This is a genomic window from Microbacterium sp. P5_E9, from assembly GCF_054049175.1.
Genome location: NZ_JBFUMV010000006.1, coordinates 114,434 through 171,487 on the forward strand (window position 1 = coordinate 114,434; position 57,054 = coordinate 171,487).

Below are 57,054 nucleotides of genomic sequence, written 5' to 3' on the forward strand. Positions count from 1 at the left end.
GGATGCCGTCACCGCCCCGCGACCCAGCACCGAGCCCCCGCGCTACGGCGAGCGGGTCGAGGCGGATGCCGGGGACACCGAGGCGGAGCCTTCCGAGCCGGCACAGCCGTGACCGCCGAGGCAGTGCCGGTGCACATCGTCGTCGCCCTGCCCACCGGGAAGGGCGAGGTGTCCGCCGACTGGGAGYGCCCCGACGACGCCTGGGCCGCGATCGCCGTCGCGCACGGCGCAGGCACCGGGTATCGGCATCCGTTCCTCCTCGGGTTCACCCGCCGGCTGCAGGCCGAGGGCATTGCGACGCTGCGCTTCAACTTCCCCTACGTCGAGGCTGGACGACGAATGCCGGGACCCGCTGCGCATGCCGTCACGACGTGGGCCGCGGTCGCGGCCTGGATGGCCGAGACTGCCTCGGACCTGCCATGGTTCGCTGCCGGCAAGTCCTACGGCGGACGCATGGCGTCGATGGCGGCCGCGGAGTCGGCCATCTCACCCGCCGGGCTCGTGTACCTCGGCTATCCGCTGCATCCGCCCGGCGACCCGGCGAAGGCGCGCGTCGCCCACCTGCCGGAGGTTTCGCAGCCGCAGCTGTTCGTCGAGGGCGCGAACGATCCCTTCGTCGATCCGCACTCCCAACTGGATGAGGCGATCGCGTCGTGCCAGCACGCGACGCTGTACTGGATTCCGGGCGGCGGGCACTCGTTCGAGGTCAAGGGTCGCAAGCTCCCCGCCGACGAGATCGGCGCCGACCTCGCCCCTCTCGTCGCGGGCTGGATGCGTCAGCGCCCCGCCGCGTAACCCTGCATGCCGCGGGCGTTCGCGGCAGCCCAGACCGTGCCGCGCTCGTGGTCGATGCCGACCGCACTGAGCCGGCCGAGCGCCCAATCGCCCGCGTGGGTGACGGTGTGGCCTCGGCGCTGCAGCCCGGCGATGAGGTCGGCGCCGAGCCGGTCCTCGACGTATGCCCCTGATGGATGCCAGGTGCGCGGCCAGAACGAGTCGACGAGCGCGATCGAGTGCAGCGTCGGCGCGTCGATCGCCTGCTGGGCGGTGTATCCGCCGACGAGCATCCGCAGGAGCGCCGGGAGCTGCCACTGCTCCTGCTGATCGCCGCCTGGAGTGCCCAGTGCCATCATGGCCCGCCCGTCCCGCAGCACGAGCGTCGGCGTGAGCGTCGTCCGCGGGCGTGCGCCGGGCCGCAGCGCCGACGGCGACTCGGGGTCGAGCCAGGTCATCTGCAGCCGGGTGCCGAGGCAGAACCCGAGTTCCGGCACGGTCGGCGAGGACTGCAGCCACCCACCGGAGGGAGTGACGGCGATGATGTTGCCCCAGCGGTCGACGACGTCGATGTGGCAGGTGTCGCCCCTCGTCACTCCGCCGGCCGACACCGTGGGCTCACCGGCGCCCGAGACGACATCCGGGTCGGTGCGCAGCGTCGGCCGGAAAGGCTCGCGACCGGCGAGCGACCCTGGCCGCCACTCGTGCGAGGCCTCCTCGCCGATGAGCTCGCGCCGCTGTCCCGCGAACGACGCCGAGAGCAGCTCCGCCACGGGCGCACCATCGCCCAGATGGGCGTCACGATCGGCGAGGGCCAGCTTCAGGGTCTCGAGGATCGTGTGGGCACCCGCCTCCGTACCGGGGTCGAGGTCTTCGTCGGCGAGCGGCTCCAGAATGCGCAGCGCTTCGAGCAGTGCGGGCCCCTGAGTCCATGCGCCGGCCTTCGCGACGACATGCCCGCGGAAGGGGGCGGTCACGGCATCCTCGTATCCCGCATCGAAGCCCGCGAAGTCGGCCGCGGTGATGACGCCGGCATGATCGGAGCCGGTGGAGTGCCGGTGCGGCTGGGCGAGGAAGTCGGATGCCGCGTGCGCGACGATCCCCGTCTTCCACTCGTGCCGCGCCGCATCGATGCGCGCGGCACGACCGATCGGCCCTTCGTCGCGCTCGTGGCGACCCGCATCGACCAGGGCCTCCAGGACGGCGGCGTAGGCGGTGTTGCGCATCATCGTGCCCGCTGCCGGCACGCGGCCGCCCGGCAGCCAGAGCGCCGCCGAGGTAGGCCAGTGGCCTCGGAACAGCTCCGCGACCTTCGCGATAGTGGCGGCGGTCGTCGCAAGAAGCGGCGCGCCATCGCGCGCGTAGCCGATCGCATAGGAGAGGACCTCGGCGAGCTCCATCGTGCCGTGATCGCGCAGGAGCAGCAGCCACGCATCGACGGCACCGGGGATCGCCGCGGCGAGCCCGCCGGCCCCGGGCACCAGGTCGAGCCCCTCGGCGCGGAAGTGCTCGATGGACGCCCCGGACGGTGCCGGACCCTGACCGACGAGGACGACGGGCACGCCGGGTGCACCGGCTGCGGCGAAGATGCCGACCAGATCGCCGCCGGGGCCGTTCAGGTGCGGCTCGACCACGTGCAGCACGAACCCGCCGGCGACGGCCGCGTCGAACGCATTGCCGCCGCGCTCGAGCACGGCCTGTGCCGCGGCCGTGGCGAGCCAGTGGGTCGACGCGGCCATGCCGAACGTGCCCTCCAACGTGGGGCGCGTCGTGAAAGCCGGGGGAGGCGTGAAGGTCACTGCGCCCCGAGACGAAGCATCCACTGCTCCACCTCGTCGGCTGTGCGCGGGATCGCCGCAGACAGGTTCTCGACACCGTCAGCCGTCACGAGCACGTCGTCCTCGATGCGCACGCCGATGCCGCGGAGCTCTTCCGGAACGGTCAGATCATCGACCTGGAAGTAGAGGCCCGGTTCGATCGTGAACACCATTCCCGGCTGGAGGATCCCGTCGTAGTACATCTCGCGACGGGCCTGCGCGCAGTCGTGCACGTCGATGCCCAGGTGGTGGCTGGTGCCATGCACCATGTAGCGCCGATGCTGCCCGCCGTGCTCGGCATCGAGCGCCTCCTCGGCGGTCACCGGAAGCATGCCCCACTCGGCGAGCCGGCTCGCGATCACGGTCATCGCCGCCTCGTGCACCGAGCGGAACGTCACACCCGGGCGAGCCGCTGCGAAGCCCGCGTCGGCGGCCTCGCGCACCGTCTCGTAGACCCGGCGCTGCACGTCGCTGAAGCGGCCGTTCACCGGGATCGTGCGCGTGATGTCGGCCGTGTACAGGCTGTCGACCTCGACGCCCGCGTCGATGAGGATGAGGTCGCCGGGCGTGACGACCCCGTCGTTGCGCGTCCAGTGCAGGAAGCAGGCGTGCGGTCCGGATGCCGCGATCGTGTCGTAGCCGACCGTGTTCCCGTCGCTGCGCGCCCGGCGGTGGAAGACGCCTTCGACGATGCGTTCGCCGCGCGGGTGCTCGAGCACGCTGGGCAGTTCGCGGATGATGTCGTCGAATCCATTCGCGGTCACCGCGACGGCGAGGCGCATCTGGTCGATCTCGTAGGCGTCCTTCACCAGTCGCAGCTCGGAAACGGCACGGGTCAGGTCGGGGTCGTCACCGACAACGAGATCGTGGTCACCGGCGGCGAAGTCGTCGATGTGCCTGGTCGCGAGCCCGAGGTCGCCGGCGACGCCGGGAAGGGCCGGCCGCGGGCCGATCCAGAACTCGCCGATCGAGGCATCCGCGTAGAACTCGCTCGTGGTGCGATCCGCGCGCTCGCGGAAATAGAGGGCCACGTCATGCCCGCCGCCCTGGCGCGGCTCGAAGACGAGCACCGAGCCGGGTTCTGCGTCGGAGGCCCAGCCGGTCAGGTGCGAGAACGCCGAGTGGGCGCGGAAGTGGTAGTCGGTGTCGTTGCTGCGCTGCTTCAGTGCGCCGGCGGGAATCACGAGTCGCTGTCCGGGGAAGGCGGCGGACAGCGCCGCGCGGCGGGCCGCCGCGAACGGCGCCTGCTCACGCTCCGGCGGTGCCGGATCGGGGCGCTCGGCCCAGCCGGTGGAGATCGTCTCGAGAAAGCCGTTGCCGTACGGCTGGCGCCGGTTGGTCGAGGTCGAAGGGCGGGCGGGGGTCTCGGCTGCGAGCGTGTCGTTTTCGCCTGTCGTGCTCATGGCTCCAGTCTCGCACTCCGAGCGCTCAGTGCGCCGGTTCCAGCTGCACGATGAGCGGGCGGTGGTCGCTGCCGGAGCCGTCGAGGGAGTGCAGCACGATGGATCCCGTCGCCTTCCAGGAATCTGATGTCATCACGTGGTCGATGGGTGCGCCGAGCAGGGCCGGGATGGCGGTCGTCCAAGTGCCGACCGAGCCGTTGCCGGTCTCCGTGGCGGCGTCGCGACAGCGGCCGAGCGTGCCGCCGTCGACGCCGAGGCGGGCCATGTGGTCGACGGTCGCATTGAAATCGCCGGAGAGGATCACATCGGCGTCGGCGCACTGATCGGCCAGCCACTGGAGGTCGGTGCGCCAGCGTTCCATGTAGTTCTGCCGCGGCGCCACCGCGTGGGCGGCGACCACGATCGGCCCACTGCCGTCGATGGGCATCGCGACGGCGCTGGGGACCGTGCTGGTGTTGCTGGAGCCATCGATCGAGGACTCGATGACGCTGTAATCGCCCAGGTCGGGGGAGATGAGCAGGGTGGTCGAACTGGCGTCCCACCCGTCTTCGCCGTACTCGGTGTGGTACGCCCACATCGGGTGCCCGAGGTCGCGCATCGCGATCGCCACCTGCTCGCCGGTCTCGATCGTGGTCTCGGGGAGGGTGACGATGTCGGCATCCATCGCCACGGCGATCTGCGCCACCTCCTGCGACGAGGTCGCCGTCCCGGCCGTGTTCCACGTCATCACGCGGATGCTGTCCTCGCTCTTCGCTGGGAGGCTTTCGCTGCCGATGCCGCGCGTGAGCAGGATCACGCCGTTCGCGCCGGCCGCGAGGAGCATCACCATGGCGATGGACATCGCGAACGCGCGCAACGGCCGGATGATCGCCACCAGCAGGGCGACGACAACGAAGGCGGCCATCGCGAGCATCATGAGCCCGCGGAACGACACGATCTGAGCGATCGGATATATGCGTTCCACGCGGAAGAAGGCGGGCCACGTCAGGACGGCTGCAGCGATCGCGCAGAGCACGGTCGTGAAGACTCCCAGCAGGCGAAACACGTCCGCGACTCTATTTCAGCACCCTGGGAGATCGCCGCCCCGCGGGGCCGTTCCCGGCTGTTTCCCGGCGCTAGTGTCGAGGAATGGCGGCGGCGCGAAGATTCCAGGGACCGAGCGACCTGCACCTGCATTCCGTGCACTCCGACGGAACCGAGTCCGCGGCCACCGTCATGGCCGCGGCGCACCGCCGGGGTCTGGGCACTGTCGCGCTCACCGATCACGACACGACCTCGGGGTGGGCCGAGGCCGCTGAGGCCGCGGCATCCCTCCACCTCACGCTGATTCCGGGGATGGAGATGTCCGCCAGGCACGAATGGCGTTCGGTGCACATCCTCGCGTACCTGTTCGATCCGGACGATGCCGGCCTGCGCGCGGAGTTGGATCGGATCCGCGGCGACCGCCGAGGCCGCGCGAAGCGGATCGTCGCCAACATCGGGCGCGACTATCCCCTGACTTGGCAGGACGTGGTCGCCCAGACCGGGGAAGACGCCACCGTCGGGCGGCCGCACATCGCCGATGCGCTGATCGCGCGCGGGATCGTGCGCGACCGCGGAGAGGCGTTCGACGGCATCCTGCATCCGAGCGAAGGCTATTACGAGGGCCACTACGCACCCGAGGTCGAAGCCGCCGTGCGGCTCATCGTGGCGGCGGGCGGGGTGCCGGTCATCGCCCACCCGAGCACGGCGGGCCGCGCCCGCATGATGCCGGTCTCGCTGCTCGAGCACCTCATCGGATTGGGGCTGGCGGGCTTCGAGATCGATCATCGCGAGAACACCGAAGCGGGCAAGGCGATCCTGCGACGGCTCGCGGCCGAGCATGACCTGATCGTGACCGGGTCGAGCGACTATCACGGACTCGGCAAGCCCAACCAGCCCGGCGAGAACACCACGAGCGACGAGATGGTCGCGCGGATCATCGCCCAGGGCACCGGAAGCGCCCCCGTCTATCCGTGATGCGCAACTCCACGTCGCTCGAGCGCCGCATCGATGCGGTCGCCCACATCCTGCTGCGCGACGCATCCGACCGTGGCGTGCGTGCCGGACTGGTGGAGTTCACGGTGTTCGGCCTCAAGCAGGCGTGGGCGTGCGTCTTCGGGGCGTCGCTTCTTGCGGTCATCGTCGCGGCGCGCCTCTGGTACCCCGACGACGCGGCCCTCGCCCGCAACGACTTCCTGACGATCGCGGCTGTCGCGATCCAGGTCGTCATGGTCGCAACCCGCCTGGAGACGGGCCGCGAGCTCTGGGTCATCGTGCTCTTCCACCTCACCGGCACCGTGATGGAGGTCTTTAAGACCGACGTCGGATCGTGGGCGTACGCGGCCGATGGCGTGCTGCGGATCGCGGCCGTGCCGCTGTTCAGTGGCTTCATGTACGCCGCCATCGGCTCCTACATGGTGCGGGTGTACCGGCTGTTCGACCTCGGGTTCACCCGCTACCCGCGGCGCTGGCTCACCGCTGTGGTGGCGGTCCTGATCTACGTGAACTTCTTCACCCACCACTACTGGTGGGACCTGCGCTGGGTGCTGCTGGGCGCCGTCGTGGTCGTGTGGCTGCCGACGGTGCAGTACGCGCGCGTCTGGCGCTCGGTGGTGCGGATGCCGCTGCTCGCGGCGTTCGCCGGAGTCGCGCTGTTCATCTACCTGGCGGAGAACATCGGAACGTGGGCGGGCGCGTGGGCATACCCCGACCAGGTCGAAGGATGGCACCCGGTCTCGATCAGCAAACTGGTGTCGTGGTTCCTGCTGATGATCATCTCGGTCGTGCTCGTGACCTGGGTGTACCCGCCACGTGCTCCCGACTATGCGGTGCCGGAGTCGCGCCGCGCCCGCCGCGCCGTGCGGCGCCGCGGGGCAGCGGACTGAGACGCGGTCAGGCGCCGGTGGCCGGAGCCGCCGCGCCGGAGCCGCGGCGACGTCGACGACGGCGCGTGGGGGCCGGCTTGCCGTCGTGGTGCTCCCTGCCCTGACCGTCGTGCGTGCCGCTGCCTTCCGCCGCGCGCTCAACGGCACCGTCGGTGTCGGTGCTCGCGGGGGCGGACTGCGGTGCGCTGCCGTCCTCGAAGGTCGACCCGACGCGGTCGGCACCCGTGCCGCGCGAGCGGCTGCGACGACGACGCGGTGTGCCATCGCCCTCGGGCGCGGCGGCCGCGGCGCTGGCCGGCTGGGTCCGCACGGTCTGGGTGCGCGGTGCCGTGGTGATCCGGCCCTTGGTGCCCGCGGGGATGTCGAGGTCGGTGAACAGGTGCGGGCTCGACGAGTAGGTCTCGACGGGCTCGGGCTGGCCGAACTCGAGCGCGCGGTTGATCAGCGCCCACTTGTGCAGGTCGTCCCAGTCGACGAAGGTGACCGCGATGCCGGTCTTGCCGGCGCGGCCGGTGCGACCCACGCGGTGCAGGTACGCCTTGTCGTCGTCCGGAATGGTGTGGTTGATCACGTGCGTCACGTCGTCGACGTCGATGCCGCGGGCCGCGACATCCGTGGCGATGAGGACATCGCGCTTGCCGGCCTTGAACGCGGCCATCGAGCGCTCGCGCGACTCCTGGCTCATGTCGCCGTGCACCGCGGCGGCGTTGAAGCCGCGATCGCCGAGCTCATCGACGAGCTTCTGCGCGGCGCGCTTGGTGCGGGTGAAGATCACGGCCTTGGTGCCGCCCTCGGCCTGCAGGATGCGGGCGATGACCTCGTCCTTGTCGAGCGAGTGCGCGCGGTAGACGAGGTGCTTGATGTTGGCCTGCGTGAGGCCCTCGTCGGGGTCGGTCGCACGGATGTGGATCGGGTTCGACATGAAGCGGCGCGCGAGCGCCACGATCGGGCCGGGCATGGTCGCCGAGAAAAGCTGCGTGTGCCGCACCGCCGGCACCTTCGAGAAGATCTTCTCGATGTCGGGCAGGAAGCCGAGGTCGAGCATCTTGTCGGCCTCGTCGAGCACGACCTCGGTCGCGTTCGAAAGGTCGAGCAGGCGCTGGTTGTTCAGGTCGATGAGCCGGCCGGGGGTGCCGACGACGATCTGCGCGCCGGCCTTGAGCTGCTCGATCTGGCCCTCGTAGGCCTTGCCGCCGTAGATCGCCACAACGCTGGTCGGGCGGTTGCGGGTCAGCATGTCGATGTCTTCGTACACCTGCACGCACAGCTCGCGAGTGGGAACGACGATGAGCGCCTTGACGCCGGGGCCCGGGTCGAAACCGAGACGCTGCACGACGGGGATGCCGAACCCGAAGGTCTTGCCCGTTCCGGTCTTGGCCTGGCCGATGATGTCCTGCCCGGGCAGCCCGAGCGGGATGGTCTGCTCCTGGATGGGGAACGCATCGATGATGCCCTTTTCAGCAAGGGTGTCGATGATGTCCTGGTCTACGCCGAGGTCGGCGAAGGTCGTCACGATTGAGAGCCTGTCCGGCGGCGAGATGACCGCCTGGTGAAGTGATCCACGCCTTTCACTCAGCCACAGGCGCGGGGTCCCGATCCGACGCCGGGACAGACCCAGGATACCGGGTGCGGCTGTGCGATCCCGGTTGCGCTCGTCTGCGCGTTGACGCAGGCCTAGGCTGGGCTCCGTGTTCGAGTGGCTGCGCCGTCCCCGTCGGGAGTCCCGCGCGCTCCGATTGCGCTCGCGCGACGAGGCGAGCGAGCACACCCGCGTCGACTTCGAAGAGCTCGCGCCGGGCGTCGACACGTTCCTCGGACAGGCCGCCTACCTGCAGATCGGGTTCTTCGAGACGCTCAGCGAACTCATCGCCTCCACACCCGAGCTCTCCAAGAAGGAGGCGCTCTCCCGGGCAGCCGGAGCGGCGCTGACCAAGCACGAAGAGCTGGTGGCGCTCATCCGGGAGCGCGGCGCCGATCCGACCGATCTCATGCTGCCCTTCCGCGAGCCGCTGGACGCTTTCCGCGCGGCGACCCACGGGGTGCGTCCGCAGGAGACGATGCTCTCGGTGCACATCACCGCCGGCATGCTGGATGACTTCTACCTCGCGCTGTCGGCGAGCTACGGCGACACCGGACGCCGCGTCGCGAAGATCCTCCAGGCCGACGACGACCGGGAAGCGGTCGTCGATCTGCTCGTCGAGACGATCGCGAGCGACCCCGAGTGGAAGTCGATGCTCGCCATGTGGGGGAGGCGCCTGGTCGGCGACACACTGCTGATCGCGCGCTCCGCGCTGCGCCCTGGGACCCTGCGGATCGCCGACGAGGAGAAGGTCGAGCCGGTGTTCACCGAGCTGATGGCGGCGCACTCGAAGCGGATGGACGCGATGGGTCTCGCGGCCTGAGCACACTCGATCCGGTACGGATCAGGCGAGGTGGAGGCGCTTGCGCTCCCGGTCGTCGTGGGCGAGCCGTGTCCGGCTGATGAGCGCCACGATCGGCCACGCGATCCAGGACACCACGAACGGCGAGAGCCACAGCCACACGCTGTCGGTGCCGATGCCGGCCCAGGTGAGGATCATCCAGACCAGACCCGCCGCGAAGGCTCCGATGATCGGAGCCAGCACGGGTCCGCGGGTCGCGCGCGCCTTCGCCAGGAAGTGCACGGCGAGCCCGATGGATGCGCCGACGACGAGCGCGATCAGGATCTGCACGGCGAGGGCCTAGGCGACGAAGCCGACGCGCCGCGCCTCTTCGGTGCCCAGCTCGATGTAGGCGAGGCCTGCCGTCGGAACGATGTACGAGTCGCCCTTGATGTCGTTGAAGGTGAGGTGGGTCGCGCCGGCGTCGAGCGCTGTCGAGATCGACTTCTTCAGGACGTCGGCAGACTCGGATGACTCAAAGTTGAGTTCGCGGCCAGAGTTCGTGATGCCGATGCGGATCTCCACGTGAGAGTGCCTTTCTGCGGTGCGGGGGCGGCGCCGGAGCGGCGCATGGCCACTCTACGTCACCTTCGAGGACCCCCGGCGGGCGGTCATCCGGTGTCGGAGAGTCGCGCTAGCGTGCTGGTCATGCATTCGGGCAAGGGCCCCGGCGCGGGCCCTGCGCTGGATGAGCGTCAGCGCGCCGTCGTCGAGCTCACGCCGATGGCGGCCGGTGTCGTGGTGGGCGCCCCCGGCACGGGCAAGACCACGACCCTCGTGCAGCGCGTCGCATCGCTCGTCGCCGGCGGCATGAGCCCCGACGCGATCGTCGTGCTGACGCCGTCACGGCAATCCGCCACGCTCCTGCGGGACCGGCTCGCACTGGCCGTCGATCGCGCGACCTCCGGCCCGCTGGCCCGCTCGGTGGCGTCCCTCGCCTTCCAGATCGTGCGCGCCTTCGAAGTGCACGCCCACCGCGAGCCGCCGCAGCTGCTCACCGGAGGCGACGAAGACCAGATCATCCAGGATCTGCTCGACGGCGATGCCGCAGACGAAGCGGTGGGCGGGGGGCGTGGGTGGCCGCCGTTCCTCGCCCCGGCGATCCGTGCGACCTCCGGCTTCCGCACCGAAGTGCGCACGTTCCTCGCCGAGTGCACGACGCTCGGGATCGATCCACGCCGGCTCGCCGAACTCGGCGCACAGCACGAGCTGGTGGCATGGCAGGCGATGGCGTCGTTCTTCGGCGAATACCTCGAGGTGCGCGCGCGGATGCGCGGCGCCCACCGCGACGCAGCCGGGCTGGTCCTCGAGGCCGGCCGCATCCTCCGATCGGCCCCGCCTGGCGCGGCGGCGCTCGGGGCGTTCGCCGGCGTCGCCGCCGTGCTGGTCGACGATGCGCAGGAGCTGACCCTCGGAGGTGTGGAGCTGCTCGAAGCGTGCGCGGCACGCGGGATCGCTGTGCTCGCCTTCGGCGATCCGGATGTCGGCTCCGGCGCCTTCCGCGGCGCGACGCCGGAGAACTTCGCCCGCGTGGCATCCGGGCTCGGCATCGCCGGCGTGCTGGTGCACGCGCATCGGGGCTCGGCCGCCCAGGGCGACCTGGTGCGCCAGATCACCCAGCGGATCGGTGCGAGCGGCGTCGTGCAGCACCGAGCGGCGCCGGTCGGAGTGGCCGCCGACGACTCGGTGCGCGCGTTCGCCCTGCGATCAAGGGCCGAGGAGTTCGACGCGATCGCCAGGCTCCTGCGGGAGCGGCACGTCCGTGATGGCGTGCCGTGGGCGCAGTGCGCGGTGATCGCCCACGACACCCGGCAGGTGTCGGCGCTCGAGACCGAGCTGACCGCGCGTGACGTCCCGGCCCGCGCCAGCGGGTCGGGACAGGCGCTCGGGGCCATCGCGCCGGTGCGCGACCTCCTGGGGCTCATCGAGCTGGCCGGGCGCGACGACGCCACCTGGAGCTGCGAAGAGGCGGCTGATGCGCTGCTCGGGGTGTGCGGGCGGCTCGACCCGGTCGAGCTCCGGCGTCTGCGATCGGCGCTGCGGCACCGCGAGCTCGCCGAGGGAGGCGACCGCGGGGGACGGGATCTGCTGCTTTCCGCGCTGCGCACACCGCTCGAGTTCGAACTCATCGATACACGCGAGGCGCGTCGCGCCGCCACCCTGGCGCACACGCTGACCGCCCTGCGCACCGAGCGGGCCCGCGGCGCCACGATCCACGAGCTGCTGTGGACGGCCTGGGAGCGGAGCCGCCTCGAGCGCGCCTGGAGTGAGCAGGCTCGCGCGCACGGGCCGATCGCGGCCCAGGCGAACCGCAATCTCGATGCCGTCGTCGCGCTCTTCCAGGCGGCGAAGCGCTACGTCGAGCGCGGGGTCGACGCGGATCCGGGCGCGTTCGTGCGCGGCATCCTCGACACCGCCGTCGCCGAAGACCGTCTCGACTCGCCGGTCCCCGATCAGGCGGTGCGCGTCCTCACCCCGGCGGGGGCGCTCGGACTCGAATTCGACACCGTGATCGTGGCCGGCGTCCAGGACGGCGTCTGGCCCAACACCCGCCTGCGGGGCAGTCTGCTGGACACCTGGCGACTGTCGGATGCCGCATCCCGCGACGCGGGCGACACGATGCCCCCCGGCATCCTGGATCGTCGCCGTTCGGCGATGCACGACGAGCTGAGGCTGTTCGTGCGTGCGCTGTCGCGCGCCAGACGCGAGCTGGTCGTCACCGCGGTCGACGACGACGACACCGGGCCGAGCGTGTTCTTCGAATTCCTGCCGGATGCGCTCCCCGCGACGCGCGCGATGGAGCATCCGCTGTCGCTGCGCGGGCTCGTCGCCCTCCACCGGCGCGCCTTGACGGACCCCGCCGCGCGCGGGCGTGGCAGGGCGGCGGGACAGCTCGCACTGCTGGCCGACGCCGGGGTCGCGGGCGCGGCGCCGGGGGAGTGGTACGGGATCGCGCCGCTGACTTCGACGGCGCCGCTGCGCGATCTGCACCAGGAGGACGTCCGCGTGTCTCCGTCGCGGCTGCACACCCTCGAGGAATGCGAGCTCAACTGGGTGATCGGCGACCTGGGCGGAGACCCCGGTGGCACCACCGCCGGCCTCGGGACGATCATCCACGCGGCTCTCGAGCATTCCGACGGATCCGACGAGGCGGCGCTGTGGGCCACCGTCGAGGCGCGCTGGGGCGAGCTGACCTTCGAGGCGCCCTGGCGCGAGCGTGCGGAGCTGACCCGGGCACGCGACCTCGTGCGACGGCTGCACCTGTACCTGCGTCGCTTCGAGGCCGCGGGCGGCGCCCTGGTGGAGGCGGAGCCGCACTTCGAAGTGGCGATCCCGCTCGGCGACGACGAGGCCTTCGAGCATGGGGCGATCCTCTCCGGCTACATCGACCGCGTGGAGCTCACGCCCGAGGGAGCGGTCGTGATCCTCGACCTGAAGACGGGCAAGAACGAGCCGCAGACCGACGCGCGGGTGCTCGACAACCCGCAGCTTTCCGCCTATCAGCTCGCGTTCGAATCCGGGGCGATCTCGGCCGCGGAGGGGCGTGCGTCCGGGGGAGCGAAGCTGCTCGTGCTGCGTCCCACCGCGCAGAAGACCGACTACGCTACGCCGTGGCAGCCGCCGTTCGACGACGAGCGTCGCGCCGCCTTCTTCGAGCGCATCCGCGACGCGGTCGGCGTGATGCGCGGCACGGCGTTCCGCGCACCATACGAGGAGCACTGCCGGGATGAGCACTCGTACGGCCTCTGCCGCATCCACACGGTCGCGGCGGTGAGCGCCTCGTGACCCTGTCCGCCGCGGCGATCGCCGCCGCCCTCGGGCAGTTCCCTCCTACGGTCGAGCAGACCGCGGTCATCGAAGCGCCCCTCGCGCCGGCCCTCGTCGTGGCGGGCGCGGGCAGCGGCAAGACCGAGACGATGGCAGGACGCGTCGTGTGGCTGGTCGCGAACGGGATCGTCCGCCGGGACGAGGTGCTGGGGCTCACCTTCACGCGCAAGGCCGCCGGTGAGCTTGCGGAGCGGATTCAGCGCCGCCTGCAGCGTCTCTCCGAGTTCGAGCGACGCGGCCTGGTCCCGCACCTCCCGGTGCTGCACGGAGCCGGCCGCCTCGAGGTGTTCGCCCGCATCGAGCGGGACGGCGACCAGGCGCAGCGCCTCGCCGCGCTGGACGCGCTCGCGACAGAAGTCGCCGCAGCGCCGCCCGCGGGGGAGGACGACTCTGACCGCCTGCTGCACCGCCCTGCCGTGTCGACCTACAACAGCTTCGCCGATCAGATCGTCCGTGAGCATGCGGTGCGGATCGGGCGGGATGCCGAGGCCGCGGTGCTGTCGGAGTCCGCGGCCTGGCTGCTCATGCGGCGGGTGGTCTTCGCCGCCGACGACCCCCGGCTGGAGACCCGCGGCGAGGCGCTGCGCAGCATCATCGACGCCGCGCTGCGGATCGCCCGCGACGGGGTCGACAACCTGATCGACTTCGATGCGCTGGCTGCGTTCCCCGAACGGTTCGCGGACGTGCTCGACCGGCCGTCGGACAGCAAGCGGGTCATCGTCTACAAGGATGTGTCGGATGCCGAGACCAACGTCTCGGCGCTGGCCCTGCTCGCGCGCCTCGCCGGCGAATACKCCGCGGCGAAGCGGCGTCGGGGCGTGCTCGACTATTCCGACCAGGTCGCCGGCGCCCTCGAGGTCGTGCGCAGCCACGACGCGGTCGCCGCCGAGCTGCGCGACCGGTTCCGCGTCGTGCTGCTCGACGAGTACCAGGACACCTCGGTGGCGCAGACCGATCTGCTCGCGGCGCTCTTCCGGGAGACCGCCGTCATGGCGGTGGGGGACCCGCATCAGGCGATCTACGGCTGGCGCGGCGCGAGCGCGGGCAACCTCGGCGGCTTCCCGGCGGCGTTCGCCACCGAGGCGACCTGCGCCCGGTTCGCGCTGCTGACGAGCTGGCGCAACAGCGCCTCCGTGCTCACAGCGGCCAATGCGGTGCTCGCCCCGCTCGCCGCATCGGCGCCCGTGACCGTCGATGCCCTGCGTCCACGACCCGGCGCCCCGGACGGTGCCGTCGAGTTCGCGTTCGACGCAGATCTCGACACAGAGGCGGATCACGTCGCGGAGTGGTTCGCCCGCATCCGCGCCGAGAGGCGCCGCCGCGGCGAGGCCACGACCGGAGCGATCCTCTTCCGCAGCAAGAAGCACATGGTGCGTTTCGGCGATGCCCTGGGACGCCGCGGCATCCCGCATCGCATCCTCGGCCTCGGGGGACTCCTGTCCACGCCGGAAGTGGTCGACGTGGTCAGCGCCCTGCGCGTGATCAGCGACCCCGCCGCCGGGTCATCGCTGATCCGGCTGCTCGCCGGGCCCCGCTGGGCGATCGGACTCGCGGATCTGCGGGTCCTGGCCCAGCTGGCGCGGCGTCTCGCCTCGCACGATGCCGCGCTGCAGCCGCTCGCCCCGGAGGTCGCAGAGCGCATTCGCGCGAGCGCGGGCGATGACCAGGGCTCGCTGGTGGATGCTCTCGACTTCGTGGTGCGCAGCAGAGCCGATCACTCCTGGCTCGCCGGCTTCACGCCCGAGGCGCGCGAGCGGCTGCGCGAGGCCGGCGCGGTGCTGGCCGGCCTTCGGCAGGCTGCCGGAATGCCGATCCCCGACCTCGTCCGCCTCATCGAGGTCGAGCTGCGTCTCGATGTCGAGCTGGCGGCGAACGAAGCGCGCGGACCAGCCCGAATCGCTTCAGCGCAGCTGCGGGCGTTCGTCGACGAACTGCATGCCTTCCTCGCCGCCGACGAAACCGGGGCCCTGTCGAGCCTGCTCGCGTGGCTGGATCACGCCGAACGCCTCGACGAGTTCGCGCCGCGCACCGAGCCGCCCGAAGACGATGTCGTGCAGCTCCTCACGATCCACGGCTCGAAGGGGCTGGAATGGGATGCCGTGGCGGTCGTGCGCCTCGTCAAGGACGAGCTGCCTTCAGCTGCCCGCGATACCCGCGGCTGGCTGGGGTTCGGGGTGCTCCCGTACTCCTTCCGGGGCGACGCGCGCTGGCTCCCCGAGCTCGCATGGGAACGCGCGGCGGCACCGACGCAGCAGGCGCTGAAGAACGCGATCGACGACTTCGTGGCGGCCAATCGCCGCCGGCAGCTCGATGAGGACCGCCGACTCGCCTACGTCGCCGTCACCCGTGCGCGCGACCACCTGCTGCTCAGCGGCTCTTCGTGGTCCGGTGCCAAGCGCCCGCGGGAGCGCAGCGTCTTCTTCGCCGAGATCGCCGAGGCGTCCGGTCATCCGCTGCCGGATGACGACCACGGCGAGAATCCCTACCTGGGCGAGCGCCGGATCCTCGAGTGGCCGCTCGACCCGCTCGGCGCGCGCCGCGAAGCGGTGCAGCGCGCAGCACTGGCCGTCACCGAATCGCAGGCCGCGACCCGGCAGGCGCCCGACCCCGAGCTGGAACTCCTGCTCGCCGAACGGGCCGAGCGCCGCTCGCCGGTGGCGGGTGGCGCCCCGGCACGCATCCCGGCCTCGCAGTACAAGTCGTTCGTCACCGACTACGCCGGGACGGTGGCGCGCATCGCCCGCCCGCTCCCGGAGCGTCCCTACCGTCAGACCCGGCTGGGCACGCTGTTCCACGCCTGGGTCGAGTCCCGCGCCGAGCGACCCGGACTGGGCGCATCGCTCGACGACGCGCTGTGGGACGGCGACGACGACGCGTCCGGGACCGAGGCATCCGTGCAAGACGAAGAAGCCCTCGACGACCTGCGCCGGCGCTTCCTCGCCTCCGAGTGGGCGGACCTCCAGCCGCTCGAAGTCGAGACCGAGATCGACTTCACCGAGACCTCGCTCGACGGCTCGGCGCACATCGTGATCTGCAAGCTCGACGCCGTCTATCGACGCGCCGATCATGGCGGACGCATCGAGATCGTCGACTGGAAGACCGGCGCCCCGCCACGCGACGAGACCGAGCGCGGACAGCGGATGCTGCAGCTCGAGCTGTACCGGCGGGCGTACCACGAGAAGCACGCGGTGCCCCTCGAGCAGATCGACGTCGCGCTCTACTACGTTGCCCACGACCTGGTGCTGCGGGGCTGAGCGCCCCCAGCGTCAGGCCGAGTCGGTCCAGCGTCGCAGCGCCGCGTCGGCGGAGCGCTGCGCATCGGCCTCGACGTCGTCCGACTCGAGCGCGGAGAGATCGCCGATGATCGGCGCCGTCGGGTGTTCGGCTGCAGCTTCGCGCGCGACGAATGCCCGGATGTCGATCGGAGCGGTCGACGTGTCGTCGTGGGCAGGGCGGCTGGCCGCGGCATCCGCCTGTTCCTGCGCGTCGTCCAGGTTCACCCAGAGCGACAGCTCCTCTGGGTCGTACGCGTCGGTCTGCATCGACGTGTCGGAGGCGGGTGGCGCCGACTCCGGCGTCCGTCCAAGCACAGCGATCGCGTGGTCGAGTCCGAGGGCGTCGTCCGGCACGAGTTCATCGCCGCCCACACCCTCCGCCAGCGCCTCCAGGAGCCCGACGGCGTCTTCGACGATCTCGGGGCGCGCGGCCTCGTGCCCGTGCACGAGCCACTTCGCGAACTCGAGCTCGGCGTACAGCCGGGCACGCTCGCGCAGCAGCCCGTCCGGCGCCCGGACGGTCCGCGCCGCGTAGGCGGAGTAGACGTCTTCGGCGGCGGTCGGCGCTGCCGCGAGCCACTGCAGATCCGTCGCAGGATCGCCGACCTGCAGGCCGTGCCACTCGAGCAGACCGGTCACCGTCGGTCGTCCGTCGATGTCTTCGAACAGGAACGACGCGGCCCCTGCTCCGCCGAGCACGACGGCGGACTCGAAGCGCCACAGCACATCGGCGGCGATGGCGCGACGCCACCGCGCGATGAGTGCCGCAGGCGCCGCGTGGGTCGCCTCCGCGCGGTCGATCAGCCGGTCGGCGTCATCGCGGATCTGCTGCGGGGTGCGCACCGGCAGGCCCTCGGTCCGGACGATCGACAGCGGAAGCGCGTGCAGCGCGGCGAGGGCTTCGCCCACTGACGTCGCGGCCCCGAGGCCGGGGGTGAGGTGCGCGGCGTCGACGCGGTATCCGGGCAGGAAGTCGACGACGACGACCCGCGCATCGCCGAGGCCCGCCTCGCCGAGGAGCTCAGGCGCGCGGAAAGGGAGGAGGCCTCGCACGCCGGGGGTCAGCGCGCGCAGCGCGCGGACCTCCGCGGCGAGTTCGCCGGCGGCTTCCGGCGCCGCCGGCGCCCGGACGACGACCCGGCGGCCATCGTCGAGATCGGCCACCGCCGAGTCGTAGCGACCGGTCAGACCCTCGGTCAGGAGACCCGCCCCGATGACGCCGACCCGAGGCAGAGCTGACGTCACGGACGCGGCTAGAGTGAAGGGAGAGCGTGCCATGTGCCCAGGGTAGGTCGGGCACGCCCGCCCATCCCCGCGCCACGCCCGGCACGTCGACCACGGTTCGTCGGTTCGTGCAGAGAGGTCTTCGATGACGTCGCCCGACGGCCTGCTGCCGCCCCTCGCCGGCTCCGGCTTCGACCGGGCGGCCGAAGACCGCACCGTCGAGGGTCTGCTCGACACGCTGCGCGCGGATGCCGCGACCAGGGTGCTCGTCGTCCACGGCGACGCAGCCCCCCTCCAAGCCCCCGACACGCTGCATTACGTGGCACCCGCGGACGCGCCAGGCGACGCAGAGTGGGCGTTCCTCGGCCGACGGCCGGACGGCACCGCCGTCCTCGCAGCCATCACGGCGCACCGACCGGAGGGCGACCCGTTCGCGGCCCCCGCCGGCTGGGCGAGCCTGCGCACCGTCGGGGGGGACCTTGCCGCCGCCGACGCCGGAGCTTTCGTCGAGGCGCTGAGCCTGGGCCGGTGGCTCCTGGAAGCACCGCACTGTCCCGCGTGCGGCGCACTCACCGAGGTGCGCCAGGCCGGGTGGGCACGGCACTGCCCGGTCTGCGGGCGCGAGCACTTTCCCCGCACCGATCCGGCTGTCATCGTCGCGATCACGAGCGCGCACGACCCGGACCTGCTGCTGCTGGGCTCCAACGCCCTGTGGGACGCCAATCGCTTCTCATGCTTCGCCGGCTTCGTCGAGGCGGGGGAGTCGCTCGAGGCCGCGGTCCTGCGCGAAGTGCGCGAAGAGGCCGGCGTCGACGTCCGCGACATCCGCTACCGCGGCTCGCAGGCCTGGCCGTATCCGCGTTCCCTCATGCTCGGCTTCCTGGCCACGAGCGCCGCGGACGATGAGGCCAGGGCGGACGGCGAGGAGATCATCGCCGTCCGGTGGTTCCACCGCGATGAGATCGGCGCCGCGCTCGCGGGGCAGAGTGAGCACCTGCTGCCCGGACGCGCGTCGATCGCGCATCGCCTGATCGCCGACTGGCACGCGGACACGCCGTGAGCACGGACGCGCTCGACGGCCTCGACGAGCGGCAGCGCGAGGCGGCGACCACGCTCCGCGGTCCGGTCGCGGTGCTCGCCGGAGCCGGCACCGGAAAGACCCGGGTCATCACGCGCCGCATCGCCCACGGGATCGAGACCGGGGCCTTCTCACCTGGTCGCGTCATGGCGGTGACCTTCACCTCGAAGGCGGCCGGCGAGATGCGGATGCGACTCCGCGGCCTCGGGGTCGACGGCGTCTCGGCGCGCACCTTCCACTCCGCGGCGCTCGCACAGCTCAACTTCTTCTGGCCCACGCTCGCCGGCGACTCGGTGCCGAGCATCGTCGACAACAAGGTGAAGGTGCTCGCGCACGCCGCCGACAGCCTGGGGATCGACCCGGATGTCGCGACCCTGCGCGACGTCGCAGGCGAGATCGAGTGGCGCAAAGTCACGCTGCGGAGCATCGAGGCCTACGCGCTGGCCCGCCCTGGCGGGGTCGGGCGCCTCGAGCTCTCCCGCGTTGTCGAGCTGCAGCGGGCGTACGAGAAGCTCAAGGACGAGCGCCGCCAGCTCGACTTCGAGGACGTCCTGCTCGCCTGTGCAGGCATGCTCGAAGCCGAGCCGCACATCGCCAAGGCGGTGCACGAGCAGTACCGCCACTTCACCGTGGACGAGTTCCAGGACGTTTCCCCCCTCCAGTACCGGCTGCTCGAACTGTGGCTCGGCGATCGCAGCGATCTGTGCGTGGTGGGCGATGCGAGCCAGACCGTCTACTCGTTCGCCGGGGCGGACGCGCGGTTCCTGCTGGACTTCGAAACCAGGCATCCGGGCGCCACACTCGTGCGGCTGGAGAGCAATCATCGATCGGATGCCGCGATCCTCGCGGTCGCGAATGCGCTCATGCGGGATCGGCCCGGCGCGCTCGTCCTGCGCTCGCCGGCACCGGCGAGCGGCGACATCCCGACGGTGGCGGCCTACCCCGATGAGCAGGCCGAGGCCCAGGGAGTGGCCGCGCAGATCGCCGCTGCGATCGCGAAGGGTGTCGATCAGCGTCGGATCGCCATCCTCTACCGCGCGCACTCCCAATCCGCKGAGCTGCTGAAGGCGCTTGCCGACGCCGGGATCGCGGCCACCGTGCTCGGCGGTCGCCGGTTCTTCGAAATCCCCGAGGTGCGCCAGGCCGTCATGGCGCTGCGCGGTGCGTCGGTCGCGCCGATGGAGAGCGGATTCCTCGACACCGTGCGCGACGTGCTCCGCTCGCTCGGGCTGACCAACGATCCGCCGCAGGCGGGCGGCGCTCTGCGCGACGCCTGGGAGGCGCGATCGGCCGTCCTGCGGCTGGCTCACGAGGCGCCCGAGGGGGCGACCCTGCGCACGTTCACCGACGATCTGGTCGCCCGGGCGAAGGCCCAGGACGAACCGGGTCTCCGCACGGTCACTCTGGCCACCCTGCACGCGGCCAAGGGTCTGGAATGGGATCACGTGCACCTGATCGGCCTGGCCGAAGGACTCCTGCCGATCGCCTACGCGAAGACCTTCGAGGAGATCGACGAGGAGCGGCGTCTCGCCTACGTGGGGATCACGCGGGCTGCGCAAACGCTGTCGCTGTCGTGGTCCAGCGGATCTCGGGGACGGGTGCCGTCCCGGTTCCTCCGAGAGATCGGCAGCGGCACGCTGCGTGCGGCCGATGCGTCCGCGTCGTCTGCCCGCCGGAGGGGACGCGCAGGGTCACCGACCGCACCATCTGACGCCCAGGCCGACGCTCCGCGTCGCTGAGCATCCGGGCCGCGGTGAGGCCCGCTTCCCACATCGTGGCGAGACCGACAGTCGGCGCGGTCCGGCCGAGCAGCTGCGCGGCGAGCTGCGGCCACGCCGGGTCTGCCTCGCAGCGGTGCGCCGCCACGCAGGCGAGGCACGCGGTGCGCCCCGGGCGCACGAAGGGACCGATCTCGACCCGTGTGCCGGTGAACACGATCGGCAGGTGCGGGATGTCGCGGCCCATCAGCATCGCGGCTCGACGCGGTTCGACGAGGTGGTGCGCGAGCATGATCACCGGCGGGTGCGTCTCGTCCTCGTCCGAGATCGCCGATGCGCCGGTGAGGACCTCGAAACCGGCCGCCTCGAACGACTCGCCGACGGCGTCCAGTGCCGGCCGCGCCGGGCGGTCAGGCGGCTGCAGGATCACGCGCGGCGCCCGGGACGCGGCCGGGGTCGCCATCGCGCGTGCGATGCCGCGCACGAACTCGCCGGCCGCCCCGGCCGGCGCACCCAATGCTGCGGCGATCGGCTCGAGCGCGGCATCCGGGATTCCACCCTCGAGCTCGCTCAGGAGCCGTTCCTGCCACACCGCCACCGAGGTGACGATGGCGACCGGGTCGGCGCCGAACTGCACGGTCGTCTCATCGCGCCAGAGCGGCGGGTACGCAGGATCGAGTCGGAGCATGCGCCGATCATCACCCGCCGGGGCGTCGGCGACCGGCCTCTCCACAGAATCCCCACCTCGCGCCCCAGCGGGGCACGAGGTGGGGAGGAGAGGCTGTGATCAGACCGGGCGAGGCTCGTCGGGCGTGTCGTCTTCCGCTGCGGGCGCGTCGCCGGACTCGCTCGCGAGCAGCTGCTCCAGAGCATCGTCGAACGCGTCGCGCGCCGGCTCCTCGCCGCGAGCACGGGCTTCCAGGCGGGCGACCAGCGCCGCGGGGTCGTCGATGTCCTCGGCGGTGGGCATCAGGTCGGGGTAGTCCCACAGCGAGTCGCGGGCAGCGACGCCCACGGCATCCGTGACCGCCCGCCACATGGCGGCCGCCTCGCGCATGCGCCGAGGACGCAGCTCCAGTCCGACGAGCGAACCGAGCGCCTGCTCGGCCGGACCGCCGACGGCGCGCCGGCGGCGCACCGCTTCGGCGACCCGCTCCGCAGAGGGCAGGCGTGACGTGGCGGACGTCGTGACGACATCCACCCACCCCTCGATCGTGGCGAGCAGGTTCTCGAGCCGGGTCAGGGCAGCCGTCTGCGCCTCCGACCGCTCGGGCAGCAGGGCGCCGCTCTCGAGTGCGCTGCGCAGCTCTTCGGGGTTGGACGGGTCGAACCGCGACGCGAGCTCCTCGAGGGCGTTCGTGTCGACGTGGACTCCCCGGGCGAAGTCGGTCACCTGCGAGATGACATGCAGGCGCAGCCAGCGGGCGTGGCGGAAGAGCCGGGCGTGGGCCATCTCGCGCGTCGCGATGTACAGCGCGAGCTGATCCTCGGGGATCTCGAGGTCGCGGCCGAAGTCGGCGAAGTTCTGCGGCAGGATGGCGGCTTCGCCGTCGGGCATGATCGGGATGCCGACATCGCCGCCGCTCAGCACCTCCTTGGAGAGCGTGCCGACGACCTGCCCCAGCTGGGTGGCGAACAGCGAACCGCCGACTGTGCGCATGAGGCGCCCCGCACCTTGAACGAGATTCTGCATGTCGTCCGGGGCCTGATCGCTGAGCGCCGCGGTGAGCGCGTCGGCGATGCTGGTGGCGACGGGCTCGGCGAGCTCCTGCCACACCGGCAGGGTGGCCTCGACCCAGGCGCCGCGCGTGAGGGTGCGCGGCGGGGTCGGCAGCTCGGAGATCGCGGTGGCCTCGCTCAGCCAGAGCGTCGCGAGCGCAAACGCCTGGTCGAGATCCGTGCGCTGCCCGTCGGTGACGCCGAGGCCCTCCTGATTGGCGATGTGCAGCGCCTGCCGCTCGGCCATCTCCCATGAGATCGTGCCGTCGCCTTCGAAGGCGCCCTGCAGATGCCGCATGACGGTCTCCATCATCGCGGGATCGATGCCGAGCCCGGTCAGCCGGGCGAGCTGTTCCGCGTCGATGTTCGAACCGTCGCCGCCGAAGAGCTGGCGAATCAGCTCCTGGAACTCTTCTTCAGGGCTGCTCTCGTCGTCTGCCACTTCAGCCGCCTTTCAGGCTCGTCGGGACCTTGCGTTCTACGCTAGTCCCACGCGTCTTCGCGTCCCCTGGGTTCGGCCTCGCACGTGTACGCCGGTCGCGAACGACAGGCGAATCCCCAGGCAAAGGAAAGGTCCTCCGTGGCGCTGTTCGATGAGAACGTCACCGTCACGCCTTCGCGGCGCCGCGGCATGAGCCGACGCACCCTCGTGGGCGTGTGGTCCCTCTCGATCGCCATGGTGGTGCTGTTCGCCCTCACCGTGCTGCCCACGTCCTACGTGATCCAGCGTCCCGGACCCGTCTACAACACGCTCGGCACCGCCGAGTCCACCGATGGCGAGCAGGTTCCGCTGATCTCGGTGGACGGGGCGACGACCTACCCCACCGAGGGAGCCCTCGACCTGCTCACGGTGCAGGTCGTCGGCAATCGCGAGCGGACGCCTTCGTGGCTCGAGCTCGCGACGGCCTGGTTCGATCCGAGCCGTGCCGTGCTTCCCATCGACGCGGTCTTCCCGGAGGGACAGTCCACGCAGGAGCGCAGCCAGGAGAGCTCCGCGCTGATGGTCGACTCGCAGAAGGAGGCGACCGCAGCCGCCCTCACCGAGCTCGGCTACGACGTTTCGCCGCACCTGTCGGTCAACTCGCTGACCGAGGGATCGGCCGCGAAGGGCATCCTGGAGGAGGGCGATGTCATCGTCTCCGCCAACGGCAGCACGGTGGCCGACGCCGAAGCGCTCCGTGAGATCGTCAACGCCGGCGACGGCGCGCCGATCGAGGTCGCGATCGAGCGCGACGGCGAGCCGCAGACAGTCAGCATCACCCCGCTGCAGACCGACGTGGACGGGAAGACCGTCTGGCTCATGGGAATCACCCTGCTGAGCGACTTCGACTTCCCGATCGATGTGACCATCCAGCTCAACAATGTCGGCGGTCCCAGCGCCGGGATGATGTTCGCGCTCGGGATCATCGACACCCTCACGCCCGGCAATCTCAACGGCGGCGAGAAGGTCGCCGGCACGGGCACGATCTCCGCCGACGGCACGGTCGGTCCGATCGGCGGCATCCGCCAGAAGCTCTGGGGCGCCAAAGACGCCGGTGCGGACTGGTTCCTCGCCCCCGAGTCGAACTGCGATGAGGTGGCCGGCCATGTGCCCGACGGCCTCAGAGTTTTCGCGGTCGAGGACCTCGACGACTCCCTTGCGGTGCTCGACGCGATCAGCGAAGGCGGCGACCTCGACGCGCTGCCGACGTGCAGCACCGGCGGATCCTAGGATTTCGCCCAGCGCGGACTCAGCGTCGCCTCTGGAACGCGCGCCTAGGATGAGAGCGTGACCACGACGTCAGCGCCGAATTCGGCCACACCCTCCCGATCCCGCAGAGTCATTGCGATCAGTCTGGCGATCATCGCCGTGCTGGTGGTGGCTTTCTTCGTCTTCGCCAATCTGTACGCCGATTGGCTCTGGTACGCCCAGCTCGGATTCCAGTCGGTGCTGGCGACCCAATGGCTCGCCCGGCTCGTGATGTTCGCGATCGGATTCCTCGGCATGGCGGTGCCGGTCTGGCTCGCCATCCAGCTCGCCTACCGGCTGCGTCCGGTGTACGCCCGGCTGAGCTCGCAGCTCGACCGCTATCAGGAGGTCGTGGAGCCGCTGCGGCGGCTCGGGATGTGGGGCATCCCCGTGTTCTTCGGCTTCTTCGCCGGGTTCGCCGCGTCGGCGCAGTGGGAGACGACCTGGCTCTGGTTCAACGGCGTCGCCACGACAGCCAAGGATCCGCAGTTCGGACTCGACACCGGGTTCTACCTGTTTGCCATGCCGTTCTACAGCGCCCTGCTCGGGTTCCTCTCCGCGGTGCTTCTGGTCTGCCTGCTCATGACGGGTGTCGTCTCGTACCTGTACGGCTCGATGCGCGTGGGTCAGCGCGAACTGCGGATCTCGAAAGCCGCCCGCATCCAGCTCGCCGTGATCTCGGGCCTCTACCTCCTGGTGCAGGCGGCGAGCCTTTGGCTCGATCGTTACAAGACGCTCGTCGAGCCGGGGGATCGCATCGTCGGGCCGGGCTACGTCGGCACGCACGCCGTCATTCCGGGCCTCGCCATTCTGGCGATCATCGGGGTCATCGTCGCCGTGCTCTTCTTCATCACCGCGATCATCGGCCGGTGGCGCTACCCCCTGATCGCCACGGCGCTCCTCCTCGTCTCGGCGATCGTGCTCGGAGTCGGGTACCCCTGGGTGCTCAACACCTTCCAGGTGCGCCCGAACCAGCTGGCGCTCGAATCCGATTACTACCAGCGCAACATCAACATGACCCAGACGGCCTACGGCATCGACGGTCTCGAGAAGAGCGACTTCACTGCGGCGACGGATGCCGCTGCCGGCCAGCTGCGCGCGGATGCCGCCACCACAGCCCAGATCCGCATCATGGACCCGGCCATCATCAGCCCCACGGTCCGTCAGCTCGAGCAGTACCGCTCGTACTACCAGTTCCATGATCCGCTCGACGTCGACCGCTACAACGTCGACGGCGTGTCGCAGGACACCGTCGTGTCGGTGCGCGAACTGAACATCGACCAGCTCGGGAACGCGGCATCCTGGCAGAACACCTCCCTCGTCTACACGCACGGCTACGGACTGGTCGTCGCGAAGGGCAACGCCCGCACCGTGGACGGAAACCCGGAGTTCATCGAGCGCGGAATCCCGGCCACCGGCTTCCTCTCCGACCAGGAGAACTTCGAGCCTCGGGTGTACTTCGGTGAGGAATCGCCGACCTACTCGATCGTCGGCGCACCCAAGACCACCGCTCCGATCGAGCTGGACTACCCCTCCGGCGGAGACGAGGGGAACGAGACGAAGACCACGTTCACCGGGAACGGCGGGCCAAGCGTGGGAAGCGTGTTCAACCGCCTCATCTACGCGCTGAAGTTCCAGTCTGAGCAGATCCTCTTCTCGGATTACGTCAACGAGGATTCGCAGATCCTGTACGACCGCAACCCGCTGGACCGGGTCGCGAAGGTCGCGCCCTACCTGCAGCTCGACAACGACCCGTACCCGAGCGTGGTCGACGGCCGGATCGTCTGGATCGTCGACGGCTACACCACCAGTGCGACCTACCCGTATGCGACCACGGTGAGCCTGCAGCAGGCGATCACCGATTCGAACAACCAGGCGCCGCGGGTCGCGCTCGACACCATCAACTACATCCGCAACTCCGTGAAGGCGACGGTCGACGCGTACGACGGCTCGGTCAAGCTCTACGCCTGGGATGACACCGACCCGCTGCTGCAGGCCTGGCAGAAGGTCTACCCGACGACGGTCAAGCCGATCTCCGACATGTCGGCCGAGCTCATCAGCCACGTGCGGTACCCCACCGATCTGTTCAAGGTGCAGCGGTACACCCTGGGGATCTACCACGTCGACGACGCGCAGTCGTTCTACCAGCGCGACAACGCGTGGGCGACGCCGAACGACCCGCAGAACAACACCCGCCTGCAGCCGCCCTACTACCTGACGATGCAGATGCCCGGTCAAGAGGCTCCGACCTATTCGATGTTCACGAGCTTCATCCCATCCTCGGAGGGGGAGAACACCCGCAACGTCCTGATGGGCTATCTCGCCGTGGACTCGAACGCGGGCGACGAAGCGGGCGTGAAGAGCAAGGACTACGGCCGATTGCGCATGCTCGAGATCGACGCGCAGACGCCGGTTCCGGGCCCGGGCCAGGTGCAGAACACCTTCGACGCCGATCCACAGGTGTCGGCGTTCATCAACATCCTCCGCCAGGGCCAGTCGGATGTGCTGAACGGCAACCTACTGACCCTTCCCGTCGGCGGCGGACTGCTGTACGTGCAGCCGGTGTTCGTGCAGTCCTCCGGCGCCACGAAGCTGCCGACCCTGCAGAAGGTGCTCGTGTCGTTCGGCAACGCGGTGGCATTCGAGGACACGCTCAGTCAGGCCCTCGACTCGCTCTTCGGTGGCGATTCAGGCGCCGACGCGGGCGACACCGGAGTCACCCCGACTCCGCTCCCGAGTGGCGAGGCTACGCCGGAGCCGTCGCCCTCGCCGTCGGAGCCAGGTGAGTCCGGGGCGCCCACCGACGAGTACCAGACCACCCTCCTGGAGGCGCAGCGGGCATTGCTCGACCGCGAGACGGCCCTCCAGAACGGAAACTGGACGGCCTACGGCGAGGCCGACGCGCGTCTGACGGCTGCGGTCGAGAAGCTCATCGAGCTCGGCGGCTGATCCCCGCTCCTGCTCATCCGGTGCGCAGCGCGTACCAGATGAGCAGGAGCGTGACGCCGAATCCGGCGATCTGGTTGATCCACAGGAAGCGCCGCCAGCCGGCGGTCGCGGCATCCGCCGTCTCGTCGGTGATGTTCCGGAACGGCCATACAGCCGCGAGGTACGGCAGGACGAGCAGAGCGGCCAGCGGCCCGGGCCATGCGCTGCCAAGTGTCATGGCCCCTGCGGCCGCGTAGCAGGCGAGCGCGAAGCGCACGGTCCAGCGCGCACCGCGCGCCGTCGCGATCGATCCGATGCCCGCTTCACGGTCGGCGACGACATCCTGCACGGCGCCGAAGGCGTGGGAGGCGACGCCCCACAGCGCGAACGCGCCGATGAGGGCCAGCAGCTGCCACGTCCACGTCGCACCCGCCAGCACGAGACCGTACACGGCGGGGGAGAAGAAGTGGATGCTCGAGGTCGCCGAATCCGCGAAGGGCACCTCTTTGAGCCGCAGCGGCGGGGCGCTGTAGAACACGACGAAGAAGAGGCTCGCGGCGAGCACCAGCCAGGAGGCGGGCGTACCCACCAGCAGCAGGTAGACGAGGAAGGGCGCGCAGCTGAGCCCGGCTGCCCAGAGGGTCGGGCGATGCATCCGAGGAGTGAGCACAGCGCCCTGCGCACCGCCCTTGCGCGGATTGCGCAGATCCGACTCATAGTCGAAGACGTCGTTGATCCCGTACATCGCGAGGTTGTACGGAATGAGGAAGAAGACGGTGCCCACCACGAGGGTGAGGTCCACCTGCCTGGTGGTCAGGAGGTACGCGGCGGCGAAGGGGTAGGCCGTGTTGATCCAGCTGACCGGGCGCGACGCGACGAGCAGCCGCCGGCCCACTTCCCCGGCGCCGAGCCGCTCCACCTCCGCGGGACTCACGCTCGCACCTTCGTGCGGGCAGGCAGGAGGGTGTAGACCGCCGGCACGAGGAACGCGGCACACAGCGGGTACGCGAAGTCCTCGAGCGGCGCCAGTCCGATGCGCAGGCCGCTCAGGTGCTGGGCGGGATACGTGAAGAGGCCGAGCGCGATCATGATGTTGTCGAAGACGGCGGTGAGCGCGGCGAGCACCACGAAGGATACGACGGATGCCGCCATCCGTCGTCCGAAGCGCGGTCTCCGGACGGTCGTCACGGTGATCACCGCGGTGGCGATCAGAAAGGGCAGGGTCAGAAGGGCGTACCTCACAGAGCACCCGCGTCCTGCGTGTCGCCGCGGCCCAGCACCCGCACTGCGCCGGCCCACACGACGAGGGCGAGGTAGCTGAGGAACGCCAGGAAGAGGGGCTCCTCGAGTGGCAGCTGCGGCGCCAGATCGACGCCGATCAGCAGCGCGCTGTCGCCTTTCACGAAGACCCCCGCCGCGATGCCGAGCGCATCCCACACCAGGAAGAACGCGGTGCCGATGCCGACCGCCGCCAAGGTCCGGCCGGGAGCGATCGGGAGGGCGAGGCGCAGCCGCCAGTCCACGAGGACGACGCCGGTCACGGAGAGCGCGAGAACGAGCAGATATAGGCCGGGCATGTCACGCCCGCGCCGCGACGGGTTCGGGAAGGGGGCCGGGCGTCGCCACACCGCGCAGGCGCTTGATGACCAGCTCGGCCGAGATGAGGCACATCGGCAGTCCGACGCCGGGCAGCGTCGAGGCGCCCGCGTACAGCAGCCCCTGCACCTTCTTCGAGGCGCCATGCGGCCGGAACATCGCACTCTGCCGGAGCGTGTGGGCGAGGCCGAGCGCGTTCCCGCGCCAGGAGTGGAAATCCGCGGCGAAGTCGCCCGGCGCGATGGTGCGGCGCAGCACGACTCGGTCCGCAAGGTCCGGGATCCCGCACCAGTCGGCGAGCTGGGCGATCACGGCATCCGCCGCGTCCTCGACAGGCGCGTCGCCACGCCGTCCGACGCCGCCCCGGCCGAGCGCGGGATCGGCGGGCACGGGCACCAGKACGAAGAGGTTCTCGAAGCCGTCTGGGGCGACGGTCGGGTCGGTGGCACTCGGTCGGCAGACATAGAGCGATGCGGGATCGGGGATGCCTGGATTCGCGCCGAAGATCCGGTCGAAGTTCGCCTTCCAGTCGCGGGTGAACAGCAGCGTGTGATGCGCGAGTTCGGGCAGCGTGCCGCGCACGCCGAGCATCACGAGGAGCGCCCCGGGGCTGGGCGTCTTGCGTCGCCACCACCGCTCCGGAAAGGTGCGCAGCTGTGCGGGCAGCAGCTGCGTCTCGGTGTGGTGCAGATCGGCGGTGGACACCACCAGGTCCGCGGGGAACGTGCGACCGTCACGGAGACGGATGCCGCGGGCCGAGGCATCCGTCGTCTCGATCTGCGCGACCTCGGCACCGGTGAAGATCCGCACTCCGCGGCTGCGCGCGAGGCGCTCGACGGCGCGGATCACTTCGGTCAGCCCACCGCGGGGGTAGAGGACTCCCTCGTCGAGGTCGAGATGACTCATCAGGTGGTACAGGCTCGGCACGCGGTACGGGGAGGCGCCGAGGAAGACCGCCGGGTAGCCGAGGATCTGGCGCAGCCGCGGATCGGCGAACCGACGTTCGATGTGCGCCGAGAGCGTGCGGGTGAGGAGCGGCGCGAGCTGGGGGAGGCGACGCAGGAGCGCCGGATCGCGCAATCCTGTCGTCGTGGCGTACGTGTCGTAGAGGAAGCGCGACACGGCCAGCCGATACGCGTCGCCGGCGGAGTCGAGGTAGCGCTCCAGCTTCGGCCCGGCACCGGACTCGACGGCGTCGAACAGGGCGGTCGCGGCACCGCGACCGGACACGACGTCGAGGGGATCGGCGGCGCCCTCGCTGTAGACGCGGTACGCCGGGACGAGCGGGACCAGGTCGAGCTCGGCGTCGGCTGTGGTGCCGAGCAGCCGGAAGAAGTGGTCGAAGACCTCGGGCATGAGGTACCAGCTCGGGCCCGTGTCGAAGCGGAAGCCATCCTGTTCCCAGGACCCCGCTCTGCCGCCGATCTCATCGCGCGACTCGAAGACGGTGACCGTCCAGCCCTCGTCCGCGAGGAGCGCGGCCGTGGCGAGCCCCGCGATTCCGGCGCCGATGACGGCGGCTCGCCGTTCCGGCGCGGTCATGCGCGCACGATCCGCGGAGCGAAGCCGAGCCATGCTCGCGCCGCGAGCGTCGCCTTGACGAGGTCGGGGACGCGCACGCGGCGCTCGGCCGTGGGTTGCGCGCGCAGCCGGACGACGAGTGCCGCGAAGAGGTCATGCGCCGCCGTGACCGCTCGGCGGCAATCCGTGGGCAGGTACGGGATCGCGGCGGCAGCCGCGGCGAGGTCCGACTCGATCCGGGCGATGACCGCGTCTCGGTCTGCGGCGCACTCCAGTGCGAGGTAGTCACGCCCGAGAGCGTCGGCATCGTGGTCCTGGTCGCGGAGGAAGTTGACGTCCTGGAAAGCGGCACCGAGCCGGCGTGCCCCATCGGTCAGCGTCGGAGAGGCGGAGGTGGGCGAGGCCGCCCCGGCATTGAGGAACACCTGCAGGCACATCAGGCCGACCACTTCGGCAGATCCGTACACATAGGCGTCGTGGGAACGGGCATCGTGGCGGGTGGTGCCCAGGTCGGTCCTCATCGAGGCGAAGAACGGGGCGATGAGGTCGGCGCCGATCCCGCACTCTCGTGCGGTGTGCGCGAAGGCGTGCACCACCAGGTTCGCGCTGAACCCATGGCGGACCGCGTTGAGCGTCTCGACCTCGAGGTCGTCCAGCAGCCGGCGCTCCTCGTCGGGGGAGAGGCCGGCCTCCGCAGCCGGGCCGTCGACGACTTCGTCCGCCACCCGCACGAGGGCATAGACGTTGCGGACGTGCGGACGCACCCGGGGCCCGAGCATGCGACAGGCGAGTGCGAAGGACGTCGAGTAGGCGCTGATGACCGACGCCGCGGCATCCTGCGCGGTCCGGTCATAGAGATCGAGGCCAGTGGGGGCGTCGGTGCGCCGATGCGGGTTCATGGGATGCGGTCCTCGATGCGCGCCGCCAGTTCGGTGATGAGCGCGCCGGCTGCCGGGGGAAGCGCTGGATCGAACGCCTTCGCCCGCACTTCGGTGAGGGTGTCATCGATCATGGTGCGCAGGCGTTCGCGCGCGCCGCTGTCGTCGAGCGCGCGCTGCGCATGCCGCACCGCGTCTGGGCCGGAGCGTGCCCGGCCGAGGGCCCGACGGACCCGCGGCCACGAGTTCGACTCACGGGCGAGGGCGATGAGCGGCGTGCGCTTGGACTCCCGCAAGTCGCTCCCCGGCGCCCGGCCGGCCTGCTCGGCGGATCCGAAGGCGCCGATGAGGTCGTCGACGAGCTGGAAGGCCAGTCCGAGGGCCGCGCCGGCCTCGCCGAGCGCAGCAAGCGCCTCCGTCGATGCGCCGGCGATGACAGCCCCGGCCTGCAGTGGCGCCGAGAACGAGTACACGGCCGTCTTATCCCGCGCGGCCCGCAGCAGCGCCGGGGTGTCGGCGCAGTCCGGCGCGATCGCGTTCTCGACGTCGGCGAGCTCGCCCGCCGCCGAGACGAAGATCGCCTCGTCGAAGAGTTCGAGCAGGCGCTCGCGCAGGGCCGGATCGAACTCGGTGAGCGACACCTGTCTCAGCGCCTCGTGCAGGAGCAGGTCACCGCCGAGGATCKCCGCTGCGTCGCCGAGCAGTCGGGCGTCCGCGGCACCGGCGCCCTGCCCGCGGGCGCGTGCTCGGAATTCGCCGGAGATGTTCGGGATTCCGCGCCGCATGGTGTCTCGGTCGATCACGTCGTCGTGCACGACGAACGCGGTATGCAGGAGTTCGAAGGCCGCCGCGACGGAGTAGAGCCCGGGCGGCGCCTCGGTCTGGTCGGCGAAGGCGTGGAAGGCACGGATCACCAAGGCGGGCCGGAACCGCTTCCCCCCGGCGCCGGCGCGTGCGATCGCATCGCCGAGCACTTCGATCCCGCCGCCGAGGGCCATCGCCCGCAGCCGAATACGTTCGAGCGCGGCGTCGATGGGCTCGTCGACTCGCGTCGAGACAGCCGATGCGGGCCGTACGGCCTGGATGGTCATGAGGCTCGTCGCTGGGACTCGCGCACCGAGTCTCCGAACAGGTGGAGCTGCTCGGCCTGCAGCACCAGCCAGGGGCTGAACGCCCACGGCGTCGCGGCGAGGGAGGCGGCCAGATCCTCCGGATCGACCCACCGGGATTCGACGACCTCGAGCGGGTTCAGCTGCGGCTCGTGGTGCGTGCGCGCCGTGTAGACCGGGCAGAGCTCGTGCTCGACGATTCCCGTCGAGTCGATTGCGCGGTATCGGAACAGCGGGAGCGCGAGCTCCACCTCGTCGAGCGTGATGCCGAGCTCGTACTCCGCGCGGCGATGCACCGCGGCGAGCACCGGCTCGGCCGGGCGGGGGTGGCCGCAGAAGGAGTTGCTCCAGACCCCCGGCCACGTCGTCTTGCCGAGGGCACGACGCGTGACGAGCACCTGCCCGGCACGGTTGATGACGTGGCACGAGAAGGCGAGGTGCAGGGCGGTCTCGGTCCCGTGCACGCTGCTTTTGAGGGCCGTTCCGACTTCCCTGCCGTCGTCGTCGAGCAGGACGACATGGTCTGTATCGATCATGGGCTCTTCCATTTCGCTAGTTTAGCTAGCATTCTTGTTTTCGACGATGATACAAGGAGAAAGAAGGAGGTGTCGATGGCGGATCGCTTTGTCCCGCATACGGAACGAGAGTACGCGGTGATGCAACTCCTCACCGAGATCCGGGCGCTCAGCGACGCCATGGAGCGCATGCACAGCGGCATGAAGGGCGACATGGACATGAATGCCACGGATGTCGCGGCGCTGCGCATGCTGATCATGCACGAGCATCGCGGCAACGCGGTCAGTCCGCACGATCTCGCGGAGCATCTGCGGATCTCCACCGCATCGACGACGAAGCTGCTCGACCGCCTGACCGCCTCTGGGCACGTCCAGCGGCACCCCCACCCGCACGATCGGAGGGCGCGGATCGTCGTGCTCACGGATGAGTCGAGAGAGGCCTTCTACCGGCACTTCGGTGAGCGGCTGCGCGCGATGCGCGGCGCTGCGGAGCCCTATTCGGATGCGGAACTCCACGTGATCACGCGGTTTCTGGGCGATCTGAGCGACGCGCTCGACCCGCACTGAGACCGACCGTGGCCGGGCAAATGAAGAAGGCGCCCCCTGTCGGGGACGCCTTCTTCTTTTCGTTGCGGGGACAGGATTTGAACCTGCGACCTCTGGGTTATGAGCCCAGCGAGCTACCGAGCTGCTCCACCCCGCGTCACAAGTAAAAGCCTAACACGCTCTCCGGAGGGTCACGAACCGAGGCGACGAGGTTGCCCGTCGGACTGGGCGAGCGCAAGGATGGACCATGCCCTCGGACCGCGACACCGATCCTCGTGACGACCGCACGGACGGTCGCGACGAGACCCCGGCGGAGCGCGCCGACCGCAACTGGATCGAGGTGCTGCAGGAGCTGCGGGTGCTGCAGACCGGCACGCAGATCCTCACCGGCTTCCTGCTCGCGCTCGCGTTCCAGCCGGCGTTCGCCGACCTGAACGACGGACAGCGGACCCTCTATCTCACCCTTGTCGTGCTGTCGGCGGTGAGCGCCATCGTCGCGCTCGCGCCCGTAGCCCTGCATCGGGTCGTCTTCCGGCACGGGATGAAGCCCGAAGTGGTCGAGTACGGCCACGCGGCGCTGATCACCGCGCTCGTGACGGTCGCGGTGCTCCTGGTCGGTGTCGTGGCGTTCGTCTTCGATGTCGTGGTCGGCGTCTCGGCGGCCTGGGTGGCGGCCGCCGCCCTCGGGATGCTCCTCGTCGTGCTGTGGATCGTGGCGCCGTTCGTCATGCGCCGGCGGCGCATCGCTCGGGAGCCGCGTTGACCTCCGTTGCGGTCGCCGTCGCACAGTTCGCGCCGACCGCAGACCAGGCGGCCAATCTCGCGGCCATGACGGCACTCGTCGAGACGGCGGCAGGGCGCGGTGCGCAGGTCGTGGTGTTCCCGGAGTACTCCAGCTACTTCATCGACCCGTTCGACTCGTCGCTCCTCGAGCACGCGCAGCCGATCGACGGACCTTTCACCGCCGCGCTGATCGCGCTCGCGTCCAGACTCGGCATCCACATCGTCGCAGGACTGCTCGAGGGCGCCGTCGACGAGCAGCACGTGCGCAATGCGGTAGTCGCGGTGAACGCGTCCGGCATCGTCGCCACCTATCGCAAGCTCCACCTCTACGATGCCTTCGGGCAGCGCGAGTCGGACTGGGTCGAGCCAGGAGTGCTCGGCACGCCCGAGACGTTCCAGGTCGGGGGGCTGAGCTTCGGGCTGATGACCTGCTACGACGTGCGCTTCCCCGAGGTCGGGAGACTGCTCGCGGATGCGGGGGCGGATGTCTTCCTGGTGCCGGCCGAGTGGGTGCGCGGGCCCCTCAAGGAGCACCACTGGCGCACGCTGCTGCACGCCCGGGCCATCGAGAACACGGTCTTCGTCGCGGCGGCCGATCATCCGCCGCCGCTCGGGGTCGGAAACTCGATGATCGTGGATCCTCAGGGCATCGAGATCGCCGCGATCGGGACGGCGACCGACATCGCGATCGCGCACCTCGACGTCGAGGCGGTGGCGCGGGTGCGACGGGTCAATCCGTCGCTCGCGCTCCGGAGGCTCCGAGTCGTGCCGCGCTGAGCGATCAGCTGCGCAAGACGGCGAGACGGGATGCCGCATCTGCGAGCACCTCGACCCGCTTGCACGCCGCAAATCGCACGAAGGTCGCGTAGTCGTGGCGGCGGGCCGGGCTTGCGAAGGCGGTGAGCGGAATCGCCACCACGCCCGCCCGCGCCGGAAGCGCGCGACAGAAGTCCGCGGCATCCGTCGCTCCGAGCGGGGCGGCATCCGCCACCGTGAAATACGACCCGGCCGGCACGGACACATCGAAGCCGGCGTCGCGGAGACCAGCACCGAGCAGGTCGCGCTTGCGGCGCAGCGTGTCTGCGATGCCCGCGAAATACTCGTCGGGCAGCCGCAGTCCGGCCGCGATCGCGGGCTGGAAGGGCGCGCCGTTGACGTACGTCAGCCACTGCTTGACGGCGAGCACGGCGTCGATCAGGTCGGCGGGCCCGGTCGCCCAGCCGATCTTCCAGCCGGTGGCCGAGAAGGTCTTTCCACCCGACGAGATCGACACCGTGCGCTCCCAGGCTCCCGGCTCGGTCACGAGCGGAACGTGCGGGGCGCCGAAGACGAGATGCTCGTAGACCTCATCGGTGACCAGGTACGCGTCATGCCGATGGGCGAGGGCGACGACCTCGGCGCGCACTTCGGCGGAGAACACCGCGCCGGTCGGATTGTGCGGATCGTTCACCAGGATGACCCGAGTGCGGTCGGTCACTGCGGCGCGCAGTTCATCGAGATCGGGCTGGAAGTCTGGCCAGCGCAGCGGCACGGTCACAAGGCGCGCGCCGGCGAGGGCCACCACCGCAGCGTAGGAGTCATAGAAGGGCTCGAACACCACGACTTCGTCCTCCGGCCCAGCCAGCAGCGCCATCAGGGTGGCTGCGAGCGCCTCAGTCGCGCCGGCGGTCACCAGCACCTCACGGGCGGGGTCGAGGCGAACGCCGTAGAACCGCTCCTGATGCTCCGCGATCGCGGCGAGGAGGTCGGGGATGCCCCGGCCGGGCGGATATTGGTTGATCCCGTGCGCGATCGCGGCGCGGGCAGCCTCGAGCACTTCAGGGGGACCGTCCTCGTCCGGAAACCCCTGTCCCAGATTGAGTGCCCCGGTGTGCGCCGCGAGGGCGCTCATCTCCGCGAAGATGGTAGGGCGGATGGATCCATCGGCCCCGACCAGTCCGGCACCTGCTGCCGTGCGTCGCCAGGCCCCGGCAATATCTCGCATCCGGCTCACGCTACTCGCATAGTCGAGTCCCATCGGGGCCATAAGAAATGCACAGCAACCGGGCGCACAGTGAGAACAGCTTGGACGAAGGAGCACCCACATGAGTGACACCACGGGCGACCGCCCCGCAGACCACACACCCGCAAACGCACCGGCAGGGCCGCCTGTGCCCCCTGCGCCGCAGCCCCCGCAGGCACCCCAGCCGCAGTGGGGCAGCGCGCCTCAGGTGCCGGTCCACTACCCGGGGTACCCGCAGCTGCAGCAGCAGCCGCCGTACGGCGCGCCCCGCCCGCAGGGTTACGGCGCGCAGCCGCAGCCGGGGCAGCCCTACGCCTCCTCGTTCGGTCCCGCCGCCCAGGCGAACCAGACGCAGCCGACTCAGCCGATCACGGGAGCATCGGCGGCGCCCGCGGCGACGAAGCAGAAGTCGGGCGGCGGCGGGCGCATCGTCGGACTCATCGTCGCTGCCGCGATCGTGGGCGGCGCTGCCGGCCTCGGCGGTGCGTATGCCGGCGTCAACCTGTTCAGCCCGCTCGACCAGAACCCGGCCGTGGGACCTGCCACCGTCACGGTGAACGACACCACGTCCGTCAACCAGACCACCGCGATCGCGACGAAGGTGCTCCCGAGCGTCGTGACGATCGAGGCGAGCAGCGGCTCCGGCGGCGGCACGGGCTCGGGCGTGATCCTCAGCGAAGACGGCTACATCGCCACCAACACCCACGTCGTCACCCTGGACGGCGCCACCGCCGACGCGTCCATCCGGGTCACGACCTCGGATGGACGGGTCTACGACGCGAAGGTGGTCGGCACCGACCCGACCTACGACCTCGCCGTGATCAAGCTCACCGACGCGTCAGGGCTCACCCCGATCGACTTCGCCGACTCGTCGAAGCTCAACGTCGGTGACGGCGCTGTGGCTGTCGGCGCCCCGCTCGGCCTGTCGAACTCGGTCACCACCGGGATCGTCAGCGCGCTCAACCGGTCGATCGAGATCGCCTCCTCCGCGGCTCCCGATTCCGGCGACACCGAGGACAACGGCAACGGCCAGGACCAGCAGAACGGCCAGGAAGGCCCGTTCTACTTCGACTTCGGTCAGGGCGACGCCCCGCAGCAGGCGACCGAGACGATCAAGATCGCGGTCATCCAGACCGACGCCGCGATCAACCCTGGTAACTCGGGCGGCGCGCTCGTCGACTCCGAGGGCAAGCTGATCGGCATCAACGTCGCCATCGCGACGGCGGGTGGGGCCGGTGCGTCCGGCTCGATCGGCGTCGGCTTCTCCATCCCGTCCGACATCGCCAAGCGGGTGACGAGCGAGATCATCGCGAACGGCGAGGCGACGCACGGACTGCTCGGCGCGAGCGTGGTGGATGCCGCGTCGGTCGATGGTGCAACGACCACGGGCGCCTACATCAAGGAAGTGACCCCGGGTGGCGGCGCCGATGCCGGCGGTCTGCAGGCCGGCGACGTCGTGACGGAGTTCAACGGCGTGCCGGTGGCCAACGCCACCGACCTCACCGCGCAGGTCCGCGCGGCGGCCGGCGGCAGCGACGCGACCGTCACGTATGTCCGCGACGGCAAGACGCACACGGCCGATGTGACCCTGGGAACACTGGGCGAGTAGCCCTCCGCACTCAGGCCCAGGACGCCACCCCGCGATAGGCTCGTGGGGTGGCGTCCTTCTCCTTCGGCGCGGGCAATGCGGCGAAGCTGGCCCGCCTTCCCCTGTATGCCGCCGGGCGCATCGCCACCCTCCTCGTGCCTCGCACGAGCGACGAGTGGGTGTTCGGCTGCGCGGTGGGAATCGCCGACGGGGCGCTCGCGCTCTGGGACGTCGCCGCAGCCGACGGGCGCCCTGCCGTGTGGCTGGTCGGCTCCGCACAGGAGGCTACGGATGCCGCAGCCCGCGGCATCCCGAGCATCCCCAAGCACTCCCTGCGTGGCTTCTGGCGCACCGCGCGGGCGCGCGTCGTCGTGGTCACGCACGGGTTCGGCGACGTCAACCGCTACGCGGTATCCGGCGCCCTCGTGGTGCAGCTCTGGCACGGGATCCCACTCAAGCGGATCGGGCTCGATTCGCCCGAGACCACACGGCTCCCCGGGCTCGCCGCCCATGTGCCGGGAGCGCGACTGCTGCAAGCGCTCCTGGCGACGCTCTACCGTGGAGCCGCCCGGCGGATCGCGGTGCTGCCCGCCGCATCGCACCTGGTGCGCGGACGGCTCGAATCGGCATTCGGTCTTCGCGACGCCCAGGTGCCCGTGACCGGTGAGCCGCGCGTCGACGTGCTGTCCCGTGGCACCGCAGCGCAGCGACGCGCGGCCGCGCGCGAGCTGATCGAGGCGGCCGCCGGCCCGATCGACGACGGAACGCGCGCGATCCTCTACGCCCCGACCTGGCGCGACGGCGCTGCCGATCCCGCCGTGCCCACGACCGAAGAGTGGCGCGCGCTCATCGAGGTGCTCACGCGGCAGGATGCCGTCCTGCTGGTGCGTTCGCACCCACTGGGTGTGGGGGAGTACGTGCCGCCGACGCCGACCGAACGGGTCCGCAGCCTCGGCAGCGACCTCGTCGCCGATGTGACGCCCCTGCTGCCAGGCCTGGATGCCCTGGTCACCGACTACTCATCGCTCGCCTTCGACGCCTCGCTCGTCCCGCTGCCCGTACTGTTCCTCGCACCGGATGTGGGGCTCTACGCCCACCGCCGGGGCTTCTACGGCACCTACGCCGACGTGGCCGGCGGTGACTGGTCGACCGGCTGGCGGCAGTGCACCGATCACCTCGACGCGCTCCTGGGCGACGATGCGGCGCGAGACGCGCTCCTGGACCGCTCGCGCGAGCTCGACGCGCGGGTGCACGCCTTCCGCGACGGCGGGAACACGCTCAGGGTGTACCGTGCCATCCTGGCCGGTCTGGGTGATCCCGCCGCCTCCGACGACCCCCTGGGGAGACACCGATGACCGACGCCCGGTTCACCACCGACGGCGGACCTACGCTCGTGCTGACCGGAGATGGACCCGCACCGACGGGCGTCTCGCTCGACGGGCCCCGTGCGCGGGTCGCCGGAACGGTCGAAGCCGCAGACGCCGGGTGGACCGCCCTGCTCCCGCTGCGGGCCTCTCGCTGGGGCGGACCGGAGCTCCCCCTGCCCGTCGGGGACTACGCACTGGTGATCGAGAGCGCTGCGGGCGAGGACGCGGCGATGCCGGCATCCGTCCCGCTCGTCCAACTCGGCACACTGCGTGCCGAGCTGGACAGCACGACCGTGCGCATCGGAGCGCCGATAGATCCGGCGTACGACTCGGGGGAGGGCCAGGACGCTCTGGAGCGCCGATACGCCACGCGGCCTGGAGGACTGGAGAATGCCGCGTTCTTCGAGAGCTTCTACGGCCGCAATGCGAGCTGCAACCCGCTCGCGATCGACCGGGAGCTCGCGCGACGCGCGCCACAGGTCACGCGCTACTGGAGTGTCGTCGATCTGTCGGTGCAGGTCCCGGAGGGCGCGGTCGCGGTCGTCGAGGGCACTCCGGAGTGGTGGCGGGCCCGAGGATCTGCGCGCCTGCTCGTCGTCAACGACTGGCTGCGGCGGCGGTTCGCACGGCGTCCGGGGCAGATCGTGCTGCAGACCTGGCATGGCACCCCGCTCAAGCGCCTCGCCCTGCATCGGCCCGGCTTCGATCCGCGCCGAATGGCCGCCGTCGCCCGTGAGTCCCGGCGCTGGAACGTGCTGCTCGCCCAGAACCCCTACGCCGCGCGCATCCTCGGCAAGGCCTACGCGTTCCTCATGCGACCCGTGTGGGTCGAGGGGTATCCGCGCAACGACATCCTGACCACCGGCGATGGAGCTTCGATCCGCGCGGCGCTCGGCATCGGGCCCGAGGAGCGGGCCCTGCTCTACGCGCCCACGTGGCGCGATGATCGGCAGGAGATGGTCGACTTCGTCGATCCGGCGGCCCTCGCCGCGGAAGCGGATGCGGTGATCCTCGTGCGCGGGCACTCCCGCACCCTGCAGCCCGGCCGGGATGTCGCGGGGCCGCGTGTGATCGACGTCACCGGCTATCCCGACACGTCCCAGCTGCTTCTCGCCGCCGACGGGCTCATCACCGACTATTCGTCGGTCATGTTCGATTTCAGCGTGACCGGCAAGCCGATGTACTTCCTCGTGCCGGACATCGAGCACTACCGCGGCGAGCTGCGCGGCTTCTACTTCGATCTCGCGGCACACGCGCCAGGGCCGGTCGTGCGCACGCAGGACGAGCTCGTCGACGCGCTGCGCACCGCCGATCCCGCGGACCACGCGGAGAAGTACGCGCAGTGGCGGCAGAAGTTCAACGCACGCGACGACGGCCATGCCGCCGAGCGGGTCGTCGCGCGGATCCTCGACCAGGGCCACGTCACACGCTGACGAGCCTCGCCGTCAAGGCAGCGGTGTGTTGCGATCGCCGAGCCGCGAGGTGTCGACGGTGTCGTGTGCGCCGCGGAGGACGCCCGCGATGAAGCCGGCGCCCCACGAGAGGTGCATGGTGGGAAGCACGGCGGCGGTCCACAGCTTGTCGCGCCATCCTTCCCCGCCGCCCGAGCCGATCGACCACGCCGCGATGAGCAGGGCGTAGGCGATGACCGGCAGATAGACGACGGATGCCAGCACCGCCCACCATCCGGTCAGCAGCCCGGTCAGCTGCAGAATTCCGACCAGCACGCTCAGGCCCAACGCGACCACGAGGGCGGGCGGAGCGAAGAAGCGCAATGAGTTGCCTCGACCGAAGCGGCGGACGAGCTCGCCCCGCCAGCGTCCGGTCGCGCGGAACTGGCGCGCCAGGCGCCGCCAGCTCTCTCTCGGCCAGTAGGTCACCGACAGCGACGGATCGAACCAGACCCGGTAGCCGGCCCGCCGGATGCGGAGGTTCAGCTCCCAATCCTCCCCGCGGCGGATCGACTCGTCGAACAGGCCCACCTCCTCGAGGACCGCTCGACGGGTCACGCCTAGGTAGGCAGACTCCGCCTCGCCCTCCTTGGTGCCGCCGTGATAGGCCCCGCCGCCGAGTCCGACCGGTGAGTTGTACGCCCGTGCGACGGCGCGCTGGAACGGGGTGCGGCCGTCGGCGCGCATGACGCCTCCGACGTTCGCGGCCCGCACCCGGTTCAGGGTCTCGAGGGCCCGGCTGGTGTAGCCGGTCGGCAGTTCGGAGTGCGCGTCCACCCGGACCACCGTCGGGTAGCGGCCCGCACGGATGGCGAGGTTGAGGCCGATCGGAATGTCCGCGGCCGGGTTCTCGACCAGCACGATGCGAGGGTCGGCGGCGGCGAGCTCCGCGGCGAGCTCGTTGGTGCCATCGCTCGATGGCGCGAGCGCCAGGATCAGCTCCATCGGGCCGACGACGTCCTGTGCGAGCACCGTGGCGACGGCGCGCTCGAGGTAGGTGCGCTCATTGAGTACCGGCATCACGAACGTGACGCCCGAGCCGGGGGGTACGACCGGCGCCTCACTGCGCACCGGATGGTCGGGATTCACCCGTCGATCATGACACGAGAGGTCCTCGGTAGGCTGACACGGTGGGACTGGTCTCGGACGGGCGCAAGGCGCTGGCATTGGTGCGCAGGGCTCTGACGAACCGCACCGCGGTCGGCGACGTGCGGCGCACGCTCCAGCTGCGGTCGCCGCATCCGGAGAATCACTATCGCGTCGCCGTGTACTTCGCCGACGGCGCGGTGAACATGTACCAGATCCGGCAGTGGTACAAGCCGCTGGCCGAGCTGGCCAAGCAGTGGCCCGTTGTGGTGCTCAGCCGGTCGCCCACCGGAGCTCAGGCGCTGCTGGCCGAGGATGGTCCGCCCGTGGCCTTCGTGCCCACCGTCCGCGACCTCGAGCATTTCATCGCGACGCAGGACATCCGGGTCGTGCTGTACGTCAACCAGAACACCCGCAACTTCCAGATGTTCCGCTACGGCCGGCGCTGGCATGTCTTCATCAACCACGGCGAGTCCGACAAGATGTACATGACCACCAGCCAGTACAAGGCGTACGACTACGCCTTCATCGCCGGCGAAGCGGCTCGCGAGCGACTGTCCCGGGTGCTCTGGGATTACGACCTCGATGCCCGCACGATCCAGATCGGCCGGCCGCAGGCGGATCACTACTCCGGCGCGCTGCCCTACACGCCCGACGACCGCACCGTCATCCTCTACGCGCCGACCTGGGAGGGCGATCGCCCATCTGCCCACTACGGCTCGATCGCGAGCCACGGCGAGGCGATCGTGCAGGCGCTGCTGCAGACCGGACGCCACCGGGTGATCTACCGCCCGCATCCCCGGTCCGGTGTGGTCAACGGCGAGTACGGCGCAGCGAACCGGCGCATCATCGCCGCCATCGCCGCCGCGAATCGGGCCGATCGGCACGCTCAGCACGTCTTCGATGACGGCCCGCAGCTCGGGTGGCAGCTGGCTGCCGCCGACGTCGCCATCGTCGACATCTCCGCCATGGTCTACGACCGGCTGGCGGCCGACAAGCCGCTGCTGATCACCCGGCCCGCCGATCCCGCAGCGATCGTGGACACCCATGGATACCTATCAGCGTGCGAGTGGCTGGATGCCGCGGATGCCCCGCAGATCGTCGCCGAGACCGAGCGAGTGCGGGCCGATCCTGAGGCTGCGCAGCGCCTCGAGCGGTGGGTGAGCCATTACTTCGGGGATACGACTCCCGGCGCCGCGACGCGCAGATTCCACGACGCGATCGCGCGCCTGATGGCCGATTGGGATGACTGGCATGCGCGCTCGACCGAGGACGACGAACCTGACGACCTCGACGAGGAAGCAGACCTCGACGACTGACCCGATCCTCACGCCACCGGCGCGGGGCGCTCGACGAGCCGGGCGATCGCGCGCAGCGGGATGGTGACCCACGTGGGTCGGTTGCGTGACTCGTAGATCGCCTCGTAGACCGCCTTGTCGAGCTCGAGGGCGGTGAGCAGGGTGTCGTAGGCGTCGAGGTCGATTCCGGATGCCGCGGCATAGCCATCGACGAAACCCTGACGAGCGTCCTGCACCCATTCGCGGACCGTCACTGCGGCGCGGTCCGGGTGGTCGAGCCGGATCGACCCCGCGACGTAGTCGAACGAGCGGAGCATCCCGGCGACGTCACGCAGCGCGAGGTCGGGGCGGGTGCGTTCGCCCATCGGCCGGAGCGGCTCGCCCTCGAAGTCGACCAGCACCCAGCCGCGAGCCGGGTCATGCAGCACCTGCCCCAGGTGGTAGTCGCCATGGATCCGCTGGAAGGGCGGCCAGTCGACCTCGACCGCGCGCGCGTACGCGGCCTCGACCTCATCGCGGCGGTCGGCGAGCGCGGGAACCTCGGCCATGGCGATCGACAGTCTGCGGTGCCAGCTGGCCGTCGTGGATTCACGATGACCGGCACGCGCGATGTGGGTCGGGAAGAGGTTCGCGAGGGACACATGGACATTCGCCGTCGCCGCGCCCAGGGCCCGCGCACGTGCGCTGAAGTCTTCGCCGGTCGCGGCTGCCCGCAGGGCGACCCGCCACGCATCTTCGACGTCTGGCAGGAACTCCTGCGCGAAGGCGAGCGATCCGATGACCGTGCCGCCGGCGGTGGCCTGATCCGGCCACGAACCTTGCACCGACCCGATGGCGGCGGGCACATGCGGCGATCCGGCCTTCGCGAGAGCGGTGGTCAGCTCGACATCCGGGTTCAGCCCTGAGTGCAGCTGTCGGAAGACCTTGCAGATCACGGGGGCGCCGCCGGCCTCGGACCGATAGATGAGCGAAGTGTTGGACTGCTCTCCGACCAGGACGCTCGCACTGCGCGGCTCGTCGGCGTCGATGATCTGGGAGGGGCGACCGACGGCGATGGTCCGCGGCCCGTGGCCGGAGCCGCCCTCGGCGATCAGGCGCAGCAGAGCGTGGGCGTACGCCGGGTCACTGGGGCCGTCGAGGAAGGTCGTGCCCGGATCGGGGCTGCCGATGATGTCGGCCGGTGCCGCGTCGACCGCTTCGGTCTCCCGTGCGACCACGGGGATCTGGTACAGCACGGCGGGCAGCGCGCCCTCGTCCGCCACCAGGTAGGTGCGGATCAGGCAGTCAGCGGCGGGCAGGTCCCACCACGCGACGAGTCGCAGGCTGGGGAGTCGGCCTTTCGCGGCGTACCAGCGCTGCCGCGGCATCCACGCGGCAATGCAGGCCAGGGTGCTGTCCATACTGGTGAGGGTATGCGCATGGTCCAGGGCTATGCCACCATCCGCTCTCAGTCCTCGTTCGATGGCTCGGTCACCACGGGCGGCGGGAGCGGGATGCTGATCGACCCGATGCCGCCGACGTCCAATGCCGTCGCACTCGGGGGCGCGGCATCCGGCAGCCGCTCAGCGAAGCTCTCGGCGCGATGCGGCTCCGAGGGAAGCCCGGCCCACTCGTCGTTCTCTTCTGGACGCTGCGTGAAAAGACCCATGTCTCTACTTTCCCTTCCCGGTCCGCGTCAGGCGGCGCCAGGCGGCGCGCTCGATCGGGGTCGCACCCGGCCTGGGTTCGAGCTCGAGCGGCAGCACCACGGGCGCCAGACCGAAGGCACGGCGGGAGTTCACCAGAACCCGCCGCCCGAGGATGTTGTTGCCGGCGCCACCGACCACCGCGCCGATGCCGAAGGGGAGCGCCTTTCCGATCCAGGATGCGCCGCCGCGCACGGCGAAGTGCCGCATGAACGAGTTCTTCAGCTGCTCAACGAGTGGACCGACCGCGGCGCGCGGGATCGTCTTGGTCACGAGCTCACCCCAATAGCGATCACGGCTCGTCCCCTTTCCCGCCGCCTGCCCTGCGAGCTGAGCGACGAGGTCGATGCCCTCTTTGCCGAGCATGAGGGTGAGCACCAGTGCGCGGGCGCGATCGGGGTTGTCGACCGGGATGCCGTGGACTTCGGCGACCGATTGCGCGAAGAGTGCGGTCGCCTCGAGGAAGGCGAGGGTCTCGATTCCGCTCAAGGTCAGGGTGATGCCCGTGCCGATACCTGGCACGACTGCGGTCGCGCCGACGGCCGCGCCGCCTGTGGTCACCGCCGCGAGATAGCGTCGCTCGAGGATGCGCACGAGATCGGCTGACGAGGCATCCGGATGCCGCAGCCGGATGCCGCGCAGGTGCGCGAGCACCGCGGGGCGCTGGATGGCGAGCACCCGATCGAGCGCACGGACAGCTGTCGGATGCTCGTGGGAGCCGACCGGCGGCAGACCTCCCGACCAGGGGGCGTCGCCCGGCAGGGAGTGGATGCGGTGAACCTTCTCGTCCATCTCGCCGATCCTAGGAGCGAGTGCTGGGCACGCGCTGGGGGTTGACGCCGCGCGAGGCGATGCCTAGACGAAGAGGTTCGCGCGCTCGAGATCTTCGGCGAAGTCGACCTCGACCGCGTACAGGTCGGAGATGTCCAGGGGCATGAGACGCACGCCGTCTTCGGCGATGGCGAGCTCGAGGCCACGCTCGAAGTAGTCCTGGTCGTCCACGCGGGTGAGCTGACGGACGAAGGCCTTCTTGTCGGCGCTAGAGATGAAGTTGATGCCGACCGCCTCGCCGATGCCGTCTACGACGGTCTTGGAGAGTTCCTTGATGAAACCCTCGCGACTGGTCGTGTACTTGACCTCTTCGTCGCTGACCTTCGAGGTGTTGACGGAGACGAACGACTGATCGCGCTCGATCAGGTCGATCGCACGGCCGAGAACGCGCGGGTCGAAGACCACGTCGCCGTTCATCCAGAGCACGCTGTTCCTGCCGGTCTTCATGAGGGCGCGAAGCAGGCTCTTGGAGGTGTTGGTCTGGTCGTACTGGTCGTTGTAGACGTAGTCGACGTCGGGGAACGCCTCGACGATCGTCTCCGCGCGGTAGCCGACGACTGTGGTGATGCGCGCGCCGCTGCCGAACGCCGCACGGATGTTGTCGTGCTGCTGCTGCATGATGCTGCGGCCGTCGCTGAGCTCGGTCAGCGGCTTGGGCAGCGCGCGGCCCAGGCGGGAGCCCATGCCAGCGGCGAGGATTACGGTCTGAAGTGTCAAAGTCTGCTCCTGGGGTGCGTTTTTACGGTCGATTCACCGACTCGTCACCCCGTTGTGCTCGGTCCATGGTAGCGACAGCCCCTGAGAACGTGCATAATGCCGGACCCGTCCTGACTTTTCGTGACGAATCCGTGATAACCGCGTTCTCGGGCCTCCACCGTCGCGGGGCGTTTTGCAGGTGGTGACTTTTGCGCATCTTGGTACGTTTAGGTGATGCCAGCCTTCCTGTCGGTGCCACAGGACGCCTATCCGGAACCCCCGGACGGCGCCTCCGACGAGGGCGAAGAGGCCAGGATCGTGCCGCTGCGTCCCACCCCCGACCCCGGGCCGCCACCGCCGCTGCCCGTTGATCTGGCGGCGACGGAGATCGTGATTCCCCCGAAGCCTCCGCTGCCCGTGCCGGAGCCCGTCGCAGCCGAGGTTGTGGAGCCCGTCGCAGCCGAGCACATCGAGCACCCCGACCCGTTCGCGGCTTCGGTCGTGCTGGACGAGTCGGTTCCCGATGTCCAGCAGGCCGCTCTCGTGCTGCGCGGCGTCACGAAGACCTTCGGCGACACGCGCGCGGTCGACGGCGTCGATCTCACGGTTCCCGCCGGCACCTTCTATGGCCTGGTAGGCCCCAATGGCGCGGGGAAGACGACCACGCTCTCGCTGATCGCCGGACTGCTGCGCCCCGACCACGGCACGATCGCGGTGAACGGCGTGGACGCGGCATCCCACCCGCTCCAGACCAAGCGCCTCATGGGCGTGCTCCCGGATCGCCTGCGCACCTTCGACCGGCTGACCGGGCGCCAGCTGCTCTATTACTACGGGGTGCTCCGCGGACTGCCGTCTGCGGTGGTCGAGAGCCGCATCGGCGATCTCGCCCGCGCCTTCGACCTCACCGATGCGCTGGGCCGGGCGGTCTCGGACTATTCGGCCGGCATGGTGAAGAAAGTCATGCTCGCCGGCGCGCTGATCCATTCGCCGAGACTCCTCGTGCTGGACGAACCGTTCGAGTCGGTCGATCCCGTCTCGAGCGCGATCATCCTCGACATCCTCTCGGCGTATGTCTCGCACGGCGGGACGGTCATCCTGTCCAGCCACGGCATGGAGCTCGTCGAGCGGATGTGCACGCGGGTCGCGGTGATCGTCGCCGGGCAGGTCCTCGCCGAGGGGACCGTCGACGAGGTGCGCGGCGAGCTCACTCTCGAGCAGCGCTTCATCGAGCTGGCCGGCGGCCTCAGCGACGTGGAGGGTCTCGAGTGGCTGCACACGTTCTCCGACTGAGGCTCGCGCTGCTCGTCGGCGCCCTTCGCGGAGATGGCCGCCATATCGCGCGGGTGACGGCGGGTCTCGTCCTGCTCATCGTCGCGACCGCCGCGGGATGCTGGGCGCTGCTGACCCTCGATGACGTCGAGACCGAGGTGATGGTCGCGGTCACCGTGCTCGGCGGCTCGGCGATCTGCCTCGGATTCGCCCTTGCGCCGCTGATCGGCGGCGCGACGGATCCGCTCGACCCGCGCCGATTCGCCGTCCTCGGACCTCGGCCCACCAGCCTGGCGGCGGTGCTGGCTCTGGTCGGCACGGTGAGTGTCCCGATCGCGGCCGTGACGGCGCTCACGGTGTGCGCGGCCATCGTGTGGGTCCGGCAAGGTGTGGCGCCGCTCGCTGCGGTGACCGGGGGTGTGCTGGTGGTCGCCACCTGCGTGCTGCTGGCGCGGGTGTGCATGGCGCTGACTGCACTGTTCCTCCACGAGCGCCGCTCACGTGAGCTCTCCGGGCTCTTCGCGTTGGCCATCCTCGTGGTCATGGTTCCGGTGGGAGTCTTCCTCGCGTCGCTGGACTGGCACGGGGTCGTTCCCACGCAGCTCACCCAGGCGATGAAGGCACTGGCGATCACCCCGTTCGGAGCGGCCACCGCCTTCCCCGGACTCCTGGCACTGGGCTGGCCGAGGGCGACCGCAAGCCTCCTGGTGGCGCTTGCCACAGTCGCGGGCCTGGCCTTGATCTGGGTGTGGCTGGTCCGTCGCGCGCTGACGACGACCGAGCGTCCGGTCTCCGGGCGCGAACACGGCGGCCTGGGCTGGTTCGCGGTCGCACCGGGCACTCCGTCGGGCGCGGTAGCCGCACGGAGCCTGATGTACTGGCTGCGCGACTGGCGGTACCTCGCCAACCTCGTGATCATCCCGATCGCGGCGGGTCTCACCACCGTCCCGCTGCTCATCGCCGGCGTTCCGCCCACCGTCGTCGCCCTCATCCCGGTGCCGCTCATCGCGCTCTTCCTCGGCTGGCTTCCGCACAACGACATCGCCTACGACTCCACCGCGGTGTGGATGCACATCGCGAGCGGTGTCCGCGGCGTCTCCGACCGGGTGGGCCGCCTCGTCCCGATCCTGCTGGTGGGCATCCCTGCGCTCGCTCTCGCGATTCCGATCGCGGTCTCGCTGCACGGCCGGTGGGCGATCCTGCCTGCCATGGTCGGTGTCTGCGCCTGCCTGTTCCTGAGCGGCCTCGGGCTGTCCTCGGTCTCGTCGGTGGTCGCGCCGTATCCGGCGACCCGTCCGGGCGAGAGCCCCTTCCGGCAGCCGCAGCGCACGGGATCAGGCAGCGCGATCGCACAGGCTGTCGTGATGCTCGGCGCGGTCGCACTGAGTGCCGCCCCCCTCTGGTGGGCGTGGATCGCGCTCACCTCCGACATCGAAGCGGCGAGTATGGCGCTGTGGGGCGGGGTCGCGATCGGCGGCACCACGCTCATCATCGGCATCGCGATCGGATCCTTCGTGTTCGAGCGCCGCGGCGGACGTCTCATGGAGTTCGCCGAGTCGATCTGACGGATGCCGCGGCACATGCGGACCGCCCGCTGGAGGTTGGCCCGGGCTAAACTGGCTGACCATGAGCACCCCTCTCGACAGCCCCGATCAGGGCGGCATCGCCACCCTGGACCGAGAGCTCGAAGAGCTCATCCGCGAGGAGAGCCTCGAGCCCGGCGATCATGAGCGCTTCTCGCATTACGTGAAGAAGGACAAGATCCTCGAGTCGGCCATCACCGGCAAGCCGGTGAAGGCGCTGTGCGGCAAGAAGTGGACTCCCGGTCGTGACCCGGAGAAGTTTCCGGTGTGCCCGACCTGCAAGGAGATCTACGAGTCGATGATGGGCTGACCCCTCGACAGGCTCAGGGACCGGTTCCTACTCCGCATCCACGTAGACCGTGGGAATGGCCGGATCCGACCGGCTGAGCGCGAGGGCCCGGACGGGAAGCTCCTCGATCACGCGCGCATGGTGGTCGCGCGCAGCGCGGACTCCGTCGCGACCGAGGTACGCGGCATCCGGATCCCCTGACGTCACGAGCAGCACCTGCAGTGCTCGCGCGTCCGGGTGCGTCGCGGCCGTCTCGAGCTCTTCGAACCCGTCGGACACGGCGATCAGTTCACTCGTCGCCGTGCCGCGTTCGAGGGTGCGGAACGCGGCCTTGCGGCCGCCCTTGGATGACTTGTCGGTCGAGGTCTTCTCGACGCCGACCCAGCCCCCGTCTGCCCCCTGGCGCGCGACGAGCTTGTAGACCATACCGGCCGTCGGGGTGCCCGATCCGGTGACGAGCGAGGTGCCCACTCCGTAGGCGTCGACGGGGGATGCCGCGAGCGAGGCGATCGCGAACTCATCGAGGTCGCTCGTCACGGTGATCTTCGTGCCGGTGGCGCCCAGGTCGTCGAGTTGCGCGCGCACCTGCGCGGCGACGCGGGGGAGGTCGCCGGAGTCGATGCGCACGCCGCCGAGGCCGGTGCCGGCGACACGGACGGCCGTCTCGACTCCTCGGGCGATGTCGTAGGTGTCGACGAGGAGGGTGGTCCCCGTGCCGAGGGCGTCGATCTGGGCGCGGAAGGCGGCTTCCTCCGAGTCGTGCAGGAGCGTCCAGGAGTGCGCGGCGGTGCCCATCGTCGGGATGCCCCAGGTCCGGCCGGCCTCGAGGTTGCTCGTCGCCCCGAAGCCGCCGATGTAGGCGGCGCGGGCGGCCGCGACCGCCGAACGCTCGCCGGCGCGGCGCGAACCCATCTCGGCGAGTGGCCGGTCGCCGGCTGCGATCGCCATCCGGGCTGCGGCGGTCGCGATCGCGGAGTCGTGGTTGAGCACGCTCAGCGCGAGGGTCTCCAGGATCACCGCCTCGGCGAAGGTCCCCTCGATGGTGAGAACGGGGGAGCCGGGGAAGTACAGCTCGCCCTCGCGGTAGCCGGTGATCGCTCCGGCGAACCGATAGCCCTCGAGGAATGCCAGGGTCGTGGCATCCACCACCCGCTCGTCGCGGAGGAAGCGCAGCTCCTCGTCGCCGAAGCGGAAGTCGCGGATGAGCTCGAGCAGCCGCCCAGTCCCGGCCACGACGCCGAACCGCCGCCCACCGGACAACCGCCGGCCGAACAGCTCGAAGACGCACCGGCGATGGGCGGTCCMATCGCGCAGCGCGGCCTCGAGCATCGTGAGCTCGTAGCGGTCGGTGAGCAGGGCGGTGCTGGCGGCCGGTCCGGTCATGCGGTCAGCCTAGCGAGGGGGCGCGGCGCAGCCGCCGACGAGCGAAGCGAGTCCTCGCGGGGATCTCCCCGCGATCAAGACAAGAAGCCCTGGCGTAGGCTGGTCGATCGTGGATGACGCGCCCATCGGGATCTTCGACTCCGGCGTCGGCGGGCTCACCGTCGCCCGGGCGATCTCAGCCCAGCTGCCCCGCGAATCGCTGCGCTACATCGGCGACACCGCGCACTCGCCGTACGGGCCGAAGCCCATCGCCGACGTCCGCCGCTACTCCCTCGAGGTGCTCGACACCCTGGTCGACGAGGGCGTCAAGATGCTCGTGATCGCCTGCAACACCGCGTCCGCGGCGATGCTGCGCGACGCGCGGGAGCGCTACTCGGTGCCGGTGGTCGAGGTGATCGGACCCGCGGTCCGCACCGCGATGTCGACGAGCCGCAACGGCCGCATCGGCGTGATCGGCACGGCAGGCACGATCGGGTCCGGGGCCTACCAGGACATGCTCGAGGTCAACGAGCGTCTGACCGTGTTCGCGCAGGCATGCCCGCGGTTCGTGGAATTCGTCGAGGCCGGGGTCACCGACTCGTCCGAGGTGCTCGCGGTCGCCGAGGAGTATCTCGCCCCGCTGCGGCACGCCGACGTCGACACCCTCGTGCTCGGCTGCACCCACTATCCGTTCCTCGAGGGCGCCATCAGCTATGTGATGGGCCCCGATGTGTCGCTCGTCTCCAGTGACACCGAGACGGCGAAAGACGTCTACCGGCAGCTGGTCTCCCGCGATCTGCTCGCGAGTTCGGATGCCGAGCCCCGCCACGTCTACGAAGCCACCGGAGACTCCGCCGACGAGTTCCTGCGCCTCGCGCACCGTCTGATGGGCCGCGAGGTCACGGACGTCCGGCTCGTGCACACCGGCGCCATCGACCTTCCCTTGAGAGGAACCCAATGACCGATATCACCCGTGCCGACGGCCGCACGCTCGATCAGCTCCGCCCCATCACGATCGAACGCGGCTGGAGCAGCCAGGCCGAAGGCTCGGCGCTGATCTCGTTCGGCGGCACGAAGGTGCTGTGCACCGCGTCGTTCACCAACGGCGTGCCGCGCTGGCTCACCGGCAAGGGCAAGGGCTGGGTCACAGCCGAGTACGCGATGCTCCCGCGCGCGACCAACAGCCGCAACGACCGCGAGAGCGTGAAGGGCCGCATCGGCGGACGCACGCACGAGATCTCGCGGCTCATCGGCCGCGCGCTGCGTGCGGTGGTCGACACCAAGGCGCTCGGCGAGAACACGATCGTCATCGACTGCGATGTGCTCCAGGCCGACGGCGGCACGCGCACCGCAGCCATCACCGGGGCCTACGTGGCCCTCGCGGACGCGATCGAGTGGGGCCGCGAGAAGAAGTTCATCGCCCAGCGGTCGACACCCCTCATCGACTCGGTGGCGGCGGTCTCGGTCGGGATCATCGACGGCGAGCCGATGCTGGATCTCGCGTACGTCGAGGACGTCCGGGCGGAGACCGACATGAACATCGTCGTCACCGGCCGCGGGCTGTTCGTCGAGGTGCAGGGCACCGCCGAGGGTGCGCCGTTCGACAAGCGCGAGCTCGACGCCCTCCTCGATCTGGGCGTGGCCGGCTGCGCGTCGCTGCGCGACCTGCAGGTCGCGTCTCTCGCCGAACCGCGGTCGTGACCCACCGGATCGTCCTCGCGACGCACAATCCGCACAAGGTCGAGGAGTTCCAGGCGATCGTCGCGGCCACCCGGCCGGACATCCAGGTGATCTCGTACGACGGTCCTGAGCCGGTTGAGGACGGCGTCACCTTCGCCGAAAACGCCCTCATCAAGGCGCGCGCTGCCGCCGCCCACACGGGGCTGCCTGCCCTCGCCGACGATTCGGGCCTCTGCGTCGATGTGCTCGGCGGGGCACCAGGGGTGTTCTCCGCCTACTGGGCAGGACACGCGAAGGATGCCGCGGCCAACCTGAACCTGCTCCTGGACCAGCTGTCCGACATCCGCGATCCGCATCGCACCGGGCAGTTCGTCTCCACGATCGCGCTCGTGGTGCCGGGCCCTTCGACAGGCTCAGGGACCAGCTCCGAGCACGTCGTGGCGGGGATCTGGCCTGGCCGCCTCGCCGCCGCCGCCTCGGGCGCGGGCGGGTTCGGGTACGACCCGATCTTCATCCCGGACGGGCAGCCCGCGGATGCCGAGCGGACGGTCGGGGAGTGGTCTGCGGCGCAGAAGAACGTCGACTCGCATCGCGCGCGCGCGTTCGCGGAGCTCAGTCCGCTGCTGGCCGCGCTGTAGCCGCGAGACCGTCGAGGAGTTCGCGGACGACGATCGCGTAGTGCTCGTCGCTGCCGAATCGCGCCATGGCCCCGCCGGCGCCGAGGGTGTGCGGAAAGTCGGGGGAGGGTCCCGACGAGATCCGCTGCAGGCTCGGCACCGCCTCCGCCGCGCCGCGTGCGATCGAGAACGACACCCACCCGTAGTTGAGCGCGATGATTCCGCTGAAGGTCGCGACCGCGCGGTCTCCATCGACCCCGAGCCGATGCAGGTGGCTCAGCGCCTGCTCGCCGATCGGCAGGGCGTTCGGCCCGGGCAGCGGGTGCGCGATGAGCCCGGGGACGGCCCACGGATGCGCCAGCAGCAGGTCCCGGTGGGCGGTCGCGAAGGCGCGGAGGTCGTCGAGCGCGTCGGGTGTCACGGGCACCGCGGGCATCCGGCCGAGCACGCGATCGAGCAGTGCTTCCACCAGCTCCTCCTTGCCGGTGACGTGCCGGTACAGCCCCATCGGCGAAGAGCCGAGGTGGTCGGCGACGGCGCGGATCGTGAGCGCGTCCATGCCCGCTGACGCGACCGCTTCGGCCGCATCGAGGATCACCGGGACCGTCAGGGAGTTGCGGGGACGGCGGGGGTGCGGTTTCTCGGACATAAGGACCCTTCGCGACGGATTGCGTACAGTGTACGCACGGGTATAACGTACAGCGTACGCAATCTGTTCGTCCACTGGAGTCCCTCATGTCCGTTCTGCGCTGGCTGCCCACATTCCTCGCCTTTCCGCTCGGCGGGCTCATCGCACTCCTGCTGCTCGGATCGCCGCACTCGCCGTGGACCGCACTCGCCGGCGGCGTCATCGTCGGCGCGTCGATCGGCGGGGCGCAGTGGCTCGCTCTGGGCCGAGTGGCCGGCCCCCGCTGGCTCATCGTCACGACGGCAGCCGTCGCGGTCGGCGGGCTGCTGGCGTGGCTGCTCGTCGGTCCGCCGACGACGATGGCGGCCGGAGCAGTCACCGGACTGATCGTGGGCGCCGTCGTCGGCGCTGCCCAGGCTCTGGTTCTTCCGGCATCCCGACGCGCCCGCGTCATGTGGACCGCGACCGTGGCTCTGTCCTGGATTCTGGGCTGGGTTCTCACCGCGTTCGTGATCCTGGATCTCGACCGCGGCCCGTTCATCTTCGGAGCGAGCGGCGCAGCCATCGTGACGGTGATCACGGGCGTGGCGCTGCGGATGATCCTCGGTCGGCGCGTTCGTCCTCGGTCGGCCCAGGCCGCATCGGTCGCGCCGACGGGGGCGTGACCACATGCTGATCCTCACCGGCATCGTGCTGATCGTTCTTCCACTCGCGTTCAATGTCGCCTTCGCGGCCCTCGCAGCGCGCTTCGAATATCCCGACATCCTGCGGCGACCCACCGGCGAGGTCCTCGAGCGGTTCCGGGCGGGCGGGTCGTCGCTCGTCCTGCTCTGGTGGGTGTTCGCGATGACCGCCGTGCTGCTCGCGCCGACCGCGGTGCTGCTGTCTGCGGGGCTCGACGGTGCCGATCCCGCGCTTCTGGCGACGGCGACGGTGGTCGGCGTGCTGGCCGCCGTGACGCAGTTCCTCGGGCTCATGCGCTGGCCGTTCCTGGTGCCGTTCCTCGCGCGTGCTGACGCGGATCCGGATGCCACGCCCGCTCGCCGTGAGGCCGTCGACATCGTCTTCCAGGCTTTCCATCGTTATCTCGGTGTCGCCGTAGGGGAGCACCTCGGCTACCTCTTCAGCGGTGCGTGGACGATCCTGACCGGAATCGCCGTCATCACTTCGGGTGTCGTCAGCGGCTGGCTCGGGCTCGCCGGCGTCGTCGTCGGAGCGCTGCTGGTCGTGTGCTCGTTCGAGTTCGTCGGCGCCTTCGAAGACCGGGGCTGGCGCCTCGCCGGCGCCATCACGCCGTTCGTCTACATCGCCTGGTCGCTGTGGCTCATCGCCACCGGCATCGGGCTGCTGATCACGGCCGGCACCGCCACCGCCTAACGAGAATCGGTCTCATTCCCAACTGCGCGCGGGCCGATCCACGGCGCTGCGGGAGGCATAGCCTGGCGTCATGCACGACCACGCGTCCAGTGCGGGCGGGATCCGCTCCGCGAGCAATCGACGGCTGCTCGCCGGTTCGCTCGCGATCACGAGCACCGTCATGGTCGTGCAGGTGCTCGGCGCCATCTGGTCGGGATCGCTGGCGCTGCTCGCAGACGCGGTCCATATGCTGACGGATGCTGCGGCCCTCGTCATCGCGCTCATCGCAGCGGTCGTGGCGGCACGACCCGCCGACGACCGGCGCACTTTCGGCTTTCAGCGCGCCGAGGTGTTCGGCGCCCTGCTGAACGGCGCCATCCTGCTCGTGCTGTCAGTGTGGATCGCGATCGAGGCCGTGCGCCGGCTGCTCGAACCCGACCCCGCTGAGATCGCGGGCGGTGTCATGCTCATCGTCGCCGTCGTCGGCCTGCTCGCGAACGGCGGCGCGATGTGGCTGATGAGCGCAGCGCAGCGCACGAGCATCAATGTGCGTGGCGCGTATCTCGAGGTGATGGGCGATCTGCTCGGATCGGCCGTCGTCGTCATCGCGGCGATCGTGGTCCTCACGACGGGCTGGTCCAAGGCGGACGCGGCCGCTTCGCTTCTGATCGCTGTGCTCATCGTGCCGCGCGCGATCGGCCTGCTGCGCGAAGTCGTCTCGGTGCTGAGCGAGGCGACGCCGAAGGGCATGCATGTGCAGGAGATCCGCGAGCACATCCTGTCGGCGCCGGGGGTGGTCGATGTGCATGACGTGCATGTGTGGCAGCTGACCCGCGGTGCGCCGGTCTTCAGCGCACACGTCGTCGTCGACGAAGCGGCGATCGAGCAGGGTCGCACGGGCGAGATCCTCGCCGAACTGCAGGGGTGCCTCGCCCATCACTTCGACGTCGAGCATTCGACCTTCCAGCTCGAGCCGGCGGGCCACATCGAGCACGACGCGCACGCCTGAAGCCGCCGTCAGCTCTCGCGGACGACCTCGTCGGGGTGCTTGTCCGGTCGCAGCCCGCGCCAGCGCGAGTGGCGCAGGATGCCGTCGGGCGTGAATTCCGCGAACTCGACCTCGCCGACCAGCTCCGGCCGCACCCACAGGGCATCCGAGGCATCCGCCGCCGGAATCCCAACGAAGGGGTTCTGGTCGCTGCGAAGGGGTGTCAGCAGCTCGTCGAGCTTCGCGAGAGTCGAGTCGCTGAACCCCGACCCGACCCGTCCCGCGTACTGCAGCCCCGCCGGCCCGGGGATCCCCAGCAGCAGCGAGCCGATCGAACCGGTCCGCCCGCCACGCCCAGGGCGGATTGCGCCGATCACGACCTCCTGCGTGCGGGTCAGCTTCACTTTCAGCCACGACTCCGAGCGGATGCCGCGGCGATACGACGAACCGGGGTCCTTCACCACGATTCCTTCCAGGCCGAAGTCACGAGCGCCGGCGAGCGCGGCATCCACGTCGTCGAAGACGGGCGGGAGCACGATCGGGGCGATGGCATCCGCGGTCAGGCCTTCCAGGATGCTGCGACGCTCGGCCAGGGGGAGTGCGGTCACATCCGCTCCCGCGTGCGCCAGCACGTCGAAGAGGAAGTAGTGCACCGGCGTCCGCGGCGTTTCGCGCTCGATCTCGCGGGGCTTGGAGAGGTTCATCCGTTTCTGCAGGCGGGGGAAGCTCGGACGCCCCTGTGCGTCCAAGGCGACGATCTCGCCGTCGATGACAGCGGGTTCCGGTCCGAGCCCCGCGTCCACCCGGGTGAGCTCAGGATATTTCGCCGTGATGTCGTTGCCGCTCCGGGCGCGCAGGTGCAAGCGCCGTCCGTCCCACACGCCGACCGCCCGGATGCCGTCCCACTTGACTTCGACCCACGGATCCCAACGTCGAGCGGCATTGCGCGCGAGGCCCGGAGTGGCGGCCGTGGCGATCATGGGCTTCAGCTCCGCCTCGCGCGGCGCCCTTGCCTCATCCGCCTGCTCTGAGGCCTCGACCGGCTCTGCGTCCGTCTGCGGCCGGCCCGCGGCATCCGTCTTCATCCGATGCAGCAGCCACGTCGACTTCTCGCCCTCGCCGTCGGTGCGGATCAGGGCGAGCCGCACGCGTCCGAGCGGACCGCCCGGACGCCCCTCGGCGGTGAAGATCACCTCGTCGTCGCGCCACTTCTCGAGTTCGTAGCGGCCGTCGTCCCAGACCGTCATGCTTCCGGCGCCGTATTCACCGCGCGGGATCGTGCCCTCGAAGGTGGCGTACTCGATCGGATGGTCCTCGGTCTGGATGGCGAGGCTGTTCCGCTTGGTCGTGTGCGGGATGCCGCGGGGCACCGCCCAGCTCGCGAGCACGCCGTCTCGCTCGAGGCGGAGATCCCAGTGCAATGCGGTCGCGTGATGCTCCTGGATGACGAACCGCGGCAGCTCGCCCGCTTCGGTCGGAACCCCGTGCGCGCTCGACGGCACCGGCTCCGG

Annotated in this window: 51 protein-coding genes and 1 tRNA gene (2 of these 52 only partly in view); 27 read left to right on the plus strand and 25 right to left on the minus strand. The window is 70.4% G+C overall.

Annotated elements, in window-relative coordinates; all coding sequences use genetic code 11:
• Both ACXJ3V_RS10545 and ACXJ3V_RS10550 read left to right on the plus strand, forming a co-directional pair.
• Positions 1–112 carry the 3' end of a general stress protein gene (locus ACXJ3V_RS10545; RefSeq protein ID WP_457100251.1) on the plus strand. It extends 506 nt beyond the left edge of the window, so the window shows 112 of its 618 coding nt (coding positions 507–618); its start codon lies off the left edge, out of view; its stop codon occupies positions 110–112.
• The gene (locus ACXJ3V_RS10550; protein ID WP_457100252.1) at positions 109–795 is read left to right on the plus strand and encodes an alpha/beta hydrolase family protein; all 687 of its coding nucleotides are present in this window, start codon (positions 109–111) and stop codon (positions 793–795) included. Before ACXJ3V_RS10545 ends, ACXJ3V_RS10550 begins: the two co-directional genes overlap by 4 nt.
• On the opposite strand, the gene ACXJ3V_RS10555 is transcribed toward ACXJ3V_RS10550, so the two are convergent.
• Genes ACXJ3V_RS10555 through ACXJ3V_RS10565 form a run of 3 tightly spaced genes read right to left on the minus strand, consistent with a single transcriptional unit; the run spans position 777 to position 5,039 of the window.
• On the minus strand, positions 777–2,573 hold the full coding sequence (locus ACXJ3V_RS10555; protein ID WP_457100326.1) for a gamma-glutamyltransferase family protein: 1,797 nt from the start codon (positions 2,571–2,573) through the stop codon (positions 777–779). The two genes, ACXJ3V_RS10550 and ACXJ3V_RS10555, sit on opposite strands and share 19 nt — an antisense overlap.
• On the minus strand, positions 2,570–3,994 hold the full coding sequence (locus tag ACXJ3V_RS10560; RefSeq protein WP_457100253.1) for an aminopeptidase P family protein: 1,425 nt from the start codon (positions 3,992–3,994) through the stop codon (positions 2,570–2,572). Before ACXJ3V_RS10560 ends, ACXJ3V_RS10555 begins: the two co-directional genes overlap by 4 nt.
• 25 nt (positions 3,995–4,019) lie before the next feature.
• Positions 4,020–5,039, minus strand: coding sequence for an endonuclease/exonuclease/phosphatase family protein (locus ACXJ3V_RS10565; protein ID WP_457100254.1), 1,020 nt, complete (start codon positions 5,037–5,039; stop codon positions 4,020–4,022).
• A gap of 83 nt (positions 5,040–5,122) precedes the next feature.
• Here ACXJ3V_RS10565 and ACXJ3V_RS10570 point away from each other — a divergent pair, with 83 nt between their 5' ends.
• A complete protein-coding gene (locus ACXJ3V_RS10570; RefSeq protein ID WP_457100255.1) occupies positions 5,123–5,992 on the plus strand; it encodes a PHP domain-containing protein in 870 nt (289 codons plus the stop codon).
• Entirely contained in the window at positions 5,992–6,900 is a 909-nt protein-coding gene (locus ACXJ3V_RS10575) for a DUF817 domain-containing protein (protein WP_457100327.1), read from the plus strand. The genes ACXJ3V_RS10570 and ACXJ3V_RS10575 overlap by 1 nt, the downstream gene beginning before the upstream one ends.
• 7 nt (positions 6,901–6,907) lie before the next feature.
• On the opposite strand, the gene ACXJ3V_RS10580 is transcribed toward ACXJ3V_RS10575, so the two are convergent.
• Entirely contained in the window at positions 6,908–8,413 is a 1,506-nt protein-coding gene (locus ACXJ3V_RS10580) for a DEAD/DEAH box helicase (RefSeq protein ID WP_457100256.1), read from the minus strand.
• Positions 8,414–8,588: 175 nt separating this feature from the next.
• On the opposite strand from ACXJ3V_RS10580, the gene ACXJ3V_RS10585 reads away from it, so the two are divergent.
• The gene (locus tag ACXJ3V_RS10585) at positions 8,589–9,302 is read left to right on the plus strand and encodes a ferritin-like fold-containing protein (RefSeq protein WP_457100257.1); all 714 of its coding nucleotides are present in this window, start codon (positions 8,589–8,591) and stop codon (positions 9,300–9,302) included.
• Between the two features lie 21 nt (positions 9,303–9,323).
• Here the strand turns inward: ACXJ3V_RS10585 and ACXJ3V_RS10590 are convergent, their stop codons facing one another.
• Both ACXJ3V_RS10590 and ACXJ3V_RS10595 read right to left on the minus strand, forming a co-directional pair.
• Positions 9,324–9,611 carry a hypothetical protein gene (locus ACXJ3V_RS10590; protein ID WP_457100258.1) on the minus strand — a complete coding sequence of 96 codons (288 nt, stop codon included), beginning with the start codon at positions 9,609–9,611 and terminating at the stop codon, positions 9,324–9,326.
• Positions 9,612–9,620: 9 nt separating this feature from the next.
• A complete protein-coding gene (locus ACXJ3V_RS10595; protein ID WP_457100259.1) occupies positions 9,621–9,845 on the minus strand; it encodes a DUF3107 domain-containing protein in 225 nt (74 codons plus the stop codon).
• Positions 9,846–9,968: 123 nt separating this feature from the next.
• On the opposite strand from ACXJ3V_RS10595, the gene ACXJ3V_RS10600 reads away from it, so the two are divergent.
• Positions 9,969–13,106, plus strand: coding sequence for an ATP-dependent helicase (locus ACXJ3V_RS10600; RefSeq protein WP_457100260.1), 3,138 nt, complete (start codon positions 9,969–9,971; stop codon positions 13,104–13,106).
• The gene (locus ACXJ3V_RS10605) at positions 13,103–16,402 is read left to right on the plus strand and encodes a UvrD-helicase domain-containing protein (protein ID WP_457100261.1); all 3,300 of its coding nucleotides are present in this window, start codon (positions 13,103–13,105) and stop codon (positions 16,400–16,402) included. The genes ACXJ3V_RS10600 and ACXJ3V_RS10605 overlap by 4 nt, the downstream gene beginning before the upstream one ends.
• Before the next feature lie 12 nt (positions 16,403–16,414).
• Here ACXJ3V_RS10605 and ACXJ3V_RS10610 read toward each other — a convergent pair whose 3' ends face one another.
• The gene (locus ACXJ3V_RS10610) at positions 16,415–17,701 is read right to left on the minus strand and encodes a phosphotransferase (RefSeq protein ID WP_457100262.1); all 1,287 of its coding nucleotides are present in this window, start codon (positions 17,699–17,701) and stop codon (positions 16,415–16,417) included.
• 91 nt (positions 17,702–17,792) lie between these two features.
• Here ACXJ3V_RS10610 and nudC point away from each other — a divergent pair, with 91 nt between their 5' ends.
• Both nudC and ACXJ3V_RS10620 read left to right on the plus strand, forming a co-directional pair.
• On the plus strand, positions 17,793–18,707 hold the full coding sequence (gene nudC / locus ACXJ3V_RS10615) for an NAD(+) diphosphatase (RefSeq protein ID WP_457100263.1): 915 nt from the start codon (positions 17,793–17,795) through the stop codon (positions 18,705–18,707).
• Positions 18,704–20,464, plus strand: coding sequence for an ATP-dependent helicase (locus tag ACXJ3V_RS10620; RefSeq protein WP_457100264.1), 1,761 nt, complete (start codon positions 18,704–18,706; stop codon positions 20,462–20,464). The genes nudC and ACXJ3V_RS10620 overlap by 4 nt, the downstream gene beginning before the upstream one ends.
• A gap of 766 nt (positions 20,465–21,230) precedes the next feature.
• On the opposite strand, the gene ACXJ3V_RS10625 is transcribed toward ACXJ3V_RS10620, so the two are convergent.
• Positions 21,231–22,604, minus strand: a complete 1,374-nt coding sequence (locus ACXJ3V_RS10625) for a zinc-dependent metalloprotease (RefSeq protein ID WP_457100265.1) — start codon at positions 22,602–22,604, stop codon at positions 21,231–21,233.
• Between the two features lie 138 nt (positions 22,605–22,742).
• Here ACXJ3V_RS10625 and ACXJ3V_RS10630 point away from each other — a divergent pair, with 138 nt between their 5' ends.
• On the plus strand, positions 22,743–23,873 hold the full coding sequence (locus ACXJ3V_RS10630) for a YlbL family protein (protein WP_457100266.1): 1,131 nt from the start codon (positions 22,743–22,745) through the stop codon (positions 23,871–23,873).
• A 57-nt stretch (positions 23,874–23,930) separates the two neighbouring features.
• Positions 23,931–26,840: a UPF0182 family membrane protein gene (locus ACXJ3V_RS10635; protein ID WP_457100267.1), complete on the plus strand. Its 2,910-nt coding sequence runs from the start codon at positions 23,931–23,933 to the stop codon at positions 26,838–26,840.
• A 13-nt stretch (positions 26,841–26,853) separates the two neighbouring features.
• Here the strand turns inward: ACXJ3V_RS10635 and ACXJ3V_RS10640 are convergent, their stop codons facing one another.
• Genes ACXJ3V_RS10640 through idi form a run of 7 tightly spaced genes read right to left on the minus strand, consistent with a single transcriptional unit; the run spans position 26,854 to position 32,459 of the window.
• The gene (locus tag ACXJ3V_RS10640; RefSeq protein WP_457100268.1) at positions 26,854–27,753 is read right to left on the minus strand and encodes a prenyltransferase; all 900 of its coding nucleotides are present in this window, start codon (positions 27,751–27,753) and stop codon (positions 26,854–26,856) included.
• A complete protein-coding gene (locus tag ACXJ3V_RS10645) occupies positions 27,750–28,061 on the minus strand; it encodes a lycopene cyclase domain-containing protein (RefSeq protein ID WP_457100269.1) in 312 nt (103 codons plus the stop codon). The genes ACXJ3V_RS10640 and ACXJ3V_RS10645 overlap by 4 nt, the downstream gene beginning before the upstream one ends.
• Positions 28,058–28,396 carry a lycopene cyclase domain-containing protein gene (locus tag ACXJ3V_RS10650; protein WP_457100270.1) on the minus strand — a complete coding sequence of 113 codons (339 nt, stop codon included), beginning with the start codon at positions 28,394–28,396 and terminating at the stop codon, positions 28,058–28,060. The genes ACXJ3V_RS10645 and ACXJ3V_RS10650 overlap by 4 nt, the downstream gene beginning before the upstream one ends.
• A 1-nt stretch (position 28,397) precedes the next feature.
• Positions 28,398–29,957 (minus strand): phytoene desaturase family protein, encoded by a 1,560-nt coding sequence (gene crtI / locus ACXJ3V_RS10655; RefSeq protein WP_457100271.1) that lies wholly within the window; start codon positions 29,955–29,957, stop codon positions 28,398–28,400.
• Positions 29,954–30,835, minus strand: coding sequence for a phytoene/squalene synthase family protein (locus tag ACXJ3V_RS10660; protein ID WP_457100272.1), 882 nt, complete (start codon positions 30,833–30,835; stop codon positions 29,954–29,956). Before ACXJ3V_RS10660 ends, crtI begins: the two co-directional genes overlap by 4 nt.
• Positions 30,832–31,905 (minus strand): polyprenyl synthetase family protein, encoded by a 1,074-nt coding sequence (locus ACXJ3V_RS10665; protein ID WP_457100273.1) that lies wholly within the window; start codon positions 31,903–31,905, stop codon positions 30,832–30,834. Before ACXJ3V_RS10665 ends, ACXJ3V_RS10660 begins: the two co-directional genes overlap by 4 nt.
• Complete coding sequence (gene idi, locus ACXJ3V_RS10670; RefSeq protein WP_457100274.1) at positions 31,902–32,459, minus strand: isopentenyl-diphosphate Delta-isomerase; 558 nt, start codon at positions 32,457–32,459, stop codon at positions 31,902–31,904. The genes ACXJ3V_RS10665 and idi overlap by 4 nt, the downstream gene beginning before the upstream one ends.
• Between idi and ACXJ3V_RS10675 the strand changes: the two genes are divergently transcribed.
• Entirely contained in the window at positions 32,442–33,005 is a 564-nt protein-coding gene (locus tag ACXJ3V_RS10675) for a MarR family winged helix-turn-helix transcriptional regulator (RefSeq protein ID WP_457100275.1), read from the plus strand. The two genes, idi and ACXJ3V_RS10675, sit on opposite strands and share 18 nt — an antisense overlap.
• Before the next feature lie 62 nt (positions 33,006–33,067).
• On the opposite strand, the gene ACXJ3V_RS10680 is transcribed toward ACXJ3V_RS10675, so the two are convergent.
• Positions 33,068–33,141, minus strand: a tRNA-Met gene (locus ACXJ3V_RS10680).
• 90 nt (positions 33,142–33,231) lie between these two features.
• Between ACXJ3V_RS10680 and ACXJ3V_RS10685 the strand changes: the two genes are divergently transcribed.
• Both ACXJ3V_RS10685 and ACXJ3V_RS10690 read left to right on the plus strand, forming a co-directional pair.
• Complete coding sequence (locus tag ACXJ3V_RS10685) at positions 33,232–33,747, plus strand: DUF6328 family protein (RefSeq protein ID WP_457100276.1); 516 nt, start codon at positions 33,232–33,234, stop codon at positions 33,745–33,747.
• On the plus strand, positions 33,744–34,544 hold the full coding sequence (locus tag ACXJ3V_RS10690) for a carbon-nitrogen hydrolase family protein (RefSeq protein WP_457100277.1): 801 nt from the start codon (positions 33,744–33,746) through the stop codon (positions 34,542–34,544). Before ACXJ3V_RS10685 ends, ACXJ3V_RS10690 begins: the two co-directional genes overlap by 4 nt.
• 4 nt (positions 34,545–34,548) lie before the next feature.
• Here the strand turns inward: ACXJ3V_RS10690 and ACXJ3V_RS10695 are convergent, their stop codons facing one another.
• A complete protein-coding gene (locus ACXJ3V_RS10695) occupies positions 34,549–35,751 on the minus strand; it encodes an aminotransferase class I/II-fold pyridoxal phosphate-dependent enzyme (RefSeq protein ID WP_457100278.1) in 1,203 nt (400 codons plus the stop codon).
• A 100-nt stretch (positions 35,752–35,851) separates the two neighbouring features.
• Here ACXJ3V_RS10695 and ACXJ3V_RS10700 point away from each other — a divergent pair, with 100 nt between their 5' ends.
• Genes ACXJ3V_RS10700 through ACXJ3V_RS10710 form a run of 3 tightly spaced genes read left to right on the plus strand, consistent with a single transcriptional unit; the run spans position 35,852 to position 40,157 of the window.
• Entirely contained in the window at positions 35,852–37,378 is a 1,527-nt protein-coding gene (locus ACXJ3V_RS10700; protein ID WP_457100279.1) for a trypsin-like peptidase domain-containing protein, read from the plus strand.
• 47 nt (positions 37,379–37,425) lie between these two features.
• Positions 37,426–38,712, plus strand: a complete 1,287-nt coding sequence (locus ACXJ3V_RS10705) for a CDP-glycerol glycerophosphotransferase family protein (RefSeq protein WP_457100280.1) — start codon at positions 37,426–37,428, stop codon at positions 38,710–38,712.
• Positions 38,709–40,157: a CDP-glycerol glycerophosphotransferase family protein gene (locus ACXJ3V_RS10710; protein ID WP_457100281.1), complete on the plus strand. Its 1,449-nt coding sequence runs from the start codon at positions 38,709–38,711 to the stop codon at positions 40,155–40,157. The genes ACXJ3V_RS10705 and ACXJ3V_RS10710 overlap by 4 nt, the downstream gene beginning before the upstream one ends.
• Before the next feature lie 12 nt (positions 40,158–40,169).
• Here ACXJ3V_RS10710 and ACXJ3V_RS10715 read toward each other — a convergent pair whose 3' ends face one another.
• On the minus strand, positions 40,170–41,195 hold the full coding sequence (locus ACXJ3V_RS10715) for a glycosyltransferase (protein ID WP_457100328.1): 1,026 nt from the start codon (positions 41,193–41,195) through the stop codon (positions 40,170–40,172).
• A 110-nt stretch (positions 41,196–41,305) separates the two neighbouring features.
• On the opposite strand from ACXJ3V_RS10715, the gene ACXJ3V_RS10720 reads away from it, so the two are divergent.
• A complete protein-coding gene (locus tag ACXJ3V_RS10720; RefSeq protein ID WP_457100282.1) occupies positions 41,306–42,580 on the plus strand; it encodes a CDP-glycerol glycerophosphotransferase family protein in 1,275 nt (424 codons plus the stop codon).
• An 8-nt stretch (positions 42,581–42,588) separates the two neighbouring features.
• On the opposite strand, the gene ACXJ3V_RS10725 is transcribed toward ACXJ3V_RS10720, so the two are convergent.
• The 4 genes from ACXJ3V_RS10725 to ACXJ3V_RS10740 all read right to left on the minus strand — a co-directional run bounded on the left by ACXJ3V_RS10725 (position 42,589) and on the right by ACXJ3V_RS10740 (position 45,792).
• Positions 42,589–43,959, minus strand: a complete 1,371-nt coding sequence (locus ACXJ3V_RS10725) for a maltokinase N-terminal cap-like domain-containing protein (RefSeq protein ID WP_457100283.1) — start codon at positions 43,957–43,959, stop codon at positions 42,589–42,591.
• A gap of 47 nt (positions 43,960–44,006) precedes the next feature.
• Complete coding sequence (locus tag ACXJ3V_RS10730) at positions 44,007–44,207, minus strand: hypothetical protein (protein WP_457100284.1); 201 nt, start codon at positions 44,205–44,207, stop codon at positions 44,007–44,009.
• Between the two features lie 4 nt (positions 44,208–44,211).
• Positions 44,212–45,036, minus strand: coding sequence for a hypothetical protein (locus tag ACXJ3V_RS10735; protein ID WP_457100285.1), 825 nt, complete (start codon positions 45,034–45,036; stop codon positions 44,212–44,214).
• Positions 45,037–45,099: 63 nt separating this feature from the next.
• On the minus strand, positions 45,100–45,792 hold the full coding sequence (locus tag ACXJ3V_RS10740; RefSeq protein WP_457100286.1) for a phosphocholine cytidylyltransferase family protein: 693 nt from the start codon (positions 45,790–45,792) through the stop codon (positions 45,100–45,102).
• Positions 45,793–46,005: 213 nt separating this feature from the next.
• Between ACXJ3V_RS10740 and ACXJ3V_RS10745 the strand changes: the two genes are divergently transcribed.
• From ACXJ3V_RS10745 to ACXJ3V_RS10755, 3 genes are all read left to right on the plus strand, one after another.
• Entirely contained in the window at positions 46,006–47,061 is a 1,056-nt protein-coding gene (locus ACXJ3V_RS10745) for an ABC transporter ATP-binding protein (protein WP_457100287.1), read from the plus strand.
• Positions 47,037–48,605, plus strand: a complete 1,569-nt coding sequence (locus ACXJ3V_RS10750) for a hypothetical protein (protein ID WP_457100288.1) — start codon at positions 47,037–47,039, stop codon at positions 48,603–48,605. The genes ACXJ3V_RS10745 and ACXJ3V_RS10750 overlap by 25 nt, the downstream gene beginning before the upstream one ends.
• Before the next feature lie 61 nt (positions 48,606–48,666).
• Positions 48,667–48,933 carry a DUF3039 domain-containing protein gene (locus ACXJ3V_RS10755; RefSeq protein WP_457100289.1) on the plus strand — a complete coding sequence of 89 codons (267 nt, stop codon included), beginning with the start codon at positions 48,667–48,669 and terminating at the stop codon, positions 48,931–48,933.
• 27 nt (positions 48,934–48,960) lie between these two features.
• Here the strand turns inward: ACXJ3V_RS10755 and ACXJ3V_RS10760 are convergent, their stop codons facing one another.
• On the minus strand, positions 48,961–50,295 hold the full coding sequence (locus ACXJ3V_RS10760) for a nicotinate phosphoribosyltransferase (protein ID WP_457100290.1): 1,335 nt from the start codon (positions 50,293–50,295) through the stop codon (positions 48,961–48,963).
• A 109-nt stretch (positions 50,296–50,404) separates the two neighbouring features.
• Between ACXJ3V_RS10760 and murI the strand changes: the two genes are divergently transcribed.
• The 3 genes from murI to ACXJ3V_RS10775 are packed head-to-tail and all read left to right on the plus strand — an operon-like array spanning position 50,405 to position 52,592.
• Complete coding sequence (murI, locus tag ACXJ3V_RS10765; RefSeq protein ID WP_457100291.1) at positions 50,405–51,235, plus strand: glutamate racemase; 831 nt, start codon at positions 50,405–50,407, stop codon at positions 51,233–51,235.
• A complete protein-coding gene (gene rph / locus ACXJ3V_RS10770) occupies positions 51,232–51,975 on the plus strand; it encodes a ribonuclease PH (RefSeq protein WP_457100292.1) in 744 nt (247 codons plus the stop codon). The genes murI and rph overlap by 4 nt, the downstream gene beginning before the upstream one ends.
• Positions 51,972–52,592: a non-canonical purine NTP pyrophosphatase gene (locus ACXJ3V_RS10775; RefSeq protein WP_457100293.1), complete on the plus strand. Its 621-nt coding sequence runs from the start codon at positions 51,972–51,974 to the stop codon at positions 52,590–52,592. Before rph ends, ACXJ3V_RS10775 begins: the two co-directional genes overlap by 4 nt.
• On the opposite strand, the gene ACXJ3V_RS10780 is transcribed toward ACXJ3V_RS10775, so the two are convergent.
• A complete protein-coding gene (locus tag ACXJ3V_RS10780; RefSeq protein ID WP_457100294.1) occupies positions 52,567–53,220 on the minus strand; it encodes a TetR/AcrR family transcriptional regulator in 654 nt (217 codons plus the stop codon). The genes ACXJ3V_RS10775 and ACXJ3V_RS10780 overlap by 26 nt on opposite strands.
• A gap of 86 nt (positions 53,221–53,306) precedes the next feature.
• On the opposite strand from ACXJ3V_RS10780, the gene ACXJ3V_RS10785 reads away from it, so the two are divergent.
• From ACXJ3V_RS10785 to ACXJ3V_RS10795, 3 genes are all read left to right on the plus strand, one after another.
• Positions 53,307–53,864 (plus strand): hypothetical protein, encoded by a 558-nt coding sequence (locus ACXJ3V_RS10785; RefSeq protein ID WP_457100295.1) that lies wholly within the window; start codon positions 53,307–53,309, stop codon positions 53,862–53,864.
• Between the two features lie 4 nt (positions 53,865–53,868).
• Positions 53,869–54,576, plus strand: a complete 708-nt coding sequence (locus ACXJ3V_RS10790) for a DUF4386 domain-containing protein (protein ID WP_457100296.1) — start codon at positions 53,869–53,871, stop codon at positions 54,574–54,576.
• A 70-nt stretch (positions 54,577–54,646) separates the two neighbouring features.
• A complete protein-coding gene (locus ACXJ3V_RS10795) occupies positions 54,647–55,564 on the plus strand; it encodes a cation diffusion facilitator family transporter (RefSeq protein WP_457100297.1) in 918 nt (305 codons plus the stop codon).
• 8 nt (positions 55,565–55,572) lie between these two features.
• Here the strand turns inward: ACXJ3V_RS10795 and ACXJ3V_RS10800 are convergent, their stop codons facing one another.
• On the minus strand, positions 55,573–57,054 hold the 3' portion of the coding sequence (locus ACXJ3V_RS10800; protein ID WP_457100298.1) for an ATP-dependent DNA ligase. Its footprint extends 942 nt past the window's final position; the window shows 1,482 of its 2,424 coding nt (coding positions 943–2,424); the start codon falls outside the window, past its right edge — the gene reads right to left on this strand; it ends in the stop codon at positions 55,573–55,575.

What these genes read in the sequence shown, in the direction of transcription:
- ACXJ3V_RS10600 (WP_457100260.1), top strand. Translation starts at nt 9,969, where the DNA reads ATGCATTCGGGCAAGGGCCCCGGCGCGGGCCCTGCGCTGGATGAGCGT.
- ACXJ3V_RS10695 (WP_457100278.1), bottom strand. Translation starts at nt 35,751, where the DNA reads ATGCGAGATATTGCCGGGGCCTGGCGACGCACGGCAGCAGGTGCCGGA.
- idi (WP_457100274.1), bottom strand. Translation starts at nt 32,459, where the DNA reads ATGATCGATACAGACCATGTCGTCCTGCTCGACGACGACGGCAGGGAA.
- ACXJ3V_RS10790 (WP_457100296.1), top strand. Translation starts at nt 53,869, where the DNA reads ATGCTGATCCTCACCGGCATCGTGCTGATCGTTCTTCCACTCGCGTTC.
- ACXJ3V_RS10785 (WP_457100295.1), top strand. Translation starts at nt 53,307, where the DNA reads ATGTCCGTTCTGCGCTGGCTGCCCACATTCCTCGCCTTTCCGCTCGGC.
- ACXJ3V_RS10675 (WP_457100275.1), top strand. Translation starts at nt 32,442, where the DNA reads ATGGTCTGTATCGATCATGGGCTCTTCCATTTCGCTAGTTTAGCTAGC.
- ACXJ3V_RS10795 (WP_457100297.1), top strand. Translation starts at nt 54,647, where the DNA reads ATGCACGACCACGCGTCCAGTGCGGGCGGGATCCGCTCCGCGAGCAAT.
- ACXJ3V_RS10700 (WP_457100279.1), top strand. Translation starts at nt 35,852, where the DNA reads ATGAGTGACACCACGGGCGACCGCCCCGCAGACCACACACCCGCAAAC.
- ACXJ3V_RS10755 (WP_457100289.1), top strand. Translation starts at nt 48,667, where the DNA reads ATGAGCACCCCTCTCGACAGCCCCGATCAGGGCGGCATCGCCACCCTG.
- ACXJ3V_RS10685 (WP_457100276.1), top strand. Translation starts at nt 33,232, where the DNA reads ATGCCCTCGGACCGCGACACCGATCCTCGTGACGACCGCACGGACGGT.
- ACXJ3V_RS10745 (WP_457100287.1), top strand. Translation starts at nt 46,006, where the DNA reads ATGCCAGCCTTCCTGTCGGTGCCACAGGACGCCTATCCGGAACCCCCG.
- ACXJ3V_RS10650 (WP_457100270.1), bottom strand. Translation starts at nt 28,396, where the DNA reads ATGCCCGGCCTATATCTGCTCGTTCTCGCGCTCTCCGTGACCGGCGTC.
- ACXJ3V_RS10575 (WP_457100327.1), top strand. Translation starts at nt 5,992, where the DNA reads ATGCGCAACTCCACGTCGCTCGAGCGCCGCATCGATGCGGTCGCCCAC.
- ACXJ3V_RS10560 (WP_457100253.1), bottom strand. Translation starts at nt 3,994, where the DNA reads ATGAGCACGACAGGCGAAAACGACACGCTCGCAGCCGAGACCCCCGCC.
- ACXJ3V_RS10715 (WP_457100328.1), bottom strand. Translation starts at nt 41,195, where the DNA reads ATGCCGGTACTCAATGAGCGCACCTACCTCGAGCGCGCCGTCGCCACG.
- ACXJ3V_RS10780 (WP_457100294.1), bottom strand. Translation starts at nt 53,220, where the DNA reads ATGTCCGAGAAACCGCACCCCCGCCGTCCCCGCAACTCCCTGACGGTC.
- nudC (WP_457100263.1), top strand. Translation starts at nt 17,793, where the DNA reads ATGACGTCGCCCGACGGCCTGCTGCCGCCCCTCGCCGGCTCCGGCTTC.
- ACXJ3V_RS10710 (WP_457100281.1), top strand. Translation starts at nt 38,709, where the DNA reads ATGACCGACGCCCGGTTCACCACCGACGGCGGACCTACGCTCGTGCTG.
- ACXJ3V_RS10730 (WP_457100284.1), bottom strand. Translation starts at nt 44,207, where the DNA reads ATGGGTCTTTTCACGCAGCGTCCAGAAGAGAACGACGAGTGGGCCGGG.
- ACXJ3V_RS10735 (WP_457100285.1), bottom strand. Translation starts at nt 45,036, where the DNA reads ATGGACGAGAAGGTTCACCGCATCCACTCCCTGCCGGGCGACGCCCCC.
- ACXJ3V_RS10570 (WP_457100255.1), top strand. Translation starts at nt 5,123, where the DNA reads ATGGCGGCGGCGCGAAGATTCCAGGGACCGAGCGACCTGCACCTGCAT.
- ACXJ3V_RS10610 (WP_457100262.1), bottom strand. Translation starts at nt 17,701, where the DNA reads ATGGCACGCTCTCCCTTCACTCTAGCCGCGTCCGTGACGTCAGCTCTG.
- ACXJ3V_RS10725 (WP_457100283.1), bottom strand. Translation starts at nt 43,959, where the DNA reads ATGGACAGCACCCTGGCCTGCATTGCCGCGTGGATGCCGCGGCAGCGC.
- rph (WP_457100292.1), top strand. Translation starts at nt 51,232, where the DNA reads ATGACCGATATCACCCGTGCCGACGGCCGCACGCTCGATCAGCTCCGC.
- ACXJ3V_RS10660 (WP_457100272.1), bottom strand. Translation starts at nt 30,835, where the DNA reads ATGAACCCGCATCGGCGCACCGACGCCCCCACTGGCCTCGATCTCTAT.